Annotated in this window: 52 protein-coding genes and 1 pseudogene (1 of these 53 cut by a window edge); 20 read left to right on the forward strand and 33 right to left on the reverse strand. The window is 70.2% G+C overall.

The window, feature by feature from the left end:
- Positions 1–106 precede the first annotated feature (106 nt).
- Positions 107–1,339: a hypothetical protein gene (locus AB0C26_RS13705; RefSeq protein WP_360246569.1), complete on the reverse strand. Its 1,233-nt coding sequence runs from the start codon at positions 1,337–1,339 to the stop codon at positions 107–109.
- Between the two features lie 119 nt (positions 1,340–1,458).
- Here AB0C26_RS13705 and AB0C26_RS13710 point away from each other — a divergent pair, with 119 nt between their 5' ends.
- The gene (locus AB0C26_RS13710) at positions 1,459–3,045 is read left to right on the forward strand and encodes an acyl-CoA carboxylase subunit beta (RefSeq protein WP_360246571.1); all 1,587 of its coding nucleotides are present in this window, start codon (positions 1,459–1,461) and stop codon (positions 3,043–3,045) included.
- 7 nt (positions 3,046–3,052) lie between these two features.
- Here AB0C26_RS13710 and AB0C26_RS13715 read toward each other — a convergent pair whose 3' ends face one another.
- The 3 genes and pseudogenes from AB0C26_RS13715 to AB0C26_RS13725 form a co-directional block, all read right to left on the reverse strand.
- Positions 3,053–3,784, reverse strand: coding sequence for a M50 family metallopeptidase (locus AB0C26_RS13715; protein WP_360246573.1), 732 nt, complete (start codon positions 3,782–3,784; stop codon positions 3,053–3,055).
- Between the two features lie 24 nt (positions 3,785–3,808).
- Positions 3,809–4,024: a hypothetical protein gene (locus tag AB0C26_RS13720; protein WP_360246575.1), complete on the reverse strand. Its 216-nt coding sequence runs from the start codon at positions 4,022–4,024 to the stop codon at positions 3,809–3,811.
- A 2,978-nt stretch (positions 4,025–7,002) separates the two neighbouring features.
- Positions 7,003–7,956: pseudogene (locus AB0C26_RS13725) on the reverse strand (serine/threonine-protein kinase); the annotation flags it as partial.
- Positions 7,957–8,057: 101 nt separating this feature from the next.
- Between AB0C26_RS13725 and AB0C26_RS13730 the strand changes: the two are divergent.
- From AB0C26_RS13730 to AB0C26_RS13750, 5 genes are all read left to right on the forward strand, one after another.
- A complete protein-coding gene (locus AB0C26_RS13730; RefSeq protein ID WP_360246577.1) occupies positions 8,058–8,255 on the forward strand; it encodes an acyl-CoA carboxylase epsilon subunit in 198 nt (65 codons plus the stop codon).
- A 104-nt stretch (positions 8,256–8,359) separates the two neighbouring features.
- A complete protein-coding gene (locus AB0C26_RS13735) occupies positions 8,360–8,788 on the forward strand; it encodes a hypothetical protein (RefSeq protein ID WP_360246579.1) in 429 nt (142 codons plus the stop codon).
- Positions 8,788–10,203 carry a hypothetical protein gene (locus AB0C26_RS13740; protein ID WP_360246581.1) on the forward strand — a complete coding sequence of 472 codons (1,416 nt, stop codon included), beginning with the start codon at positions 8,788–8,790 and terminating at the stop codon, positions 10,201–10,203. Before AB0C26_RS13735 ends, AB0C26_RS13740 begins: the two co-directional genes overlap by 1 nt.
- 3 nt (positions 10,204–10,206) lie before the next feature.
- Positions 10,207–11,340 (forward strand): type VII secretion-associated serine protease mycosin, encoded by a 1,134-nt coding sequence (gene mycP, locus AB0C26_RS13745; protein ID WP_360246583.1) that lies wholly within the window; start codon positions 10,207–10,209, stop codon positions 11,338–11,340.
- Between the two features lie 64 nt (positions 11,341–11,404).
- The gene (locus AB0C26_RS13750) at positions 11,405–12,028 is read left to right on the forward strand and encodes a nucleoside triphosphate pyrophosphatase (RefSeq protein WP_360246585.1); all 624 of its coding nucleotides are present in this window, start codon (positions 11,405–11,407) and stop codon (positions 12,026–12,028) included.
- Here the strand turns inward: AB0C26_RS13750 and AB0C26_RS13755 are convergent, their stop codons facing one another.
- The 3 genes from AB0C26_RS13755 to AB0C26_RS13765 are packed head-to-tail and all read right to left on the reverse strand — an operon-like array spanning position 12,029 to position 14,302.
- The gene (locus tag AB0C26_RS13755; RefSeq protein WP_360246587.1) at positions 12,029–12,784 is read right to left on the reverse strand and encodes an ABC transporter permease; all 756 of its coding nucleotides are present in this window, start codon (positions 12,782–12,784) and stop codon (positions 12,029–12,031) included. It abuts the gene before it with no gap.
- Position 12,785: 1 nt separating this feature from the next.
- A complete protein-coding gene (locus tag AB0C26_RS13760) occupies positions 12,786–13,730 on the reverse strand; it encodes an ATP-binding cassette domain-containing protein (RefSeq protein WP_360246589.1) in 945 nt (314 codons plus the stop codon).
- 32 nt (positions 13,731–13,762) lie between these two features.
- Positions 13,763–14,302, reverse strand: a complete 540-nt coding sequence (locus AB0C26_RS13765; RefSeq protein WP_360246591.1) for a PadR family transcriptional regulator — start codon at positions 14,300–14,302, stop codon at positions 13,763–13,765.
- A 34-nt stretch (positions 14,303–14,336) separates the two neighbouring features.
- Between AB0C26_RS13765 and AB0C26_RS13770 the strand changes: the two genes are divergently transcribed.
- Positions 14,337–16,079, forward strand: a complete 1,743-nt coding sequence (locus tag AB0C26_RS13770; protein WP_360246593.1) for a biotin carboxylase N-terminal domain-containing protein — start codon at positions 14,337–14,339, stop codon at positions 16,077–16,079.
- A gap of 7 nt (positions 16,080–16,086) precedes the next feature.
- Here AB0C26_RS13770 and AB0C26_RS13775 read toward each other — a convergent pair whose 3' ends face one another.
- On the reverse strand, positions 16,087–16,632 hold the full coding sequence (locus tag AB0C26_RS13775; protein ID WP_360246595.1) for a GNAT family N-acetyltransferase: 546 nt from the start codon (positions 16,630–16,632) through the stop codon (positions 16,087–16,089).
- 432 nt (positions 16,633–17,064) lie between these two features.
- On the opposite strand from AB0C26_RS13775, the gene AB0C26_RS13780 reads away from it, so the two are divergent.
- Positions 17,065–17,796, forward strand: a complete 732-nt coding sequence (locus AB0C26_RS13780) for a DedA family protein (protein ID WP_360246597.1) — start codon at positions 17,065–17,067, stop codon at positions 17,794–17,796.
- Here the strand turns inward: AB0C26_RS13780 and AB0C26_RS13785 are convergent.
- Positions 17,726–19,126 carry an NAD(P)H-quinone dehydrogenase gene (locus tag AB0C26_RS13785; RefSeq protein ID WP_360246599.1) on the reverse strand — a complete coding sequence of 467 codons (1,401 nt, stop codon included), beginning with the start codon at positions 19,124–19,126 and terminating at the stop codon, positions 17,726–17,728. The genes AB0C26_RS13780 and AB0C26_RS13785 overlap by 71 nt on opposite strands.
- An 83-nt stretch (positions 19,127–19,209) precedes the next feature.
- Between AB0C26_RS13785 and AB0C26_RS13790 the strand changes: the two genes are divergently transcribed.
- Positions 19,210–19,674, forward strand: a complete 465-nt coding sequence (locus AB0C26_RS13790; protein WP_360246601.1) for a gamma-glutamylcyclotransferase family protein — start codon at positions 19,210–19,212, stop codon at positions 19,672–19,674.
- Here AB0C26_RS13790 and AB0C26_RS13795 read toward each other — a convergent pair.
- From AB0C26_RS13795 to AB0C26_RS13810, 4 genes are all read right to left on the reverse strand, one after another.
- Positions 19,667–20,623 (reverse strand): GNAT family N-acetyltransferase, encoded by a 957-nt coding sequence (locus tag AB0C26_RS13795; RefSeq protein WP_360246603.1) that lies wholly within the window; start codon positions 20,621–20,623, stop codon positions 19,667–19,669. The two genes, AB0C26_RS13790 and AB0C26_RS13795, sit on opposite strands and share 8 nt — an antisense overlap.
- 46 nt (positions 20,624–20,669) lie before the next feature.
- The gene (locus AB0C26_RS13800; RefSeq protein WP_360246605.1) at positions 20,670–21,407 is read right to left on the reverse strand and encodes a hypothetical protein; all 738 of its coding nucleotides are present in this window, start codon (positions 21,405–21,407) and stop codon (positions 20,670–20,672) included.
- A gap of 67 nt (positions 21,408–21,474) precedes the next feature.
- The gene (locus AB0C26_RS13805) at positions 21,475–22,371 is read right to left on the reverse strand and encodes a hypothetical protein (RefSeq protein WP_360246607.1); all 897 of its coding nucleotides are present in this window, start codon (positions 22,369–22,371) and stop codon (positions 21,475–21,477) included.
- A gap of 5 nt (positions 22,372–22,376) precedes the next feature.
- The gene (locus tag AB0C26_RS13810) at positions 22,377–22,994 is read right to left on the reverse strand and encodes an MBL fold metallo-hydrolase (protein WP_360246609.1); all 618 of its coding nucleotides are present in this window, start codon (positions 22,992–22,994) and stop codon (positions 22,377–22,379) included.
- Positions 22,995–23,097: 103 nt separating this feature from the next.
- Here AB0C26_RS13810 and AB0C26_RS13815 point away from each other — a divergent pair, with 103 nt between their 5' ends.
- A complete protein-coding gene (locus AB0C26_RS13815) occupies positions 23,098–24,048 on the forward strand; it encodes a DUF4349 domain-containing protein (protein ID WP_360246611.1) in 951 nt (316 codons plus the stop codon).
- A 10-nt stretch (positions 24,049–24,058) separates the two neighbouring features.
- Here the strand turns inward: AB0C26_RS13815 and AB0C26_RS13820 are convergent, their stop codons facing one another.
- Both AB0C26_RS13820 and AB0C26_RS13825 read right to left on the reverse strand, forming a co-directional pair.
- Complete coding sequence (locus tag AB0C26_RS13820; RefSeq protein WP_360246613.1) at positions 24,059–25,315, reverse strand: amidohydrolase; 1,257 nt, start codon at positions 25,313–25,315, stop codon at positions 24,059–24,061.
- 186 nt (positions 25,316–25,501) lie between these two features.
- Complete coding sequence (locus AB0C26_RS13825) at positions 25,502–27,064, reverse strand: methylmalonyl-CoA mutase family protein (RefSeq protein ID WP_360246615.1); 1,563 nt, start codon at positions 27,062–27,064, stop codon at positions 25,502–25,504.
- A 205-nt stretch (positions 27,065–27,269) separates the two neighbouring features.
- Here AB0C26_RS13825 and AB0C26_RS13830 point away from each other — a divergent pair, with 205 nt between their 5' ends.
- Together AB0C26_RS13830 and AB0C26_RS13835 are read left to right on the forward strand one after the other, a co-directional pair.
- Complete coding sequence (locus tag AB0C26_RS13830; protein WP_360246617.1) at positions 27,270–29,177, forward strand: protein kinase; 1,908 nt, start codon at positions 27,270–27,272, stop codon at positions 29,175–29,177.
- A 28-nt stretch (positions 29,178–29,205) separates the two neighbouring features.
- A complete protein-coding gene (locus tag AB0C26_RS13835) occupies positions 29,206–30,843 on the forward strand; it encodes a phospho-sugar mutase (protein ID WP_360246619.1) in 1,638 nt (545 codons plus the stop codon).
- Positions 30,844–30,887: 44 nt separating this feature from the next.
- Here AB0C26_RS13835 and AB0C26_RS13840 read toward each other — a convergent pair whose 3' ends face one another.
- Entirely contained in the window at positions 30,888–31,571 is a 684-nt protein-coding gene (locus AB0C26_RS13840; RefSeq protein WP_360246621.1) for a GPP34 family phosphoprotein, read from the reverse strand.
- A gap of 84 nt (positions 31,572–31,655) precedes the next feature.
- Between AB0C26_RS13840 and AB0C26_RS13845 the strand changes: the two genes are divergently transcribed.
- The gene (locus AB0C26_RS13845; protein WP_360246623.1) at positions 31,656–32,144 is read left to right on the forward strand and encodes an 8-oxo-dGTP diphosphatase; all 489 of its coding nucleotides are present in this window, start codon (positions 31,656–31,658) and stop codon (positions 32,142–32,144) included.
- A 494-nt stretch (positions 32,145–32,638) separates the two neighbouring features.
- On the opposite strand, the gene upp is transcribed toward AB0C26_RS13845, so the two are convergent.
- Entirely contained in the window at positions 32,639–33,271 is a 633-nt protein-coding gene (upp, locus tag AB0C26_RS13850) for a uracil phosphoribosyltransferase (protein ID WP_360246625.1), read from the reverse strand.
- A gap of 59 nt (positions 33,272–33,330) precedes the next feature.
- Between upp and deoC the strand changes: the two genes are divergently transcribed.
- From deoC to AB0C26_RS13875, 5 genes are all read left to right on the forward strand, one after another.
- Positions 33,331–34,281 (forward strand): deoxyribose-phosphate aldolase, encoded by a 951-nt coding sequence (deoC, locus tag AB0C26_RS13855; RefSeq protein WP_360246627.1) that lies wholly within the window; start codon positions 33,331–33,333, stop codon positions 34,279–34,281.
- Between the two features lie 7 nt (positions 34,282–34,288).
- The gene (locus tag AB0C26_RS13860) at positions 34,289–35,707 is read left to right on the forward strand and encodes an aldehyde dehydrogenase family protein (RefSeq protein WP_360246629.1); all 1,419 of its coding nucleotides are present in this window, start codon (positions 34,289–34,291) and stop codon (positions 35,705–35,707) included.
- Positions 35,700–36,515, forward strand: a complete 816-nt coding sequence (locus AB0C26_RS13865) for an aldehyde dehydrogenase family protein (protein ID WP_360246631.1) — start codon at positions 35,700–35,702, stop codon at positions 36,513–36,515. The genes AB0C26_RS13860 and AB0C26_RS13865 overlap by 8 nt, the downstream gene beginning before the upstream one ends.
- Before the next feature lie 117 nt (positions 36,516–36,632).
- A complete protein-coding gene (locus tag AB0C26_RS13870; RefSeq protein ID WP_360246633.1) occupies positions 36,633–37,478 on the forward strand; it encodes a DNA primase in 846 nt (281 codons plus the stop codon).
- Between the two features lie 71 nt (positions 37,479–37,549).
- Positions 37,550–39,892 (forward strand): transposase, encoded by a 2,343-nt coding sequence (locus AB0C26_RS13875; RefSeq protein ID WP_360246635.1) that lies wholly within the window; start codon positions 37,550–37,552, stop codon positions 39,890–39,892.
- Positions 39,893–41,134: 1,242 nt separating this feature from the next.
- Here AB0C26_RS13875 and AB0C26_RS13880 read toward each other — a convergent pair.
- The 3 genes from AB0C26_RS13880 to AB0C26_RS13890 form a co-directional block, all read right to left on the reverse strand.
- Entirely contained in the window at positions 41,135–41,272 is a 138-nt protein-coding gene (locus AB0C26_RS13880) for a hypothetical protein (RefSeq protein ID WP_360246637.1), read from the reverse strand.
- Between the two features lie 432 nt (positions 41,273–41,704).
- Positions 41,705–42,352, reverse strand: coding sequence for a 4a-hydroxytetrahydrobiopterin dehydratase (locus tag AB0C26_RS13885; protein WP_360246639.1), 648 nt, complete (start codon positions 42,350–42,352; stop codon positions 41,705–41,707).
- Between the two features lie 18 nt (positions 42,353–42,370).
- Positions 42,371–42,835 (reverse strand): Lrp/AsnC family transcriptional regulator, encoded by a 465-nt coding sequence (locus tag AB0C26_RS13890; protein WP_360246641.1) that lies wholly within the window; start codon positions 42,833–42,835, stop codon positions 42,371–42,373.
- 99 nt (positions 42,836–42,934) lie between these two features.
- Between AB0C26_RS13890 and AB0C26_RS13895 the strand changes: the two genes are divergently transcribed.
- Positions 42,935–43,393 (forward strand): DUF2000 domain-containing protein, encoded by a 459-nt coding sequence (locus AB0C26_RS13895; protein WP_360246642.1) that lies wholly within the window; start codon positions 42,935–42,937, stop codon positions 43,391–43,393.
- On the opposite strand, the gene AB0C26_RS13900 is transcribed toward AB0C26_RS13895, so the two are convergent.
- The 6 genes from AB0C26_RS13900 to AB0C26_RS13925 all read right to left on the reverse strand — a co-directional run bounded on the left by AB0C26_RS13900 (position 43,382) and on the right by AB0C26_RS13925 (position 51,113).
- On the reverse strand, positions 43,382–44,296 hold the full coding sequence (locus AB0C26_RS13900; protein WP_360246644.1) for an aminoglycoside phosphotransferase: 915 nt from the start codon (positions 44,294–44,296) through the stop codon (positions 43,382–43,384). The genes AB0C26_RS13895 and AB0C26_RS13900 overlap by 12 nt on opposite strands.
- 123 nt (positions 44,297–44,419) lie before the next feature.
- Positions 44,420–45,007 (reverse strand): ATP/GTP-binding protein, encoded by a 588-nt coding sequence (locus AB0C26_RS13905; protein ID WP_203768488.1) that lies wholly within the window; start codon positions 45,005–45,007, stop codon positions 44,420–44,422.
- Between the two features lies 1 nt (position 45,008).
- Positions 45,009–45,389 carry a DUF742 domain-containing protein gene (locus tag AB0C26_RS13910; protein ID WP_097318707.1) on the reverse strand — a complete coding sequence of 127 codons (381 nt, stop codon included), beginning with the start codon at positions 45,387–45,389 and terminating at the stop codon, positions 45,009–45,011.
- Positions 45,390–45,480: 91 nt separating this feature from the next.
- A complete protein-coding gene (locus AB0C26_RS13915) occupies positions 45,481–45,885 on the reverse strand; it encodes a roadblock/LC7 domain-containing protein (protein WP_014447580.1) in 405 nt (134 codons plus the stop codon).
- Positions 45,882–49,625, reverse strand: a complete 3,744-nt coding sequence (locus AB0C26_RS13920) for a nitrate- and nitrite sensing domain-containing protein (protein ID WP_360246646.1) — start codon at positions 49,623–49,625, stop codon at positions 45,882–45,884. Before AB0C26_RS13920 ends, AB0C26_RS13915 begins: the two co-directional genes overlap by 4 nt.
- Positions 49,626–50,027: 402 nt before the next feature.
- Positions 50,028–51,113, reverse strand: a complete 1,086-nt coding sequence (locus tag AB0C26_RS13925) for an adenosine deaminase (RefSeq protein ID WP_360246648.1) — start codon at positions 51,111–51,113, stop codon at positions 50,028–50,030.
- A 26-nt stretch (positions 51,114–51,139) separates the two neighbouring features.
- Here AB0C26_RS13925 and AB0C26_RS13930 point away from each other — a divergent pair, with 26 nt between their 5' ends.
- A complete protein-coding gene (locus AB0C26_RS13930; RefSeq protein WP_360246650.1) occupies positions 51,140–51,958 on the forward strand; it encodes a putative RNA methyltransferase in 819 nt (272 codons plus the stop codon).
- Here AB0C26_RS13930 and AB0C26_RS13935 read toward each other — a convergent pair.
- The 7 genes in view from AB0C26_RS13935 to AB0C26_RS13965 are tightly spaced (at most 42 nt apart) and all read right to left on the reverse strand, a layout consistent with a single transcriptional unit that may run on beyond the window.
- The gene (locus AB0C26_RS13935; protein WP_360246652.1) at positions 51,913–52,593 is read right to left on the reverse strand and encodes a DUF4272 domain-containing protein; all 681 of its coding nucleotides are present in this window, start codon (positions 52,591–52,593) and stop codon (positions 51,913–51,915) included. The genes AB0C26_RS13930 and AB0C26_RS13935 overlap by 46 nt on opposite strands.
- Positions 52,594–52,599: 6 nt before the next feature.
- On the reverse strand, positions 52,600–53,877 hold the full coding sequence (locus AB0C26_RS13940) for a thymidine phosphorylase (RefSeq protein WP_360246654.1): 1,278 nt from the start codon (positions 53,875–53,877) through the stop codon (positions 52,600–52,602).
- Entirely contained in the window at positions 53,870–54,595 is a 726-nt protein-coding gene (locus AB0C26_RS13945; RefSeq protein WP_360246656.1) for a cytidine deaminase, read from the reverse strand. Before AB0C26_RS13945 ends, AB0C26_RS13940 begins: the two co-directional genes overlap by 8 nt.
- A gap of 31 nt (positions 54,596–54,626) precedes the next feature.
- On the reverse strand, positions 54,627–54,980 hold the full coding sequence (locus AB0C26_RS13950; protein ID WP_360246658.1) for a hypothetical protein: 354 nt from the start codon (positions 54,978–54,980) through the stop codon (positions 54,627–54,629).
- Positions 54,977–55,444, reverse strand: coding sequence for a hypothetical protein (locus AB0C26_RS13955; protein ID WP_360246660.1), 468 nt, complete (start codon positions 55,442–55,444; stop codon positions 54,977–54,979). The genes AB0C26_RS13950 and AB0C26_RS13955 overlap by 4 nt, the downstream gene beginning before the upstream one ends.
- A 42-nt stretch (positions 55,445–55,486) precedes the next feature.
- Positions 55,487–56,755, reverse strand: a complete 1,269-nt coding sequence (locus AB0C26_RS13960; RefSeq protein ID WP_360246661.1) for an ABC transporter permease — start codon at positions 56,753–56,755, stop codon at positions 55,487–55,489.
- A 5-nt stretch (positions 56,756–56,760) separates the two neighbouring features.
- Positions 56,761–57,013, reverse strand: partial view of an ABC transporter permease gene (locus AB0C26_RS13965; protein ID WP_360248219.1) — the final stretch only. The gene runs 950 nt beyond the window's last position; only the last 253 of its 1,203 coding nucleotides appear in the window; the start codon falls outside the window, past its right edge — the gene reads right to left on this strand; its stop codon occupies positions 56,761–56,763.

Below are 57,013 nucleotides of genomic sequence, written 5' to 3' on the forward strand. Positions count from 1 at the left end.
CGCCTGGCTGCACTCCTACAATCATCACCGCGGACACACCGCACTCGGCGGCCAACCACCCGCCAGCCGCGTCCCCAACCTCACGGGTCAGAACACCTAGTCCGCTTCACTGCGGCGGGTCGGCGGCGTGGCGGCTCACGTAGACGCGGCTCGGATGGGACGGCGGGGGGTCGACCGGGCGGGGTCGCGGGCGCGGACGTGGGCGGCGTTCGGCCGGGACCGCCTCGTTCTCCGGCCGCCACTCGCGGGGCGGGGAGGGCTGGTCGCGGGCCGCGCGGCGCTTGTCGTTGCGGGTCTGCCAGCTGCGCGGCAGACGGATCCGGCCGGAGCGGTCGCCGTCGTCGAGAGGCCAGGCGGGCACGGCCTGGGTGGGCTCCATCTCGACGGGGGTGAGGTCGAAGCCGGTGGCCGGCTCGTAGTCGGGAACCGGGGGAAGCCGCTCCACGGCGACCGGCCAGCCGTAGCCCTTGGCGGAGGGCTCGTGGTCGGCGTCGAGCTCGACCGGGATCGGCGTCCAGTACTCGCCGGAGGGCAACTCGTCGCGGGTCTGCCGGTATTCGGGGCGGACCCAGCCCTCGACCCGGTGACCGAGACGGGCGGCGGATCGGGGCGCGGGCTCCGGCGCGTTTTCTTCGCCGGCTCCGGTCGCCGAGTCCCGCTCGGCATCCCGGCTCGGCTCGCGCTCCAGCGCCGGCTCGAACTCCGGCTCCGGCTCCGGCTCCGGCTCCGGCTCCGGCTCCGGCGCGAACGTGAGCTCCGGCTCCGGCTCCGGCTCCGGCTTTCGACCGAAATCGAGCTCCGGCTCGGGGCCGAACTCCAGGCCGCGCCTGAACTCCCGCTGGCGTTCGAATCTCAGTTCGCGCTCGAACTCCCGGTCCCGCTCCAGTTCACCTTCCGGATCGAGCTCGGGTTCCAGCGCGGCCGCCGGCACCGGCTCGAGGGCGGACTCCGGGAAGACGTCTTCCGCGAGCTCCGAGGCCACCGGCTCGTGCGCTTGGCCGTGCCCATCGGCGTACGAAATCGATTCCTGACGGCGACGCCGGCGCCTGGGCCGAGCCGCCGGGGTTTCGAGGTCCTCCTCGGCGGCCAGGCCGATCATCGCGAGGCCGCCGCGCTCGTCCTCCTCCGGCGCCGCGGTCCGGCCCCGGCGCCGGCTTCCCCGCACGCCGCGAGGCGCCCTCGCCTCGGCCTCCAGGACCGCGGTGCGCGTGGCCTCACGGACCGCCCTCCGACCCGCCCGGCGGCCTCCGACACGGAACAGCACGCTGCGGAAACAGATCAGAGTGGCGATGCCGCCGGCGATGAGGGCGATCCCGGCCGCGGTCATCCAGTTCGTCACGTGAGGCGTAACGAATGGGGCATTGAGTGCGAAACGCACCCGTAGCGGCGCGCGAGCCGATCTCGCACTACGATCAAGTCCGCTGTTTCCACCCTTCGCGGAAAACGTGAGGAACCACTGTGACGACGCAGCCGGACACGGCCCGGGACGACATCCACACGACCGCCGGCAAGATCGGCGACCTCACCCGCCGTACGGACGAGGCCGTGCACGCCGGAAGCGAGCGTGCCGTCGAGAAACAGCACGCCCGGGGCAAGAAGACCGCCCGCGAGCGGATCGCCATGCTGCTCGACGAGGGCTCCTTCGTGGAACTCGACGCGCTCGCCCGGCACCGCTCGACCAACTTCGGGCTCGAGAAGAACCGCCCCTACGGCGACGGTGTGGTCACCGGCTACGGCACCGTCGACGGCCGGCAGGTCTGCGTCTTCTCGCAGGACTTCACCGTCTTCGGCGGCTCCCTCGGCGAGGTCTTCGGCGAGAAGATCGTCAAGGTGCTCGACCTGGCCATGAAGACCGGCTGCCCGATCATCGGGATCAACGACTCCGGTGGCGCCCGCATCCAGGAAGGCGTGGTCGCACTCGGCCTCTACGCCGACATCTTCTTCCGCAACGTACGAGCCAGCGGAGTCATCCCGCAGATCTCGTTGATCATGGGCCCGTGCGCCGGCGGCGCGGTCTACTCCCCCGCGATCACCGACTTCACCGTGATGGTCGACCAGACCTCACACATGTTCATCACCGGCCCCGACGTGATCAAGACGGTCACCGGCGAAGAGGTCGCCATGGAGGAGCTGGGCGGCGCGCGCACCCACAACACGCGCAGCGGCAACGCCCACTACCTGGCCGCCGACGAGGACGACGCGATCGACTACGTACGGGCGCTGCTGTCCTACCTGCCGTCGAACAACCTCGACGAGCCGGCCGTGTTCGAGATGCCGGCCGATCTGTCCCCCTCCGCGGACGACCTGGCGCTGGACACCCTGATCCCGGACTCGGCCAACCAGCCGTACGACATCAAGAAGGTCGTCGAGACGGTCGTCGACGACTTCCTCGAAGTGCAGCCGCTCTACGCGCAGAACATCGTGGTCGGCTTCGGCCGCGTCGAGGGGCGCCCGGTCGGCGTGGTCGCCAACCAGCCGACCCACTTCGCGGGCACGCTCGACATCGCGGCCTCGGAGAAGGCGGCCCGATTCGTCCGTACGTGCGACGCCTTCAACATTCCGGTGCTGACCCTGGTCGACGTGCCGGGCTTCCTGCCGGGAACGACGCAGGAATGGGACGGCATCATCAGGCGAGGAGCCAAACTGATTTACGCGTACGCCGAAGCCACCGTCCCGAAGATCACGGTGATCACCCGCAAGGCCTACGGCGGCGCGTACGACGTGATGGGCTCCAAGCACCTCGGCGCCGACATGAACTTCGCGTGGCCGACGGCGCAGATCGCGGTGATGGGCGCCCAGGGCGCGGTGAACATCCTCTACCGGGGCGAACTGGCGTCGGCGGAGGACCCGGCGGGGCGGCGGGCCGAACTGATCCAGGAGTACGAGGACACGCTGGCCAACCCGTACATCGCGGCCGAACGCGGCTACGTCGACGCGGTCATCCAGCCGTCGGAGACGCGAGCCCAGGTGGTGCAGGCGCTGCGCATGCTGCGCACGAAGCGGGAGACGTTGCCGCCGAAAAAGCACGGGAACATCCCGCTGTAGGCGCTTGTCAGGCGTTGCTGGGGAGCCACTGGCCGGCAAGCAGGAAGGCGCCCACGACCAGGGCGATCAGGTTCACCACCAGGAAGACGCCGACCCAGAAGATCGCCGGGACGTGTGTGACGTGGGCGAGCTGGTCGGCGTCCGACTCGGGCATGCGGCCTCGGCGCCGGAGGCTCTGCAGCTCGAAGACCGGGCGGACGCCGCCGAACAGCAGGAACCAGACGCCCACGTACGCGAACGCGGCCTGCACCTGCGGCGACGCGTACCAGGAGACGACGAAGACGATCGCGCCCGTCACCACCAGGGAGACCACGCCGAACAGGTTCCTGATGTTGATCAGCATGAGCAGCAGCAGAACCACGGCCAGCCAGAGCAGCAGCGTGATCCGGTTGCCGCCGAGCAGCCAGGCACCGAGCAGGCCCACCAGCGACGGCGCGATGTAGCCACCGAGCAGGGTGAACATCATGCCGGGGCCGGTCGGGCGACCCGACGAAAGCGTCAGCCCGGACGTGTCGAACTCCAGCCGGATGCCGCGCAACCGGCGGCCGGTCAGCAGCGCGAAAAGCGCGTGACCGCCCTCGTGCGCGATCGTGACGGCGTTGCGGGCGATGCGCCACACCGGACGGAACGACACGGCCAGCAGGCCGGCCAGCGCGGTGAGCAGGACCAGCAGACCGGGCGGGTCCGGTTGGGCGCCGAGCAGCTTGTCCCAGAAGTCAGTCACACCTTCGATCGACACAGCGCCGAACTGTAGCCGATCACGCTATGGGTGATGCCGCACTACCGCCTTCGCCGGGGCTTCGGTTCGCTTGGTGAGCGTGCGGGCGGCGTACACACCGCCGGCGAACACGGCCAGCAGGGCGATGATGGCGACCATGGCCAGGGGGCCGATGGTCACGGTCAGCACAACGAGATCCGCGAACCCGATCAGCACCCAGAATCCAACGCTGGGCTTACTGCCGTACCGTCGGCAGTTCATGTCGCACCTCCTCGGTGATACGACGTGAACTACCCATTCATCCGGCGAATCACGCGCCCGAGGGACTACTTCGACTTGAATCCGGCGTAGATGGCCTTGATGTCGGCCTGGGACGCGTCCCAGTCGTCGGGGCTGACATACCAGTTCAGTGAGTACGCCTGGTGGTCGTTCACCACGAAGTTCCGCTTGATCACGTGCTGCCGGTTGTTGGTGCTGGTCGTGTAGTAGTACTCCCAGTCGGCGGCGTTCTTGAAGAAGCCGGTGACCCGGTCGACGCGGACCTTCTGGTACTCGTAGATGCTGCCCGAGCGGTCTTTCTCCTGCTCGACCCAGTCGTCGTACGCGTCGGCCTGCGGGCTGGTCGTCTGCGACACGATGAGCAGGCGGTTGTTCCACTTGTACTCGATGCCGTTGGCGGTCACCCGCCGCGTGGCATTCGGCGGCAACGGGACCTTGAAACCCGTGGCGTCGGTACGCAGGGTCCAGCCGGCCGGCAACCCACTCGCCGCCGCCGTCGTGGTCGGCGGCTTGCTCGGCGAGGCGACGGCACCGGCCGGCGCCGAGGCGGGCGGGGCAGCGGCAGCCGAGGTGGTCGGGGCAACCGCGTTCGGGTCGGGCTGCTTGTCGTCGTCGCCGAAGGCCTGAACGGCGAGCACGACGACCAGAACGACGATGAGCAGCAGTACGCCGAACCCGACGGCGGCCTGGCGATAGGTGAGCCGGGTACCGAAGACGGTGACGCCCGGGCTGCTCGAATACGCGGGCGTGACCGGCATGGGCGTCCACGCGGGACGGTTCGACCGGTTGACCCCCGGCATGGCCGGCATGTCGGAGCTCTTCCGCCGCGGCGGAAGCATCCCGGCCACCGCCGTCTTGTCGGTTCCACCCAGATCGGCAACCAGCCGCGTGGCGTTCTTGTCGTCCGAAGCGCCACCGGCCTGCTCACCCACGGCCGGAGCCGCGGGCTTGCCCAGAGGCATGGCCGCCGACTTCCGCGCCGCCGACTTCGCCACGGACTTCTCAGCCGCTTTCGCAGCCACTTCCTCAGCCACTTCCTCAGCCGCTTCCGCAGCCGGTTTCGCAGCCGGTTTCGCAGTCGGTTTCGCAGCCGGTTTCGCGGCCGCTTCCGTAGCCGGTTTCGCCGCCGCCGAAGCACTCGAGGCAGGCGCCGGCGCTGCGAGGGCACCCGACGACGTCGATGCTCCCGACGCGGGAGCCGGCGACATCGTGGGCGCTTCTGGCGTGGTCGCCTGAACCGCAGAGGCTTCAGCCGCCGGAGCTTCTTCCGACGTGGGCCCTCCAGCCGCGGGACTGGAGGTGGATTCGACCGCGACGCCGGCGTCCGTCCGAGACGCCGCGGCCTCGCCCCTCTCCGGCGATGCGGACGCGTCAACCGACTCGACGTCCTGCTTCTCAACCTTCTTGCTGGTCGAGCCACCCCCGGCCGGAGCACCATCCACATCCGTCGCGGAGCCCGCCGCCGAAGCCGGTGCCGCCGCTTCCACAGCCGCCGCCGTCTCGGCCACCGTCCCGGACTCCGCCGCCGTCGCCGAGTGGGTTGCTGTCACGGAGTCAGCCGCCGCAGAGCCAGTCCCCGCCACCGCAGATTCCACCGCCGCGACAGAGCCAGCCCCCACCGTCGCGGAATCCACCGTCGCAGAATCAGCCGCCGCCGCAGAGTCAGCCGCCGCCCTCGCGGAGTCAGCCGCCGCCGCAGAGTCAGCCGCCGCCCTCGCGGAGTCAGCCGCCGCCGCAGAGTCAGCCGCCGCCCTCGCGGAGTCAACCGTCGTCGGGGAGTCAACCGCGGTCACAGAATCAGCCGCCGCGCTGTCCACTGCCGCCGACGAACCTTCGGCCTTCACGTCCGAATCGAGCTTCGAGTCGGCACCGCTACTCGATTTGGGGTCCGCTGCGGGCGCGATCACCCCAGCCGACGAGGTGCCGGATTTAACGGATTCATCCGTTAAATCCGTGGCTTCGCCCTTCGTCGGCTGCGACACCTCACCCTTGGCCCGCGGCTCGCTGACCTCCGTCTGCGATTCGCTGACCCCGGCCGACGACTCGGTGACCTCAGCCTGTGGCTCGCCGGCCTTCGCCGGCGATTGCGCCACCTTCGCCTGCGGCCCGCTGACCTTCGCCGGCGAGTCCGTGACCTTTGCCTGCGTCCCGCTGACCTTCGCCTGCGATTCGCTGACCCTTGCCGGCGATTCGGTGACCTTGGCGTGCGGCTCCGTCTTCGGCTCCGGCGCGGCGACCTGCTCCGGCGCGGCGACCTGCTCGGGCGCGGCGACCTGTTCGGGCTTCCCGGTCGCCGGGCTTCCGGCGTACCCGGAAGGAGACTCAGTGACCGCACTCGCCTCAGCCGTGGCCGGGGGCGCGCTCTTCGCGGGCGCCTTGACCGGCTTTTTCGGCGGAGGAACCACGGTGGTCGCATCGATCGACGGCTTCGGCGCGGGAACCACGGTCGTGGCGTCGGCCGGCGGCGGCACCACCGTCGTGGCGTCCACCGGCGGCTTGCCGACGACGCGCGGCATCACCGTTGTCGCGTCGGCCGGCATCGGCTTCGGGGTGGGCACGACTGTGGTGGCGTCGTTGGCGGGGGCCGGCCGGCCCCTGCGCGCGGCGGCGACGTCGGCCGCGGTGAAACCCGCGTGCCCGGCCCGGGTCGTCCGCGGCGGTGTGCCGTTCGGGGCCTCGGGGCGCACGGCGTTGGGACGCCCGGCGTCGGGGGCCGGTCCCCGACGCGTACTCAAGAAAGCGGTCTTGTCGTCTCGCACCGGGGGACCGTCGACGCGGGTGGCGTCGAGGCGCGGCTTGTCGGTCTTGGGCGGATCGGTACGGGGCGGCTTGGCCGGGCGATCGACACGAGTCGGCGTCTCGGCGGCCGGACGGCCCACAGTGGCCTTGCCCGGGGTGAAGATCGGCGGCCGGCCGTCGCCGGCCGCCGGACGGCCACTCACCACAGGAGGCTGCGGGGGCGGGTTGGTCGGGCGGACCGGCGGGCGGGGACCGGGCACGACGGGCGTGGTACCCGTGTTGGGCAGGCCGGTGCGGTCGCGGCCGACACCCGGGCGGCGCATGGTCGGGCTCATCGGGAACGTCAGCTTGCCGCGACGACCGGCGGCGCGCAGCAGCAGGCGCTCCGCTTCCTCGGCGTTGATGCGGTGTGCGGGGTCCTTACGCAGAAGACCATTGAGTACGGGCTTGAGCGGACCGGCGTTACGGGCCGGCGGCGGGTTCTCGGTCGCGAGGGCGGCCAGAGTCGCGATCGCCGACGGACGGGCGAACGGGGACGCGCCCTCGACCGCTGCGTACAGCGTCGCGCCGAGCGACCAGAGGTCGGCGGCGGGACCGGCCGAGCCGTCACGGGCCCGCTCCGGAGCGATGTACGCCGGCGAGCCGAGCACCAGACCCGTACGCGTGACATTGGGGTCGCCCGGCACGGTGGCGAGACCGAAGTCGGTGAGCACGACGCGGCCGTCGGCGCCGATCAGAACGTTGCCCGGCTTGACGTCGCGGTGCACGACCCCGGCCCGGTGGGCGGCGCGCAGAGCGTTGAGAACACCAAGGCCCATTTCCGCGGCCCGTACGGCGTTGAAGGGACCCTCGGCGGCCAAGGTGTCCTGGAGCGAGCGCGAGGGCACGTACTCCATGACGATCCACGGGTCGGCGTCGGTGCGCAGCACGTCGAACACACGGACCACGTTGATGTTGTTGAGCCGGGCGATCGCGCGCGCCTCGCGCAGCGACCGCTCACGCATCTCCTGCCGCTCGCCGGGCGTCAGACCGGGCGGCGGGACGAGCTCTTTGATGGCCACGTCCCGGTGCAGGACGACGTCTGTCGCCCGCCAGACGCGGCCCATGCCGCCCTGACCGAGCGGCGCGACGAGCCGGTAACGGTCTGCGACGATGAGCGGGGGCGAGGAAGACATCACGGAGAAAATACCCGGTCCTGTCGAGCCACAGCGAATCGATCAGCCGAGTGTGGGATACGTGTCACCGGATCTCCCTGGTCACGTCGTACGCTCGGTCGATGGATAAGGAACCGCTGGTCAGCGTCGTGCGCGGCGAACCGACCGATCTTGAGCTGGCCGCGCTGGTCACGGTACTGGCCGCGGCATCGGGCGCAGTGGATGGGGAGCCCCCGCGGATCACCTCGTCGGAGTGGACCCGCTCCGCACGCCCGTCGATGCGTCCCGCCTCCTGGCGCGCCTCCGCCCTGCCCCGCTAGATCATCGCCGGCCACTGTCCACAGCCACCCCCGAGGCTGGCGGCAACCGACTACTCTCACCCTCGCTGGTCCGGTTTTGTTCCGATCTTCGGGGGAGGATGGCGATGATTCCTGAGGAGGACCTCGGCCCCGCGTGGCTGCGCGACTACGGCACCACCGACTTCGGCCAGATCGAGGCCGACATCAGGGCGATGGAGCAGTTCGCGGCCAAGCTCGCCGCCAACGTCAAGGACAGCTACGCCCCCCATCTTGAGAGCGTGTCCGCCTCGATGGGCACCCCGCTGGCGCCCCTGCACGTCTCCTTCGCCGAGCTGGCCTCGTTCCTGACGGCCCACCGCGAGGCGCAGGACGTGACCCACCAGAACGTCTACAACTACGCGAACGGCACGCAGGGCTTCGCCTCGGCCGCCGCCGACATCAGCAAGAAGTACGCGGGCTCCGACGCCTTCTCCCACGCCAAGGTCAGCGACGTCGACAAGGCCTTCGACAAGTACGGCATACCCGAGACCACAACCGTCGAGGGAGACCTCTGATGCTGGCAGCAGACGGCGGAGGCGGCACCAACTGGTACGCCATGACCATCCCCGACATGCAGAACCTGATCCAGCAGCCCGACACGGCAAAGCACTACGAGCTGCTGACCGGCTGGAAACAGTCAGCCGACCTGATCACCGAACACCGCTGGCAGGTCCAGAACTACCGCGACAACTTGGCCGCCGTCTGGCCCCCGGAAAAGAACGAGGCCGCCCTCGCCTACTTGACCCGCCTGGACGAGCTGATCCAAAACCTGGACGAGACGTACGAGGCAGCCCTGGCCAACCACGACGCCTTCGCCTCAGCCACCTTGTCGATCAGCCTGGCCCAAAAAGACATCCAGGCCATCCACGACGAGTACATGGCCAACGCCCAGCTCTTGACCACTTTCAACACCGAGCAGCTGCAGGCCCAAAAAGCAGACCCAGACCGCACCCCCACCGAAAAGCCCCCCGTACCAGACGGCCACCAGGAGCAGCTACGCCAAAAGGCCGCCGCCCTACTAAGCACCGTAAGCAGCGATTTGGCCCTGGCCCAGGTCAGCATAAGAACCCCAAAGCTATATCAGCCGACGAACACGATCGACGAGAAAATCTCAGCGAATGATGGGTCCGTCTACACCGCACCTCCCCTTCCCCCAATCACGCCGGCTTTTCTCGGCAGCGAGGAAGCGGCACGCTCTTCACGACCCGCGATCACGTTCCCAACGGCTGGAGGCCCATCGACTGGAGCAACATCGCCGGCGCTTACATCACCCGGACTAAACCCACCTGCGGCCACCTCCCCTAACCTCGGGCAACAGCCCGGACTCATCTTGGGCGCAACAAACCCTCAAGCTCCCCCACCAACAGTCACAAATCCGATTGCTACACCGCTGCCGAGTGGTCCTCCTGGCACGGTGACATCGCCCGGCCCCTTCCCTCCAGTAGCCAACACTCCTTTTCCTGTAGGCGGAACCTCGACGAACCCGCTTACGGTCACCGGACCCACTCGGGGCGTTAGCTTGCCGCGCGAAATCCTTAATCGTCCGACCGCCAACGGGGCGAACGGCCTACACGCCATGCCCCCAGGCGGATTGATTGGAGGCATGCCCGGCGTAGGGGTTGGTCAGCAGGGCGGTGTCCGATCAGGACCGACACGAGTGAACCCTGTCGGCGGGATAATCGGCAGCCCGAATGGCGCTGCCGGAGTTAATGGTCTCAACAATAGAACGGGTTCAACCACTGGTCATTCAGGAAGTTTCGCTGGCCCGTACGGCCACACTGGCGGACGCACGTCGGCCCGGCTCGGCGAGCCTGAGGACAACCGTTGGGACCCGGACAATCCTTGGGCCACTGCTCAAGGTGTCGATCCCATCGTGATGCCGCCTCGGGATCGGAAAATCGACCCGGGGCCTGCGATAGGACTTGACTGAACCATGCAAACAGGTCTCGGCGCCATCGGAGTATTCGCCGCCGCCACTTTAATCGCAATTCCTGCGCAGCCCGCACATGCAGACAGCTTCCGTATTGATCAGTGGTATCTGAAAACCTTAAACATCTCGGAAGCACACGCCATCTCAAAAGGCGCAGGGATTTCCGTTGCTGTCATCGATACTGGCGTATACCCACATGTCGATCTGCGACGCAACCTTCTCCCTGGGGTCAACCTCGCTTCGGGTGGCGGCGATGGACGCAAGGACCAAGACGGTCACGGAACCGGCATGGCAGGCATCATCGCCGCACACGGCAGAGGAGACGACGGAGTACTTGGCATAGCACCATCTGCCAAAGTTCTACCGATAAAGATCACCAATAGAGGAAGCAGCATGCCCGCCGCCACGATGACAAAAGGCGTCGAGTGGGCGATGCGGAACGACGCTAAGGTGATCAACATATCCGCCGAAACGAGTCCTGCATTCGGCTTGGCGGACGCTGTCAGCGTAGCGATTTCTAACGACATAGTCGTTGTTGCAGGCGCAGGAAACAAAAGTAAGCAAGCAATCATGGCTTACCCTGCGGCGATCGACGGCGTTTTGACCGTGGGAGCAGTCGACCGCCGCGGAAAATACGCCTCATTCTCAATCACAGGCCGCCGCGTACAGATTTGTGCACCAGGCGATGAAATTACCACAACTCAAACACAGGGAAAATACGTCGATACTAGCGGCACGTCCGCAGCGACCGCTGTCGCGTCAGGAGCCGCTGCGCTTGTACGAGCTAAATTCCCTCAGATTTCGGCCGAAGAGGTTGTTCATCGAATTACCGCTACTGCTGACGACATTGGGGCGCCTGGGCGGGATGATGAGTGTGGGTATGGGCGGCTGAATATCGTTAAGGCTCTTACGGCTGATGTGCCACCTCTTGGGGGTCAGACTCCGGCGTCTCCTACCACTGCGCCTCCTGTTACTGCCGCTGCTGCGCCTGCCACCAGTGCTGCGGGGGCGGCTCAGCAAGGTGCTGAGGAGGGTGGGAGGGGGCGTGGGCTCCTCTACGGCGGGATTGCTGCTGTGGTGGGGCTTGGGGGTGTTTTGGGCTTTGTGGTCCTTCGGCGGCGGCGTGAGGGTGTGTAGGTCTGCGGGGGAAACGCCGTCGTGTGTGCTGCTTTTGCGGGTGTTTGACTTGTAGCCTCGGGGCGTGCAGAAGGAACAGGACCTTGCGTATCGGCTGATTTTGGCGTCGGCCAGTCCGGCTCGGCGGCAGCTGCTTGCCGCGGCTGGGATTGACGCTGAAGTGATGGTCAGTGGTGTTGATGAGTCCGTGGTGGAGGCTGAGGACGCGTCTTCGCTGTGTCTTGCGCTTGCCCGTATGAAGGCTCGGACCATCGCCGCCCAGCTCAACGCCGACCCGGGGGTTGTCGTGCTCGGGTGTGACTCTGTTCTGGCCTTTGACGGGGAGATCTTCGGGAAGCCGGCCAACGCCGAGGAAGCGACCAAACGGTGGCTTCGCATGCGGGGCAAGTCCGGTGTTCTGCACACCGGGCATCACCTGACCAGCCTGGTCAGCGGGAAGCAGGCTGAGGCCGTCGGGACCACCACCGTGCACTTCGCCGATATCAGTGACGCGGAGATCGAGGCCTACGTTTCCAGCGGGGAGCCGCTGCACGTGGCCGGGTCCTTCACCCTCGACGGGCGCGGCGGAGCCTTCGTCGACCGGATCGAAGGGGATCCGGGTAACGTCATCGGGCTTTCGCTTCCGCTGCTCCGCACGCTCCTCGCCGAGATGGGCGTTCCGATCATCGAGTTGTGGAGCAAGGACTAGCTAGCGGACGCTTCGGGCGAATTCCCGGGCCGCCCACGCCACCGCGGCCACCGCCAGCACCGCCATGATGAGCAGGCCCTGCCACACGTCCGGCGCGCCCAGGTCGCCCCGGAACAGGGCCCTTGTGCCGTTCACCGCCCACGAGAACGGGTTCCAGTCGGCTACCCCCTGCAGCCAACCCGGCGCGAACGTCAACGGGAGCAGGATGCCGCTGAGCAGCAGCACCGGCTGGGCCACCGTGTTCATCAGCGGCGCCAGCGCGTCCTCGCTCTTCACCACCAGCGCCACGCCGTAGCTGAGCGCCGAGGTCATCAGCGAGATCAGGGCCAGCATCAGGTACGCCAGGAGCAGGTTGCCCAGGAACACGCGCAGGTCGAAGACGAGTGCGAGCAGGGTGATGATCACTGCTTGGGCGATCAGCGAGACCACGTCGCGCAGCGACCGGCCCAGCAGCAGGGCCAGGCGGCTCACCGGGGTCACCCGGGACCGTTCGATCACGCCCGCGCGCAGTTCGGCGATCAGGCCGAAGCCCTGGAACAGGCCGCCGAAGATGGCCAGCAGGACCAGCAGACCGGGGACGAAGATTTGGTACGCCTCGGCGTTGGAGCCCACCTGCAGGGCCGGCTTCAGCAGGGGCGCGAACAGCAGCAGGTACATGACCGGCTGAAAGACGCCCACGAAGATCCAGACCGGGTTGCGCAGGAGGAGCTGCATCTGCCGGTTGAAGATCAGTGAGGTGTCGCGCAGCAGCTTCATGTCAGTTCTCCCGCAGCGATCGGCCGGTCTTGGTCAGGAACACGTCGTCGAGGCTGGGCCGGTGCAGCTCGATCGTGCCGAGCGGAACCGACGCGGCGTCGAGGGCGCGCAGGATCTGTGGGATCGCCACGGCGCCGTCCTCCACGTACAGGCGCACGTTGTCCTCGTACGTCTCAAGCTTGTATGAGGTCAAGGCCTGCGCCGCGGCCGCCACCGCGTCCACCGGCAGGCCGACCCGGACCACATCGCCGGAGATCTCCCGTTTGAGGTCGGCGGGCGTGCCCGAGGCGACGATCTCGCCGTTGTCCATGATGGAGATCCGGTCGCAGAGCGCGTCGGCCTCGTCGAGGTAGTGGGTCGTGATGAAGACGGTCATGCCCTCCGCGCGCAGCCGTCGGATCTCGTCCCACATGTGGGCCCGGCTCTGCGGGTCCAGGCCGGTGGTCGGCTCGTCCAGGAAGACGACCTTGGGCTCGTGGATGATGCCGAGCGCGATGTCGACGCGCCGGCGCTGGCCGCCCGAGTACGTCTTGCACTTCCGGTCGGCGTACTCACTCAGTTGGAAGCCGTCGAGCACCCGCTCGGCCCGTTGCTGGGCCTCCGCCTTGCCGATGCCGTAGAGCCGGGCCTGAAGCACCAGCTCTTCCCGGGCCGTCGAGTCGTCCCAGGTGCTGCCGCCCTGGGCGACGTATCCGATGCGGCGGCGCACCTCGCCCGGGTCGGAGCGCAGGTCGGCCCCGGCGATCGTCGCGGTGCCGCCGTCGGGCTCGATGAGGGTGGCGAGCATCCGCAGGGTGGTGGTCTTGCCGGCCCCGTTCGGGCCGAGGAAGCCGAAGATCTCGCCCGCGGCGACCTCCAGGTCGACGCCGCGGACGGCTTCGACGGTCTTCTTGTCGCGCCCCTGGCGCGAGGTGAACGACTTGCGCAACCCGCGAGTCTCTATCATGCGGGAAGCGTACGACCGTCAAGTTTTAGTAGTCAAATTTGATCAGTGATGCGTTTGGCGGTTCGTTCGCACCAGGCGATCTCCGCTTCCAAGATGACGGCGCTGCGCTCCCACATCCAGCTCACGTACTCCGGCTTGTTGTCCGCCCACTCGGCCTTCATCGCCGCGTCCAGCTGCTGAGCCGCCGCCGTCAGCTGGGTCGCCCGGCTGCGCAGGGCCGCCGCCGTCTCCTCCGGCGGAAGCGCCGGCAGGAACGAGAAGGCCGCCATGAACGGGTCGGTCGTCGGCGCCACGTTCCACCACTCCTTGCGCAGCAGCGCCTGGAACTCGGCCGCGCCCTTGTCGGTGATCTCGTACGTGGTCCGGGCCGGACGGGCGCCCACCTGCTCCGTCGCCACCTCGCGGAGCAGGTCTTCCTCGCTCAACTTGCGCAGGGCGTGGTAGATCGAACCGGGCTGGACGTTGGCCCACTTGTCGGCGTTCCAGCTCAGCAGCTCGCGGCGGACGTCGTAGCCGTGCACGGGCTGCATCCACTGGACCAGGCCGAGAATCATCATGCGCGTAGCGGACACCCTGTCAGCATAAAAGTGCCGCTAGGCTCACCTCGTGCGCAAGGTATTGATCGCCAACCGCGGCGAGATCGCCGTCCGGGTCATCCGGGCCTGCCAGGACGCCGGGCTGACCAGCGTCGCCGTCTACGCCGACAGTGACCGGGACGGATTACCGGCCCGGCTCGCCGACGAGGCGTACGCGCTGGGCGGAGAGACCGCCGCCGATACCTATCTGCGCATCGACAAGCTGATCGAGATCGCGCAACGGGCCGGCGCCGACGCCGTGCACCCGGGGTACGGCTTCCTCAGCGAGAACGCCGATTTCGCCCAGGCCGTGATCGACGCCGGGCTGACCTGGGTCGGCCCCACCCCGCAGGCGATCCGCGACCTGGGCGACAAGGTCACCGCCCGGCACATCGCGCAGCGGGCGGGCGCCCCGCTCGTGCCGGGCACGGCCGAGCCGGTGGCGGACGCCGACGAGATCATCGCGTTCGCCCGGGAGCACGGCCTGCCGGTGGCGATCAAGGCGGCGTTCGGCGGTGGCGGGCGCGGGCTCAAGGTGGCCCGCACGATGGAGGAGATCCCGTCGCTGTTCGAGAGCGCGACCCGCGAGGCGGTGGCGGCCTTCGGGCGCGGCGAGTGCTTCGTCGAGCGCTACCTCGACCGGCCCCGCCACGTGGAGGCGCAGGTCCTGGCCGACACTCACGGCAACGTGATCGTGGTCGGCACGCGGGACTGCTCGCTTCAGCGCCGCCACCAGAAGCTGGTCGAGGAGGCGCCGGCGCCGTTCCTGAGCGACGAGCAGCGCGCCTCGATCCACTCCAGCGCCAAGGCGATCTGCCGGGAAGCCGGCTATCACGGCGCCGGCACGGTCGAATATCTCGTGGGCCAGGACGGGACGATCTCGTTCCTCGAGGTGAACACCCGCCTTCAGGTGGAGCACCCGGTCAGTGAGGAGACCGCCGGGCTCGACCTCGTGCGCCAACAGTTCCGTATCGCTGATGGCGCCACTTTGGACATTTTCGAGGACCCGGTGCCCCGCGGGCACTCGATCGAGTTCCGGATCAACGGCGAGGACCCGGGCCGCAACTTCCTGCCGGCGCCCGGCCAGGTCGCCGAGCTCGCGTGGCCGCTCGGCCCCGGCGTCCGCGTGGACGCGGGCGTCGAGAAGGGCAGCGTGGTCGGCGGCAACTTCGACTCGCTCCTGGCGAAGATCATCGTGACCGGCGCGACCCGCGAGGAGGCGCTGGAGCGCTCGCGGCGGGTGCTCGACGAAACAGTGGTCGAGGGCATCGCCACGGTGCTGCCGTTCCACCGGGCCGTGGTGCGCGACCCGGCCTTCACGAGCGAGCCGTTCACCGTGCACACCCGCTGGATCGAGACCGAGTGGGCCGGCGGCGTCGAGCCCTTCACCACCCCGGCCACGGGCGACGAGCCCGAGGCGCGCGAGACAGTCGTGGTCGAGGTCGGCGGCAAGCGGCTCGAGGTCCGGCTGCCGTCGCAGCTCCTGACCAGCCGCCCGGCCGGGCCGAAGGCGCCGGCGGCCAGGAAGACCAGAAGTGGCGCGACCGCCCAGGCGGGTGGGGCCGCGGCCCTGACCGCGCCGATGCAGGGGACGATCGTCAAGGTCGCGGTGGCCGACGGCGACACGGTCTCCGAGGGCGACGTGATCGTCGTGGTCGAGGCCATGAAGATGGAGCAGCCCCTTCAGGCCCACAAGGCGGGCACCGTGTCGGGGCTGTCCCTCGCGGTCGGCGAGACGGTCACGGCCGGCACTGTCGTCTGCACCATCGACTGACCGAGGCTCAGCGAGCGGTCACGATCCAATAACGAAGCTTTTCGTCGATCGGCGCGGCGGCGACACCGCCGTTGCGCTCGATCGTGCGCCGGGACGCCACATTGTCGACGTCGCAGGTGACGAGCACCCGGTCGAGGCCGAGCGACGCCGCGATGGGCAGCGCGGCGGCCAGCATCGCGGTGGCGTGGCCCTGGCGGCGCGCCGACGGGCGTACGTCATAACCGATATGCCCGTTCCGCTGGCCGGCAACCCCGGGCGCCAGGCGCTGGCGGATATTGAGCCGGCCCAGGTAGTCGACGCCCTCGACCCACCAGAGCACGGTGGTCGGCACGAACGAGGCCGGGCGGGGCGTCGCCTCGAGCGCCTGCGCCCGCAACGCGTCGACGAAGCTGCGGAAACCCGCCGGCTGTGACCACGTGGCCGACCAGACCCGCAGGTCACTACCGATGTTGCTGTGGTCGCCGGGCGAGCCTCGGCCCTCCGCCTCGTACTCGGCCATGGCCTCCAAAAAGGACTTCTGGACGTCGTAGACGGGAGCTGCGAGAACCGGCATCTGCCCAGGGTAGGCAAGCCCAGCACGGGGAGGCCCAGCGTGGGGAGGCCCGGCATAGGGAAGCCCAGCGTGGGGAGGCCCAGCGTGGGGAGGCCCAGCGTGGGGAGGCCCAGCGTGGGCCAGGAGACGGGCCGCCGGTACGGGACCTACCGACGGCCCGCCGGCCGGCACACCGAGAACGGGGGACCCGGAGTTCCGGCCACCTCACGGTACGCCCGAGGGGGCTCAGCGGAAAACTTGCCCGGTGACAAATAGGACAAGACGCGGTGGCGGGAGGAAAAACCGCGAGCGCCGGGGAGATCGAGACAATACCGTGTCAGGCATCACCGCCGACCGGCCCTGATCAGGAGCATCCTGAAACACAGCACATTCTCAGGTGCCTCCCCGGACAATTCCCGAGAGGCCCCTAACACCCCGTGAGGTAAAGGACCCATGACCGAACTGTTGACCATGATGGCAACACCGGCGTGGGCGTACCTTGCTCTCTTCGGCTTCCTCGCGGTCGACGCGATGATTCCGGTGGTCCCGATCCAGGCGATCATGATCACATCCGGCGCGCTGACTGTCTACGGAAATCTCAATCTCGCGCTGGTGATCGCCATCGGCGCGCTCGGCATGTTCACCGGCGACTCGATCGCCTTCAGTCTCGGCCGGTCCAGCAGCCTCGGCCGGTCCAGCGCCGACCTCGGCTCGGGCCGGCTGGCCGCGCTGCGCGCCCGCTACGGGCCCAAGCACGACGACGAGGCCAAAGAGGAGTCCAAGACCCGCCGCGCGGCCGAGCGTTTCACTCGCGGCCTGCGCCGGCCCGGCCCGCTCGTGCTGCTGCTCTGCCGGTTCGTGCCGGGCGGCCGGATGGCGGCCGGTTTCCACGCCGGCCGCCGGGGCTACCCGATCAAGCTGTTCATCCTGTACGACGGCCTGGCCGCGCTGGCCTGGGGCTCGTACGGCGGGCTGGTCGGCCACGTCGGCGGCACGGCCATCACCCAGTCGGCCTGGCGCCTGTTCGCGGTCGCCGCCACCGCCGCCGTGGTCTTCGGCACGGCGGGGTGGATCCTGGCCATCTTCGGCGGCCGCAAAGACGCCGAGGAAACCGTTACTGCAGCTCGTGAAGCATCAGCTGACGGGCCGCTTCCGCAATCGAGCCCGACAGCGACGGGTAGATAGTGATCGTGTGGGCCAGTTGGTCCACTGTCAGGTTGTTCTCCACCGCCATCGTGATCGGCAGGATCAGCTCGCTCGCCTTGGGCGCCACCACCACGCCGCCGACGATCTGACCGGTGGCCGGGCGGCAGAACAGCTTGACGAATCCGTCGGTCAGGTCGGCCATCTTGGCCCGGGCGTTGCCGGTCAGCGGCAGCATCACCTGGCGGGCGGGAACCCGGCCGGCGTCCACGTCGTTCTGGCTGACGCCGACGGTGGCCAGTTCGGGGTCGGTGAAGGCGTTCGCGGCCACGGTACGCAGGCGCAGCGGGGCGACGGCCTCGCCCATCGCGTGCCAGATGGCGATGCGGCCCTGCATGGCGGCCACGCTGGCCAGCGCGAGCACGCCGGTGCAGTCGCCGGCCGCGTAGACGCCGGGCACGTTGGTGCGCGACACCCGGTCGACCGTCACGTAGCCCCCGTCGCCGACCTGGACCCCGTACTCCTCAAGCCCGAGATCGGCCGTGTTGGGAACCGCGCCGACCGCGATGAGCGCGTGTGATCCCTCGATGACCTTGCCATCACCCAGCGTGACCTTCACGCCGTCACCGGTGTTCTCCACCGAACGGCCGCGGGCCTGGCTGAGAATGGTCATCCCGCGCTCGCGGAAGACCCGCTCGATCGCCATCGCGGCGTCGGCGTCCTCGTGCGGCATGACCCGCTCGCGGCTGGAGACCAGGGTGACCTTGACCCCCATGGCCAGGTACGCGCTGGCGAACTCGGCGCCGGTCACACCGGAGCCGATGACGATCAGGTGGGACGGCAGCTCGGTGAGGTCGTAGAGCTGGCGCCAGTCGAGGATCCGCTCGCCGTCGGGCCTGGCGGTCGGCAGCACGCGGGGCGTCGCACCCGTTGCCAGCAGCACCGTTGTGGCATCGACGGCATATTCGAGACCGTCGTGCGGGGTGATCAGCACCTGGTGGGTGTGGCCGAGGGTGTCCTCGCCGAGCCGCGCCCGGCCGTGCACCACGTCGACGCCCGCCTTGATCAGCTTGGCCTGGATGTCGCTCGACTGGGCCAGCGCCAGCCGCTTGACCCGCTCGTTGACCGCGGCCGCGTCGACCGTGACCCCGTCCAGGCCGGCCGAGCGGATCCCGAACCGCTCGTTGTGCCGATAGCCGGTCATCACCTCGGAACTGGCGATGAAGGTCTTGCTCGGCACACAGTCGGTGAGCACGCAGGCACCGCCCGGGCCGTCCGCCTCGACGAGGGTGACGTCCGCGTCGAGCTGGGCCGCCACCAACGCGGCCTCATACCCACCCGGTCCCCCACCGATGATCACGATCCGACTCACGACGCTTCCCTCCACGCTGCCAATGTGCCGACACGCACTCCTTGTATTCTCCACCACCGCCCGATCGGGCTATCGTCATCGCCGTGCGTCATTACGCCGCGTATGGCTCGAACCTCGACCCCGCCCGCATGCGGGCCTACTGTCCGCACTCGCCCATGGTGGGCGTGGGGTGGATAGAAGGCTGGCGCCTGACCTTCGCCGGTGAGGGGGAATTAGGCTGGGAGGGGGCGGTCACCACGATCGTCGAGTCGCCCGGCGACCGGGTCTTCGTCTCGCTCTACGACGTCCACCCCTGGGACGCCGCGCAGCTCGACGAGGTCGAGGGCGTGACCGCCGAGGCGTATCAAAAGGTCACCGTGCGTGTTTCGACGCTCGAGGGTGAGTTCAGCGCCTGGGTGTACGTGTTCGCCGGTTACGAGGGCGGCCTGCCGACCGCGTGGTATCTCTCCGAGATCGCCAACGCGGCCGAGAAGGCCGGCGCCCCCGACGACTACGTCGCCGAGCTTCGGCAGCGGCCCACCAGCACGCCGCCGCCGGAAGCTAAATGACCTTGCGGTAGACGTTCGCCTCGTACAGCGGCTTCATGCCGACGGCGAGATAGAGGCGCGCGGCCTGGGTCGGATTGGCCAGGTCGACGCCCAGTCCCGCCTTGGCGTAACCCTTGCGCGCGTACACGGCGAAGGCATGGCGCAGCAGCGTCTCTCCCAGACCCCGCTTGCGGTACGAGGAGAGCACTCCGAGCCTTTTCACCCAGCCCTCGTCGTGCGCGTCGCCGCTGTCGGCCGACGACTCCAGCGCGCCCACGACCCGGCCGTCGACCTCGGCCACGAACCACTCGTCGTACACGTGCACCGGCTCCTCGTCGAGGATCTTGCGCCACGCGTCGTAGTCGGCCGTCCGGTGGTCGGAGTCGAGGAACGCCTCGCTGATCACGCTGTGCACGGCGCGCATGTCGGCGTCGTCGTCCGGGCGGACCAGGCGGACGATGACGCCCTCGGGCGGCTCGGGCGCGGTGTGCGGCACCCCGTCGAGCGACATCTGCATGCGGGCGTGCTGCTTGAGGAACGTGAAGCCGTGGTCGAGCAGCGCCTGGATGTAGGGCTCCTCGGTCGGCACGGCGCCGGCTCGCACCTCGTACGGGCTGTGGCCGAACTCGACCGCCCGCTCGGCCGCCCGGGCCAGGATGATCTCGAGCAGCGGCACCATGGCCGGCCGGCCGAGCTCGGGCCAGACGTAGACCTCGACGAAGTCGCGGTCGATACCGGCCGCGTTCACCGGGAAGGCCCAGCCGACGACCTTGCCGCCCGGGTCGAGCGCGAGCCAGACGTCGCGGGCCATGTCGGTGTTCGGCTCGGTGAGCGACTCGCGCACCTCCTCGGCGCTGAAGTCGGGGTAGCCGAGGGCGGCGATGTCGCTGGCGTGCACGAGCTCGAGGATCGCGGGCACGTCGTCGAGGGTGGGCCGGCGCAGGCTCCAGCCGTCGGGAAGCTCGGTCATCGGAGCATCCGACCACGAGGCGCCCGCGGCGGGCCATCGAATTACGTCACGGGGCGAGGCGGTGCCGCAGCGACTCCAGCAGGCCGATGAGCTCGACCCGCTCGGCGAGGTCGAGCGACGCGTAGGCCTGGCCGGCCATCGCGTCGGCCACCGAGTCGGCCCACATGAGCCGGCGCACGATCGGGCCGGCCGGCGGGTAGGGCGGCTGCCAGCCGAACGCGACGGCGCCGGTCTCCCCCTCGGGCCCGGCGATGATCGCCTGGAGCGGGGTGAGCCCGCTGGCCCGCACGGCCACCAGGTGCACGCCGAGCCGGTGCTCGTGCAGCAGGTGCAGCAGCACCGCGGCCTGGGCGCCGGCGCTCTGTTCGGGCACCGGCATGGCTCGCCAGGCGGCGAACAGCGGCAACCCGGCGTAGTCGACGGCGCTCACCACCCGGTGGGTCAGCTCGTGCAGCCGTCCGAGCCGGGGGAAGCCACCGAGCTGCTCGGCGCCCCAGGTGCAGAGCTCGTGCAGGTGCCAGGTGGCCACCTCCATGGGCGCGGAGGTCTTGGCGGTCGCCTCCCAGCCGTCGATGACGGCCTCGGGCGCGATGAAGCCGATGGCGGCGGCGACGGTCTCCGGGCGGACGTCACCGAGCGCGCCGGCGCGCGCCGATACGTGGTAGGCCCAGCCGGAAAGGCCGAGCAGGCGGGCCCGGCGAAGTGTCTGCGGCGACTCGGCAAAGGCGCCCACGATGGTGGCGAGTCCCGTTTTGGCAGTGGCGGCAGCCTGTTCGGGGGTCACCCGCCCGATTCTGCTCTCCTCGGACCGTTTCGGAAAATAATCTTCCCGCTTGGGGCGGCCAAACGGATCAATCCGACTCGTCAGCTTCAAGATCCTCCAAGGCGGCCTGGACGTCGCCGACCTCGCGCCGGGCCGCCGCGGCGGCCCGTTCGGCGTCGCGACGAGCCTGCTTGCGGCGGGCGACCTCGGCCTGCGCTTCGGTACGCCGGCGTTCCAGTTCCGCCAGCTCGGCGTCCAGGTCCTCCACGACGTGACCAGCGTCACGTTCCGCGCCCTCGGCCTTCTCGAGCTGCTCGTCGGCCCGGCGCTCGGCCGACTGGGCCGTGCCCAACCGTCGGCGGAGCTCCCGCTTGCGCTGCTCCCGCTCACGGCGGCGGCGCTCCTCGGCCGCCCGTTCCCGCGCCGACGGCTGCGGAAGCTCGATGACCTCGGCCTCGTCGTCGTCCTCGTCCGGCACGTCGGTGACCAGACGGAGGCGGGGGCGGGGCACCTCGCCGAAGCCGGCGTAGGTGGCGGCCCGGATCAACCGGCCGGTACGCACCTGGGCCGCGACCTCCGGCTCGGCCATGGCCGCCGTCAGCGTGGCCTCCACCTCGCCCAGCGGCAGCTTGAGGCCCGGCTCCTCGGCCCGGGCCAGCTTGCCGGCCGCGTTGACCAGAGCCGACACCACCTGCCGGCGCTGGGCGGTCAGCTCCCGCAGCGCGTCGCCGTCGAGGCCCCGCTGGGCCTCGCGCAGCGCGGTGGCCAGGTCGGCCAGTTCTTCGACCAGCTCCGGGCGGCGCAGCGCGAGCAGGTTGACCACCCACGCGGCCACCGTCGGCTTCTTGAGCGCGGCCAGCCGCTTGGCGGTGGCCTTGTCCCCGGCCTTGCGGGCGTCCTCGACCGCGGCCGTGCGGGCCGCCACGAAGCCTTCCGGCGGCGCCTCGTACAACCGCTGGATCAGTTCCTCGGTGGCTGTGCTCATGTAAGTCAGTCGATGACCGTGCCGGGTGCCACGTGCGCCCACGCCGTGCCGGACAGCCTCTCCGAGAGGCCGCCGTAGATCTTCCGGCCGTTCGCGTTGAGCAGACCGTCGTGCAGCGCGAACGCCCGTCCGGGCCGGACGGCCCGGATGAAGTCGATCGACTCCGACGCCCTCATCCACGGAGCATTGATCGGCGCGAACAGCGTGTCCACCGTCGTGTCCTCCGGCACGGTGAACGAGTCACCCGGGTGGTAGAGGTTCGTGTTCGCGTCGGCGACCAGATAGGCCAGGTTGACGATCCGCGGGATGTCCGGGTGGATCACCGCGTGCTGCCCGCCGTGGGCCGTGACCTGATAGCCGGCGACCTCCAGACGCTGACCCGGCTCGACCGCGACCGTCTCGCCCCGGAAGCTGGTCAGCGTCGCCAGCACCGCGGGGTGGGCGTAGATCCGCGACACCGACGCGATGGTCTCGTGATCGACGTGGTCGGGATGCTCGTGGGTGATCAGTACCGCGTCCGCCCCGTCGACCGCGGACCGCTCGCTGAAGTTGCCCGGGTCGATGACGAGGACGCCCTCGCCCTCGACGCGAAGGCAGGAATGCCCGAACTTGGTGATGCGCATGGGACCCTCCGTCGCCGCCGATTCGTGACCAGTCTGCCGGAACCGTGAAGGCGGTGCCGCACGTCCCAAACCCACATCTCTAGCGGGGACAGGGAGACACACTATGCGTGCTATCCGTAACCGGAAGACATATCTCGCGGCGACCGTCCTGATCACCGGCCTTCTGGTCGCCGGATGCAGCGCCGATTCCAGCGATTCGCAGAGCACCAGCGGCGCCGCCCAGGCTCCGGCGGCGGCGCCCAACCAGGCGCCGGACCAGGCCAAGGGAGAGGCCGCGCCGGCCCAGGGCCAGGACACCACCGCGCAGGCGCCCGACCTGCGCGTCGAGCAACGCTCGATCATTTACCGAGGGTCTCTTTCGGTACGGGTGAAGGACGTCAACGCCGCCGCCGGGCAGGCCACCGGCATCGCCACCACGGCCGGCGGCTTCGTCGGCGGCGACAACCGCACCAGCGGCTCGGGCGCCGGCAGCGCCACCCTCGAGCTGCGCATCCCGGCCGCCAAGTTCGGTCAGGTCGTCGACCAGCTGGCCAAGCTCGGCGACGAGGAGCAGCGTCAGATCAGCACCGAGGACGTCACCGAGGCGGTCGTCGACCTGGACGCGCGGATCGCCGTGCAGCAGGCCCGGGTCGACAGCGGCCGCAAGCTGCTGGCTCAGGCCAAGTCGCTGGACGACCTGGTCATGCTGGAGCGCGAGGTGGCCACCCGCGAGTCCGACCTGGCGTCGTTGCAGGCCAAGAAGCGCAACCTGGCCGACCTGACCGCGCTCTCCACGATCACCGTCACCTTCCTCGACCCGGACGCCGACCCGGTGGCCGGAGCCGACGACGACCCGCCGGGCTTTCTGGCCGGGCTCGGCGCCGGGTGGGACGCGCTGCTGGCGTCGCTGAGGGTGCTACTGACCGTGCTCGGCGCCCTGCTGCCGTGGGTGATCGCCATCGGCCTGCCGGCGTGGGCTGTCCTGTACGCGGTCCGGCGGCTGCGGCGCCGGCCGACCGGGCCGGCGTCCGCGGCGTTGGCAACCCCGGCCCCGGCGCCGGCCGAAAAAGACTGACGGCTCCGGCTCAGAACGCGCCGGTCGCCAGGGCGGCGAGGGCGGTGTGGGCCATGACGCGGATGCCGTAGCCGATGCAGTTCTCGTCCACGTCGAAGTCGCCCTGGTGCAGGTCGTGCTTCTCGTCCGAGCCGGGGCGGGCGGTGCCGAGCCGGATCATCGCGCCCGGCACGTGGTCGAGGTAGAAGGCGAAGTCCTCGCCACCCATGCTGATCTCGGCCTCGACCACCCGGTCGGCGCCGAGAGCGGCGCCGGCCGCCCCGGCGATCACGGCCGCCGCCATCCGGTCGTTGATCACCGGCGGAACGCCGCGGTGATAACCCACCTCGACGTGGGCCCCGGTCGGCGCCACCACGTCCTGGATCAGCTGGGTGATCAGCTCGGGGGCCTGGCGCCAGGCGTCCCGGTTGAGGATGCGCACCGTGCCGCGGGCCTCGCCGACGCCGGGGATGGCGTTGGGCGCCTCGCCCGCGTGCACCGAGCCCCACACCATGGACACTCCGGCCCGCGGGTCGATGCGGCGGCTCAGCAGCGACGGCACGTCGACGATGATCCGGCCGAGCGCGTGCACCAGGTCGGCCGTGAGGTGCGGCCGGGCGGTGTGCCCGCCGGGGCCGGTGACCTTGACGTCGATCATGTCGGCGGCCGCGGTGAACGGGCCCGAGCGGACGCCGACCAGGCCGGCCGGCAGCTGCGGGTAGCAGTGCAGGGCGTAGATCGCGGCCACGTCCTTGAGGCCACCGGCGGCGATCACGTGCGGCGCGCCGGAGGGCACCGACTCCTCGGCCGGCTGGAAGATCAGCCGGACCCGGCCGGGCAGCTGGCCGCGCTCGTCGAGCTGGGCGAGGGCCAGGCCGAGGCCGAGCATGACGGTGGTGTGCACGTCGTGCCCGCAGGCGTGGGCCACGTTGGGCACTGTCGAGCGGTACGGCACGTCCTTGAGGTCCTGCAACGGCAGCGCGTCGAGATCGGCCCGGAACGCGATCACCCGGTCGCCCTGGCCGATGTCGCAGATGACGCCGTTGCGGTCGGGCAGCAGCTGGGGCGAGAGGCCGGCCACGGCCAGCTCGCGGGCGACCAGCGCCGCCGTCTCGAACTCGCGATAGGAGGGTTCGGGGTGGGCGTGAATGTGCCGTCGAATCGCTACGAGCTCCGCGCCGCGGGAGGCGAGCCAGCGGTCGAGCTGGCCGGGCAGGGGCTCGGCACCGGGCAACGGCCCGGGCCACTCCGTCTGGGCCCCTTCGGGCTCCGTCAGAGCAGTAGTCACGTCGGCTTCCGTATCACTAGTGAAGTTTTTGCCGGGTTTTTATGACGCGCGACAGCTTAGACCGTTTTACGTAACGCTGTGCAACGCCTTTCCCGCACACGCCTACAAACGGTTACGGACCGTTGAGGTGACGCGGTTCAACGGCTGCGACCCGACGATTCAGCCCGGATCACGGGATGAGAGCCGTCAGAAGCGCTCGACGGGGCGGTAGACCCCCCACACGCCGCGCAAGGTGTGGCATACCTCGCCCACTGTGGCACGAAGACGCAACGCCTCTTTCATCAACGGTAGGACGTTGTCGTTCCCACCGGCGGCCTTCGCCAAATCCGCCAGGGCTGTCTCGACCGCCACACTGTCGCGTTCCGCCCGCAGCGTGGCCAGCCGGGCCACCTGGGCCGCCTCGATCGCCGGGTCGACCCGCAGCGGCTCGTACCGCTCCTCGGTGTCGGCGACGAACCGGTTGACGCCCACCACCACCCGCTCGCCGTTGTCGATCTCGTTGGCGATGCGGTACGCCGACGTCTCGATCTCCTGTTTCTGGAAGCCCTGCTCGATCGCGTCCACCGCGGACCCGTACGAGAAGACCCGGTCGATCAGCTCGGTGGCCTGTTTCTCCACCTCGTCGGTGAGCGCCTCGATGGCGTACGAGCCGGCGAACGGGTCGACCGTGCCGGTCAGTCCGCTCTCGTAGGCCAGCACCTGCTGGGTGCGCAGGGCGAGCCGGGCCGATTTCTCGGTCGGCAGGGCGATGGCCTCGTCGTACGCGTTGGTGTGCAGCGACTGGGTGCCGCCGGCGACCGCGCCGAGCGCCTGGATCGCCACCCGCACGAGGTTGACCTCGGGCTGCTGGGCGGTGAGCTGCACACCGGCCGTCTGCGTGTGGAATCGCAGCATCAGCGATTTCGGGTCCTTGGCGCCGAACTCGTCGCGCATGATCCGGGCCCACATGCGGCGGGCGGCCCGGAACTTGGCGATCTCCTCGAGCAGGGTGGTGCGGGCGACGAAGAAGAACGACAGCCGGGGCGCGAAATCGTCGACGGCCAGGCCGGCGGCGAGCGCCGCCCGGACGTACTCCATGCCGTTGGCGAGGGTGAAAGCGATCTCCTGAGCGGGCGACGCGCCGGCCTCGGCCATGTGATAGCCGGAGATCGAGATCGTGTTCCACTTCGGGATCTCTTTACGGCAGTACGCGAAAGTGTCGGCGACCAGCCGCAACGAGGGTTTCGGCGGGAAAATGTACGTGCCGCGGGCGATGTACTCCTTGAGGATGTCGTTCTGGATCGTGCCCTGCAGGGCCGAACCTTCGACGCCCTGCTCCTCGGCGACCAGTTGATAAAGGAGCAACAGCACCGAGCCCGGCGCGTTGATCGTCATCGAGGTGGACACCTGGTCGAGCGGGATCTTGTCGAAGAGCCGCCGCATGTCGTCGATGGAGTCGATCGCCACCCCGACCTTGCCGACCTCGCCGTGCGCGATCGGCTCGTCCGAGTCGTAACCCATCTGGGTGGGCAGGTCGAAGGCCACCGACAGGCCCATGGTGCCGGCCGCGAGCAGCTGGTGGTAGCGCGCGTTCGACTCGGCCGCGGTGCCGAAGCCCGCGTACTGCCGCATGGTCCAGGGGCGCTTGGTGTACATCGTGGGATAGACACCCCGCGTGTACGGAAACTCGCCGGGCTCGCCGATCGGAGCGTCGCCGACGTCGCCCGGACGGTAAACCGGCTTGATCTCGAATCCCGACTCCGCGTTCACACCGGTGATCCTAAGGCTTCGTTCAATGCGAACGAGTGAGGACTTTTGCACTCAGCGTCCGAATCCGTCCACCGAATGCGATTTCCCCGTCACCTACCGTCGAGTTCAGGTAAACACGAGCCCCGCGACTTTCAATTAGGGGTGCGAACCCGGCAAGATGGCGGGGTTGGTCGACGGCCCCTAGACCCCCTCGGTGGCATCCTCAGTGACTCAGATTCCGACGTGGAGCGGCGGCAACACGGCTCCCACCAGCGGACGCGCAGCCCCTGGCACGCTCATCGGCGGGCGGTACACACTCCGTGCCGCTGTGGGCCACGGTGGCATGGGCACGGTCTGGCGCGCGGCGGACACGCTGCTGCGCCGTGACGTGGCGATCAAGGAGGTCATCCTCCCGCCCGGTCTCGCCCCCAGCGACCGCGACGCGATGTACGAGCGGACCATGCGCGAGGCGCGCGCGGCCGCCGCCCTGCAGCACCCGGCGGTCGTGCAGGTCTACGACGTCGTGCACGAGAACGGCCGCCCCTGGATCGTGATGGAGCTGCTCGACGCGCGCAGCCTGGCCGACATGGTGATCGAGGACGGGCCGGTCACGCCCCGCGTCGTCGCCAAGATCGGTATCGCGCTGCTCGGCGCCCTCGAGGTGGCCCACGCGCACGGCGTGCTGCACCGCGACGTCAAGCCGGCCAACGTGCTGATCTGCTCCGACGGCCGCTGCGTGCTGACCGACTTCGGCGTGGCCCGGATGCCGACCGACGTGCAGCTGACCACGCCCGGCATGGTGCTCGGCTCGCCGCACTTCATCTCGCCCGAGCGGGCCATGGGCAGCGAGTTCGGCCCGCCGAGCGACCTGTTCTCGCTCGGCGTCACGCTCTACACCGCGGTCGAGGGCCGGCCCCCGTTCGACAAGGGCGACCCGATCGAGACCATGCACGCGGTGGTCGAGGACCCGCCGGCCCCGGCCGTGCGGGCCGGATCGCTCACCCCCGTGCTGATGGGCCTGCTCGAAAAGGACCCGGCCCGGCGGATGGACGTGCTGACCGCGCGCACGATGCTGCGTCAGCAACTGGCCGGCCCGCTGGCCAGCAAGAGCCCGCCGCACATGATGACCGACCCCTACTCGGTCGTCCCCTCGCCGCGCCCGCCGGCGGCGCCGGCCGAGACCCAGCCGATCCCGCCCCAGCCGAGCGGCCAGATCGGGGGCCGGGCCATGCTGTCGCCGGGCGACTCGCTCACCGACCACCTGGCCAAGCTCCAGCAGGAGAACACCGCGCCGGCCCGCCGCGGCGGCCCGGGCGAGCTCCCGCCGACCGGCACCATGCAGGCGCCGCCGCCGCGGCCCACCGGCGACACGACGAGCGTGCTGCCGCCCCGCGAGGCGTGGAACGGCGCCCGCGCGGCCCGCGAGCCGATGGCCGGCGGCACCGTCGTGCAGAGCCCGGCGGCCAAGCGCAAGGCGATGATCGACAACGCCGTGGGCACCGCCAAGCAGGTCACCGGCCGCGCGGTCACCACGGTCAAGGGCTGGCCGCGGCAGAAGCAGCTCATCGCCGGCGGCGGAGCCCTCGGTGTCGTACTCCTGCTGGTCCTGGTCTTCTCGCTGACCGGCGGCGGCGGGGACGACAAGACCCCGGCGGCCGCGCCGCCGTCGGCGGTCGAGAACGTCGCGCCGACCTTCGCCACGCAGGCGTACAAGGACCGCGGCATCAGCGTGCTGGTGCCCGCCGGCTGGACCCGCAAGGCCGCCGGAAGCTGGGTCGACTACGCCGACCCGCAGGACGCCAAGCGCAAGGTCCGCATCCTGATCGAGAAATCGAAGGGCACGCCGACCTCGTTCCTGGGTGTGGCCGAGAGCAACCTGAAGAAGGGCACGACGTCCTGCACCACGCCGTACAGCCGGGTCGGTCTCACCGAGACCAAGATCTCCGGCCGGGACGGCGCGGTGCTGGAGTACAAGTGCGGCAGCGGCGCGGAGGGCCGGCACGGCCTCTGGGGCGCGGTGGTCTCCGGCGGCAAGGCGTACTCGTTCTACCTGACCACCAAGGAATCGCAGTTCGAGACCAGCAAGCCGATCTTCGACCAGATGATCAAGTCGTACGCCCTGGGCTCCGCCTGACGATCCGCTGTCGTGCTATCAAGTCTGGATGGCACCTGACGAACTGCGATCCCTCGCGGAGACCTGGCTGGCGGACGACCCCGACCCGGCCACCCGCGCCGAGCTGACCCGGCTCATCGACGGCCTGCCCGGCACCGCCGCCGAGCTGAGCGACCGGTTCGCCGGCCCGCTCACCTTCGGCACGGCCGGGCTGCGCGGTCGCCTGCGGGCCGGGCCGAACGGGATGAACCTCGCGGTCGTCACCCGGGCCGCGGCCGGTCTGGTCACCTGGCTGGCCGAGCAGGGCGGCGAGGGGCCGCTGGTGATCGGGTACGACGCCCGGCACGGCTCCCGCCAGTTCGCCGAGCAGACCGCCCGCGTCGCGACCGGCGCCGGGCGGGAGGCCCTGCTGATGCCCGGGACGCTGCCGACGCCCGTCCTGGCGTACGCCGTGCGGGCCTTGGACGCGGTGGCCGGGGTGATGGTGACCGCGAGCCACAATCCGCCGCAGGACAACGGCTACAAGGTCTATCTGGGCCGCGGGCTCGGCGGTCCGGCCGGCGACGGCGCGCAGATCGTCCCGCCGGCCGACGCCGGCATCGAGGCGGCCATCCGGGCCGTCGGGCCCCTGTCCGAGGTCCCGCTGGGCGGTCCGGGCACGCTGATCGAGGACAAGACGATTGAGGGGTACGCCCGGAGCGCCGCCGCCACCCTCAGCGAGGGCGGCCCCCGGGACCTCGCGATCGCCTACACCCCGATGCACGGGGTGGGCGGCGGCACGTTCCGGGCCGCCTTCGCGGCGGCCGGCTTCCCGGCCCCGGCCGTCGTGGCCGAGCAGGCCGAACCCGACCCCGAGTTCCCCACCGTCGCCTTCCCCAACCCGGAGGAGCCGGGGGCGATGGACCTGCTGCTCGCGCTCGCCCAGGGCACCGGGGCCGACCTGGCCATCGCCAACGACCCGGACGCCGACCGGTGCGCGGTGGCCGTCCCCACCGCCGGCGGCGGGTGGCGGCCGCTGCGCGGCGACGAGCTGGGCGTGCTGCTCGGTGACTACCTCATCCGGCGGGGCGTCCCCGGGACGTACGCCACCACGATCGTCTCCTCGCAGCTGCTGGGCCGCCTGTGCGCGGCCCGGGGCGTGCCGTACGCGGAGACGCTGACCGGCTTCAAATGGATCGTGCGGGCCGCCGAGGACCTGGCCTACGGATACGAGGAGGCGCTCGGTTACTGCGTCGCCCCGTCGCTCGTGCGGGACAAGGACGGCATCACGGCCGCCCTCACGGTGGCCGAGCTGGCCGCCGGGCTCAAGGCCGAAGGGCGCACCCTGGCCGACCGGCTCGACGAGCTGGCCGCCGAGTTCGGGGTGCACGCCACCGACCAGCTCTCGGTCCGGGTCGACGACCTGGCCGAGATCGGGGTGGCGATGCGACGCGCCCGCAGCGCGCCGCCGGCGACCCTGCTCGGCGCCCCGGTGGCCACAACCGATGACACGACCAACAACGTGCTCACCTTCCGCACGGAGTCGGCGCGCGCGGTGATCCGCCCGTCAGGCACCGAACCCAAGCTCAAGGCGTACCTCGAAGTGGTCGAACCGACCGGCGAGGGTGACCTGACCGCGGCCCGCACCCGCGCGGCGTCTTCCCTGGTCACCTTGCGGCAGGAGATCGCCGCCGTGCTGGGCGTCTGAGATTTCGCCGGGCGCGCCTTTTCACGCGCGCCCGGCGTCACCCGTCATGCCGGCTTGGGAGCGCCGAGAGCGGCCGTGATGGCCCGGCCCAGCGTCGCCACCACGAGGGCGACGGACGGGCGGACGATCGAGTCCTCCAGGTTGGCGCTGCCCGAGAATCCGGCGCCGGCGGCGATCTGCTCCAGACGCTCGTGCGCCTGGGCCGCCTGCTCGGCGGGCAGGCGCAGGGCCGGCTCCATGCGGGTCGCCACGAGCAGCGTGGCCAGGGCGGCGGTCCGCTCGTCGGTCGGGCCGTCGGTGGTCAGCGCCTTGGCCAGCCGGCCCCGGATCTCGGCCTCGAAGGCGGGGTCGGTCGTCGGGTAGCGGTGCACGTGGATGAAGCCCTGCTGGGTCTCGTCGACGTCCTGGACGACGCCGCGGGCGCACAGGTCCTCGAGCACCCGGGTCCGCAGGCGGTGCCGCAGCCGCTGCAGCCACTGGGCCGGGGTGTGCGGCTCGTCCTCGGCGGCCTTGGCGAGGACGGCGTCGGCGATGGGGTCGCCGATCGGCCGGTTGTCGATGACTTTGAGGTACCCGTCCACGTACGCGACACGTCCCGCCAAGGCGAGATCGACCAGCACAGCCGCGGCCATGCCGAGGTCGAGCCCGATGCGGGATCCGGTCGCCTTGCCGGTCTGGTCGTCGTACGCGAGGAGTAGCAGTTCCTCGGCGAGCGCGATGGAGGTCATGGCTCGAAACGATAGTGTCCCCAGTCACGCAGACCGATCGTCAGGACGGTTATATCCCGGTTGCTTCCTTATAGAGTCGCGCTCGTGCAGGCAATCATCGCAACCCTCGGCTACGTACTGTCCCCCGCCGGCGACGAGGTGCTCATGATCCGTCGTGACACCCGCCCCGACGACCTCCACTACGGCAAGTACAACGGCCTGGGCGGCAAGCTCGACCCGGACGAGGACGTCGTCTCCGGCATGCGCCGCGAACTCAAGGAGGAGTCCGGCCTCGTCGCCACCTCAGTCGAGCTGGCCGGAACCATCTCGTGGCCCGGCTTCGGCCGCAACGGCGCCAACTGGTTCGGCTTCATCTTCCGGATTCCGACGTGGACCGGCACCCCCCTGCCCTCCAACGACGAGGGCAGCCTGCACTGGATCCCCGTGGCCGACGTGCTGGCCGGCCGAATCCCGATGTGGGAGTCCGACCGCCACTTCCTGCCGCTGGTCTTCGCCGCTTCCCCCACCGTCTTCCACGGTGTCATGCCCTTCTCCTCCGGCAAGGCCCTGAGCTGGTCGTACACGTCGCTCTAACCGCAACCAAAGTCGCACTTCGCCCGCAATGAGGTGAAGTGAGGCCAGCCAGCTCAGCAGCGTGAACCGCACCCCGCTCACACGGGGACCACGCCGGCTCGCGCCGCTGCTGGGCATGCCCCGCCTCCACGGTGCTGCGGCTCTGACACGCCACGGTCTGGCTCGACAGCTGATCCGCCGGCGTCAGGAAGACCGGCCGGCCGCGACGATGGCGGCTGGTACGCGGCCGCGACAGCCATTCGATCGCCGACGAGCCCGGACCCGGCGGCTAAGTCCCAACGTTTCCGACGCCGAACTGCTGACCATGGCTGTAGCTCAGGCACGTCCTGGCCGTCGCCCTGGAGGAAGATCCGCGGCTACTCACTCGGTTGCTGCGCCCGTCTTACCGCGATCGAACCCCACACCCCGGTGAAACACCTACTCGAACCCACTCGTCAGACCTGATCAGGTCAGCAGTCGCCGACGACCACTCACCCGGATCAGGACTTACTCGTCTAGAAGCGGCGCATGCCGCCGAACTGTCGGTCGCCGGCGTCTCCCAGGCCCGGGACGATGTACTTCTTCTCGTTCAGGCCCTGGTCGATCGAGGCCGTGACCAGCCGCAGCGGCAACCCCGAGGCCTCGAGCGCCGCAACCCCCTCAGGAGCCGCGAGCACGCAGCAGATGATCACGTCGGTGCAGCCGCGGTCGACCAGCAGCTGGCAGCAGTGCAGCAGGGAGCCGCCGGTGGCCAGCATCGGGTCGAGGACCAGCACCGGCTGTCCCGACAGGTCGCCCGGCAGCGATTCCATGTACGCCCGCGGCTCGTACGTCTTCTCGTCGCGGGCCAGCCCCACGAAGCCCATCGACGACTCGGGCAGCAGGGCCAGCGCCGAGTCGGCCATGCCGAGGCCGGCGCGCAGGACCGGGACGATCAGCGGCGGGTTGGCCAGCCGGGTGCCCTCGGTGGGCGCGACCGGCGTGTCGATCGGGTATTTCTCGGTGGCGAAGGAGCGGGCCGCCTCGTACACGACCATGGTGGTCAGCTCGTGCAGGGACGCCCGGAAGACCCCCGAGTCGGTGTCCGCTTTGCGCATCGCGGTGAGCCGGGTCTGGGCGAGCGGGTGATCTACAACGAGTACGTCCACGGGCACAACCTACCGGTCATTCAAGATCAACTGTCGGGGGCCCGCGTAGAATCCCTTTCATGACTGCGACAGCGACGTCAAGGCTGTCCGGCCTGCCCGATTCCGCCTCTGATCTCCGGACTTTCCTGCACGGACTGCCCGGCGTCGACAAGGTGGGCGTCGAGGCCAGGGCGGCGGCGCTCGGCACCCGATCGGTGAAGACGACCGCCAAGGCCCACGCCATCGACCTGGCCATCCGCATGGTCGACCTGACCACGCTCGAGGGCGCGGACACCCCGGGCAAGGTGCGGGCCCTCTCGGCCAAGGCCCTGCGGCCCGACCCCTCCGACTCCAGCTGCCCCGCGGTGGCGGCCGTCTGCGTTTATCCGGCCATGGTTCCGTACGCGGCCGAGGTGCTCGCCGGCAGCGGCGTCCACCTGGCCAGCGTGGCCACCGCGTTCCCGTCCGGCCAGGCGCCGCTGGACGTCAAGCTGGCCGACACGCGCGACGCGGTGGCGGCCGGCGCCGACGAGATCGACATGGTGATCAGCCGGGGCGCGTTCCTGGCCGGCGACTACGGCAAGGTCTTCGACGAGATCGTCGCGGTCAAGGAGGCGTGCGGCTCGGCCCACCTCAAGGTCATCCTCGAGACGGGCGAACTGGCGACGTACGACAACGTGCGCCGCGCCTCCTGGCTGGCCATGCTGGCCGGGGCCGACTTCATCAAGACCTCGACCGGCAAGGTCCCGGTGGCGGCGACCCTGCCGGTCACGCTGATCATGCTCGAGGCGGTGCGTGACTTCCGCGCCCGGTACGGGCGCCAGGTCGGCGTCAAGCCCGCCGGCGGCATCCGTACGACCAAGGACGCCATCAAGTACCTCGTGATGATCAACGAGACCGTAGGCGACGACTGGCTCGACCCCGACTGGTTCCGCTTCGGCGCGTCCTCGCTGCTCAACGACCTGCTGATGCAGCGCACCAAGCTCACCACCGGCCATTACGCCGGTCCGGATTACTTCACCCTGGACTGAGGTGGCCATGTTCGAGTACGCCCCCGCGCCCGAGTCCCGCTCGGTCGTCTCCATCGCCCCGTCCTACGGGCTGTTCATCGACGGCGCGTTCAGCGAGGCCAAGGACACCTTCAAGACGGTCAACCCGGCCAACGAGGAGGTCCTCTCCGAGGTCGCCCTGGCCGGGCCGGAAGACGTCGACCGCGCCGTCGCGGCCGCCCGGCGCGCCTTCGAGAGCTGGTCGGCGCTGCCCGGTTCGGAGCGCGCCAAGTACCTGTTCCGCATCGCGCGGATCATCCAGGAGCGTTCCCGCGAGCTGGCCGTCCTCGAGTCGCTCGACAACGGCAAGCCGATCAAGGAGTCGCGCGACGTCGACCTGCCGCTGGTCGCCGCCCACTTCTTCTACTACGCGGGCTGGGCCGACAAGCTGAAGTACGCCGGCTTCGGCCCCGACCCGCGCCCGCTCGGCGTGGCCGGCCAGGTCATCCCGTGGAACTTCCCGCTGATGATGCTGGCCTGGAAGATCGCTCCGGCGCTGGCCACCGGCAACACCGTGGTGCTCAAGCCGGCCGAGACGACCCCGCTCTCCGCGCTCTTCTTCGCCGACATCTGCCGCCAGGCCGAGCTGCCGCCGGGCGTGGTCAACATCGTCACGGGCGCCGGCGACACCGGGCGCTACCTGGTCGAACACCCCGACGTCAACAAGGTCGCGTTCACCGGCTCGACCGAGGTCGGCCGGGCCATCGCCCGCTCGGTGGCCGGCACCGGCAAGAAGCTCACGCTCGAGCTCGGCGGCAAGGCGGCCAACATCGTCTTCGACGACGCGCCGATCGACCAGGCCGTCGAGGGCATCGTCAACGGCATCTTCTTCAACCAGGGCCACGTGTGCTGCGCGGGCTCGCGACTGCTCGTACAGGAATCGATCGCCGAGGAATTGCTCGACTCGCTCAAGCGCCGCATGTCCACGCTGCGTGTCGGCGACCCGCTCGACAAGAACACCGACGTCGGCGCGATCAACTCCGCGGCTCAGCTGGCGCGCATTACTGAATTGTCGGAAATTGGGGCCAGTGAGGGCGCCGAGCGCTGGTCGCCGGAGTGTTCGCTGCCCGACCGGGGCTTCTGGTTCGCGCCGACGATCTTCACGGGCGTCACCCAGGCCCACCGGATCGCCCGCGAGGAGATCTTCGGACCGGTGCTGTCGGTGCTGACCTTCCGCACCCCGGCCGAGGCGATCGAAAAGGCCAACAACACGCCGTACGGGTTGTCGGCCGGCGTGTGGAGCGACAAGGGTTCCCGGATCCTGGCCGTGGCCGACAAGCTGCGGGCCGGTGTGGTCTGGGCCAACACGTTCAACAAGTTCGACCCCACGTCGCCGTTCGGCGGCTACAAGGAATCGGGGTACGGCCGCGAGGGCGGCCGTCACGGCCTGGAGGCGTACCTTGCCTGAGTCATCGGTGCGCCTCTCCGTGCGCAAGACCTACAAGCTGTACGTGGGCGGGAAGTTCCCGCGCAGCGAATCAGGACGGACCTATCTGGTGGACGGCGACAACGTCTCCCTCGCCTCCCGTAAGGACGCCCGGGACGCGGTGGTGGCGGCCCGGGCCGCCCAGCCCAAGTGGGCCGGCGCCACGGCGTACAACCGAGGTCAGGTCCTCTATCGCGTCGCCGAGATGCTCGAGGCGCGCCGGGCCGAGTTCAAGGCCCTGGGTGTCAAGGGCGCCGAGGTGGACGCCGCGGTCGACCGCTGGGTCTGGTACGCGGGCTGGTCCGACAAGATCGCCCAGGTGGCCGGCGGCGCCAACCCGGTGGCCGGGCCGTTCTTCAACATCTCGGCCCCCGAGCCCACCGGCGTCGTCGCCGTGGTCGCCCCGTCGTCGCTGCTCGGCCTGGTCAGCGTGATCGCGCCGGCCGTGGTCACCGGCAACACGGTGGTGGTGATCGCCGCCAACCCGCAGGCCGCCGTCACCCTGGCCGAGGTGTTCGCGACCTCCGACGTGCCGGGCGGGGTGGTGAACGTCCTGACCGGACACGCCGCCGAGATCGCGCCGTGGCTCGCCTCGCACGACGACGTCAACGCGATCGACCTCTCCGGCGTCGACGACGCCGAGCTCGCGACCGAGCTCGAACGCGCCGCCGCCGGCACCCTCAAACGGGTGGTGCGGCCCTCGTCACCGGATTGGACAGCCGACCCCGGGGTGGGCCCGATGACCGCTCTGCTCGAGACCAAGACGGTGTGGCACCCGAAAGGTTTCTGATCGTTGATAAACGGTCATCTCGAAAGTGCGGGGGACGGTCAGTCAGCGCCCAGGCGCGCCCATTAGGGTGTGTCGGCAGACTCACCGTCCCACAGCCCGATCAACGCGGAGGTCACCGTGGCCAGCCAGTCCGACGAGCCCGAGGCGAAGACCGCCTCCACTGACGGGGCCTCCGGCGCTCAGCTGTGGGAAGAGGTCGGCATCGAGCCGGTCGAGATCGCGCTGCCCGCCGGTGTCGGCATCACCCTCCGCGCGTACCGCAAGTCCTCTGAGATCACCCCGACCGAGGCCGGTGTGGAAGAGGACGACGTGTTCGACTCGCGCAAGCGCGCCGCCGCGGCCGAGGACGACGACGAGGAAGTCATCGTCGACGAGGAGTTCCAGGCTCTGCTGGCCGAGGACGACAAGGCCGCGGCCGACGCCGACGAGCCCGACCCGGCCGACTTCGAGGACGAGGAGACCGCCCAGGCGGAGGACGAAGAGGTCCCCCTCTTCTTGAGCCACAAGGGCCGGCTGCTCGCCTTCAAGACGCCCGAGTCGCTGGTCTCCTTCATTCGTTCGGGTGCTCCGCACGACCTCGCACAACTCGACTCCTGGGCCACCCTGGCCGACCGGGTACAGTCGACGGACATCGACCCGCAGCCGGACGACCGCTACGAGCTCGACCTCGTGGTGGAAAACCTGCGCGGCGGGCACGACACGTGGGATCTTCCACTGCTCATCGCCGCCGGCGAGGTGGCCCGCGACCTGGGTCACGCGCTCCGGCTCAAGCCGGTGATCCTGGCACTGTCGCCGGGCTCGCCCCTCGATGACCTGGACGAGTCACTCCGTTCCGCGGAAAGCGGTGGTATGGGCGGATTCTTCGGTCGTCGCCGATTGAAGAAAATCGGTGCACAACAGGCAAGTCTGGGCTGGCGCTCGGTAATCGGCAAGATCTCTGCCGCTGTGGACTGGCGCGACTGACCCCTCACCAGGGAGCATCAGTCCTTGGCCACAAACAGCAATGGGAAGTCCCGGGGAGGGAGGACGACGCCGTGGCGCTCGTGCGCGTGTACTGCGGTCTGGCGTCGGCTGATGAATCGGTACGTGGGGTCTCGGCCCCGCAGCTGACCATCGCCGTGGTTGACGACGCAGGACGACTGCTCGGCGTCCACGAGATCGGCGACGATCCCGGCGGTTACGCCGAGCTCGGATCGCTGCTCGTGGAACGGACGAGTGGATTCACCGACGCCGCGGTCGCCGCCGACAGCGACGATCACCTGGTGACGTCACTTCTCACCGCGGCCGGCCGGCCGCTGGTCGTGGCCGACGACGACACCACCGACGACTTCGCCGAGCGTTTCGCCGACGACGACTCCGTCGAGGAGATGCAGGCCCCGCCCGCCGCCCGGCGGGCGGTCGGCCTGGCCCGGGCGCTGCAGGCCGGCGCGCTCACCGCGAGCGGCATGCCGGTCTCGCGCGAGCTGATCAGCTACAAGCCGGTCCTGGCCGCGCACGTCGCGCTGCTCAACGGCCGGCACGCCTCGGCCACGGCGCTGCGCGAGGTTCTGCGCGAGCTCTACCCGGCGGCCCTGCGGGCGTACCCCGACCCGTCCCACCCGCTGGCACTGGCCGTGCTCGACGCGCTGCCCGAGCCCGGCCGGCTCACCGGGCAGGGCGACTCCGAGCGCGCCGCCGAGCAGGTCGCGGCCGAGCTCACCCGGGCCGGCGCCGGCACCGAGGACGAGATCATCGCCGCCGTCACCGCGCTGCACGTCGCGATCAGCGAGTCGCCGCGCCGGGGTGGCATCAACAAGTCGCTCGCCCCGGCCGCCGGCGAGACGGTCCGCCAGGCCGTCGCCGCGGTCCGCGCCTGCGATGCCGCCTGCGCGTCCCTGATCGGCACCATCGCCGCCCGCAGCACGCCCCCGGCCGACGCCGGCCGCCGAGCCGCCCGCCGCACCGCCGAGCCCGCCTCGCTCCAGTCGGTGGCCGCCTTCGGCCGCCGCGGCCGCCCCGAGCCGGCCTCCACCGGCAGCGGCCCGGCCTCGCCCCAGCCGCTCACCGCACCGCCGGTCGCCCCCGACCCGATCGGGCCGCCGCCGCTGGCGCCCTCGCCGGTCGCCCCGCGCCCGTCGGCACCGGCCGCCGCGTTCCCGAACCGGGCGCCCGCCCCGAGCAGCCGCCCGGTCTCCGGTCCCGGCAACCGCCCGATCTCCACACCGCCGCCCCCGCCGGGCATGACGCCGATCACGCCGGGCTCGCGCCCCGTGCCCGGCTCCCGCAACCCGGTGGCCCCCACCTCGTCGCCGTCGGCCCCGACGTCACCGTCGCTGCCGTCCTTCCCTGCCGCCTCCGGCCCGGGTTCCTCGTTCCCGGTTTCGCCAGGCGCCTCAGCGCCTTCCTCGGGGGCGCCCACGCCGGCCGAGACCGGGCAGCCCTTCCGGGCCACACTCACCAACGCGGCGATCAACAACGCCCGCGCCGAGCGCCAGCGCACGGTCATCCCGCCGCGCCCGACCACGACGGCCCGCCCGGCCTCGCCGGCACCGGCCAACAACAGCGCGACCGACTACTCGCTGCCCATGCCGGCCCAGCGCCCGGGCGGTCCCGAGGCCGAGCCCGGCTCGCGGGCCAACTGGCCGCTGCTGAACACCGGCGCCGACGACACGGCGACCATCCCGGCCGCCTCGACGAGCTCCCCGCCGGCCGACGGCCGGGTGCGCCCGCCCTGGCAGGACATGCCCAAGGAGCCGCCGGCCCTGCGCCTGGTCGACACCGGCAACAGCCTCGACGCGACGGTGACCGACCTGCCCGCGGTGACCGAGCCGCCCGCGCTGCGCCTGGTCGAGGGGGAGGCCGCCCGCCGCAACGCGGCCCGCCGCGTCGTCCCCACCGGCACGGCGGCCGGCTCGACCCTGACGGCGCTCGACCGCAGCATCGCCCCGCCGGTCCCGGCCGACAGCAACGACGGCGACCTGCTGATCTTCGCCCAGGCGAGGTCGGCCTGGTTCACCGGCCACACCGAGCAGACCGACAAACTCGACTGGACCAACCCGAACGACACGGGTTGGCGCGCCGCCGAAAAGGCAGCCACCCCCGCGGTGGCGGCCGAGACGTCGGCCGGCCTCCCGAAGCGGGTCCCCCAGGCCAACCTGGTCCCGGGTTCCCCGCTGCGCGAGGAGCGCCCGCTGCGCATCGTCCGCGACGCGGCCAGCATCGCCGCCCACACGACGGGCTACTTCCGCGGTTGGCGCCGCGGCCAGGAGATCGGCGGCTTCGCCATGGGCGGCCGCCCGGGCCGCGAGTCCGCCGGCGGCTGGGACTTCACCCGCGACGGCGGCCAGGGCGAAGACAACGAGTTCCGCAACGACAACGCGGGCTACGGCTCCCGCTGACACGCCAAACGGCCGGCGCTCGGGTCCCACCCGACCGCCGGCCGCTGCGTTTCTGCCCTGACCCCACGACCCTGCGCCAGAGGCGCTTTGCGCCCTACGCGCGCCTCGCGGCCACGAGCCAGCGGCGCCTTGCGCCCCGCCACCGCTCCGCAACCTCGAGCTAGCGCCGTCTTACGCCCCGCCACCGCTCCGCAAACACGAGCAAGCGCCGTCTTACGCCCCGCCACCGCCCCGCAAACACGAGCCGGCGGCGCCTTGCGCCCCGCCACCGCTATGCAACCTCGAGCTGGCGTCGTCTTCTACCCCATGATCACCGTGCACGTGATCTGGCGGCGTCTTACGCCCCACCATCGCCGGGCGCCCTCGATCTGATGGTGGTTGCGCCTCGCGGCGCTGTCCGCCCGACATCCTGCCTTTCCCAGCGATCGCCTGACCCGCCGCGGCCGTCGCATTCACGCCTCGCGCCCGACTCTCCCCGCAATCGCCTCAGCCGGCCCGCCGAGGTCTCGCGGCCCGCGGCCGACGACCCCCGCATCGTGCCTGCCCGACGGCTTCGGCTGTCCACAGGCCGCCGACTTTGTCCACAGGGGCCGGCGTGACCTTGGACCGCTCCACGACAATAGGTGGGTACCAGCGGAACATCACCGATCACGACATTAACCACGCGTTTACCTGCGACATGATAATGCGCGTTGCACGTACCCAATAATTGATCTCCCAGCCACCTCCGATCCTTTGCGATTGGCATGACAGTTCCTTTGTTTATGATCTTCCGGGTACGGGATAATGGTTCAATGCACAGTTGGGGTTCTTTTCTAGGTCGGAAATCGCGGCTATGCGGGATTGGACTGGGGTGCCCAGTCACTCGCCGGACATGGTGCGCTTCCGGCGCGATCATGCGAAGCGGCGACGGTGGGGACTCAAACAGCGTCATGCGTTGAAGCTGTGTCGACTGCACGGCTGTTCCCGCGAATGCGGCGAGCTGGGTTTGCATGACTCGTTCGAACGGATACCGCCGTTGATCTGGGACGAAGGGCTCACGTGTGTGCGTCCCGCAGGCGGGTCGGTCGACGAGCCGACAGCCACGGCTCGCCGGGAAGGCCGACCGCGCGCAGAGCCAGCGCGCTCTCGGAAGCACACGGCTGAGGCAGATGTGACGGCCCCCGTCGGCAAGGCCACGCAGCCCCAACCGGCCGCCGAAGCAGAGGCAGCCCTTCCTACAGCCCAGCGTGCGGCGGCGCCTCAGCCTGAGGTGGTGACACAGCCTGAATCGGCTGCCCAGCCCAGCACGGCAGCGCGGCCCAGCACGGCGGCCCGGCCCAGCACGGCGGCCCGGCCCAGCACGGCAGCGCGGCCCAGCACGGCAACGCAGCCCAGCACGGCAACGCAGCCCAGGACGGCGGCGCAGCCCAGGACGGCGGCGCTGCCCAGGACGGCGGCGCTGCCCGGGGCGGGAGCCCGGGCCGGAGCGGCAGCCAGCCTGAGACGGTGGTGCGGCCGGCCGTGGGGTCGCGGGTCGGATACGCCGGGCGGTGTGGATCGGCGCGGGTCGCCTTTCGTCTTAACCGCGGGCGGCGGCGGGGACCATTCGGATCGAGCATTTTGGTGCGCGTTTGTCATGTCGCGCGTATCGGCACGCCATCATCGGTGGCGGCGGATCTGCGGCTTTGGTAAAGCCGCCGCCTGAACGAATCGCAGCGGCATTCTCAGATGAGGGATCCACAAAGGGTCATGGGCAGTTGAGGGCAATTAACCAGTTAAGGAGAGCGGATTTTGTCGACGTGTGTTCGTTTGCATTGAGGGCGGCCGCTTTCAGCTTCGGCGGTCCTGCCATGTGCACAGGCAGACGCGGTTGCCCTCTGGGTCGGCCAGGACCCAGAAAGACGGGGCTGCGGCGTCGCTGACCAAGGTGCCGCCGGCGGCTACGGCGCCGTCGATACGGGGCTGGACCTGGGCCGGCTCGAGCCAGATGTCGGGATGCCAACGCTGGCGGGGCTCCTCGGGGCCGGACTCCTGGAACCAGATGGCCGGGTGCACGTCGGCCGGGTCCACCAGGTCCTCCTGGCCCTCCGGGGTCTCCATGGCCATGATGGCGGCCCAGAACGGGCGCACCGAGCCGTATGCGGGCGAGTCCAGAGCCCACTCCAGGCGGGAGACGCTCGCGCTCTCCATGCGGACACCGGCACCTGAGACGATCGACGAGACGGCGCGGGCCAGGCGGACGTCGCGCTGGGTCACGCCGTGGGCGTCGTGGCTGGTCAGCCTCACGTCCACCTCGGTGTAGCGCAAGGTGACGTCCGGGTGGTGGTTCATGCGCTCGGCGACCTCGCCGATGGCGTTCACGATCTTCAGCCCGGTCGCGAAGTCGCCGGTATGGATGCGGGTCTGCAAGCCGCCCGGCACGTAGACCCAGCCGTCGAGCTTCTCCTCCGCGATCTGCCTACCGTTCAGCACAGTCATTCCCTCATGCTGCCGCCATCAGCTCGCCGGCGCGATCCGGTTGTTGCGGATGTGCTCGTAGACGATCGACGTGCGTACGTCGGCGACCTCGGGCCGTTCGGTGAGCCGGTCGATGACGAATGCGTACAGGCTGTCGTTGTCCGGGACCGCCACGTGCACGATGAAGTCTTCGTTGCCGGTCGTCACGTAGACGCCGAGCGTGTCGGGCAGGGCGCTGACCCATTCCCGGAACGCCTCGATGTTGCGCCGGGACGGCGGGCGGATGCGGACGGCGATGAGGGCCTGCACCGGGCGGCCGATGGCCGGCAGGTCGACGTCGAGGATGGCGCCGCGGATGACGCCGCGGCGGCGCAGCGCCCGGGTGCGGTCGAGGGCGGTGGTGGCCGAGACGCCGACAGCCGCGGCGACCTCCCGGTTCGTCTTCCGTGCATCCGACTGCAACGCGCTGAGGATCGCCGTATCAAGTTCGTCCAGATCCGCCATTACGGACCTCTTTCCGAGATTAGTACGGATTGATTGTCGACTGACCTTATACCTGCCTAGCCTTTCCCTAGAACAACCGGCAGAAGAACGGACGAAGTGATGATCGGATTCAGCGCCGAGGAGATCGACCAGACCGCGCCCACCCGCGCGGCCCGTCTCAAGTGGGTCGTGGTGGTCGACGCCGGCCTGGCGCCGGGCCGCGCGGCCAACGCGGCGATCTGCACGGCCGCCGCCACCTCGCAGGCCGTGGCCGGGCTGCTCGGCGACGACGCGGTGGACGCCGACGGCGGCACCCATCCGGGGCTGCCGTGGCTGGGCTGCACTGTGCTGGCCGCCGACGCGGATGCCCTGCGGACGATCCGCCGTAAGGCCGCCGCCCGCGATGATTTCTTCGTGGCCGACATGCCGGCCGCGGCCCAGCACACGCGTGTCTACACCGAGTACCTCGACGCCGTGAAGGAGTCCCCGGCCGAAAGCCTCGACTACTACGCGGTCAGCATCGTCGGCCCCCGCAACCCGCTCGACAAGATCGTCGGCAGGTTGCCGCTACTCGGGTAGGTCGAGCGCCTTCCCGATGTTCCATTCGGCCAGCTCGAGCATCCAGTCGCGCTCGGGAAAGTCGGTCTCGGCGATCCGCAGCGGCCCCTCGATCAGCGCCAGGACCTGCGCGTACCGGTAGAACTCGAGACGATCAAGGTCAAGTTCGACAGGCTTCAACCGGCCGTACGAGGATTCGAAGCGCAGTTGCAGGAAGGCGTGCTCCCATTCGACGTCGAAATACGTCAGCCCCTCGATGTCGATGATGACCGGTTCCCCGGCCGGCCCGATCAGCACGTGGTCGGGCCCGAGCTCGCCGTGCAGCAGCCCGTACACCGCGCGGGGCCGCACCGCCGTGTGCAGTCGGCGCAGATGCTCCTCGATCCGCGGCGCCGCCACCGCCAGGCGGCCGTCCCGGGGCGCCGTCAGCCGGAGATGGCTCAGCGCCCGGTCCAGGATGACGTCGTGCGCCGGACGCGCGTCGGTGAGCTCGGCGAGCCGCCCCCAGGCGGTTCGGGTGGTGGTGTGCATCCGCCGCAGCGCATCGCCGAGCTCGGCCAGCGGCGCCGCGGCCGCCGCCGGGTCGCGCTCCATCAGCGCCTCGAGCGTCTCGGTGCCCGCGTCCTCGACGATCGCCAGCCCGGCGTCCCGGTCAAGCCACAGCAGGTGGGGTACGCGGACACCTGCGGCCGACAGTGCCGCGTGGTTGGTCGCGAACAGGTTCGGCCCGATGGCGTTCGTGAATGGATCGTCCGGCACGTTCACCGCCGGCGGCCAATAGTTCTCGGCGTCCGCCCACGCGTACAGGATCGCCGTGGCGCCGTCGCCGAGCCGCAGCCGGTAGACGCCCTTGGTCGTGCCTCCGGTCAGCCGGTCGAGCTCGACCGGCGGGCGGCCCAGGGCTCCGGCCACCACATCGGACACGTCAGGAAGCGTGAGGAAGGTACGCACGATCGACGATCATCGCCGCTGCCGGGCTGCGCCACAACCGAATTCGAGCATGCAGAAGCCCCGCTCCGACTCGCGGAGCGGGGCTTCAACCGATCGTCAGGCGGGCGCTACCGCGCGCGAGCGACGCATCGTCAGCACATACTCCACGAGGGAGATGAGGACGTTTTTCGTCGACTCACGGTTGCGGGCGTCGCAGCTCACCACCGGGACGTCACTCGAGATCGCCAGCGCGTCCCGAACGTCCTGAGCGTTGTGATACTGCATGCCGTCGAAGCAGTTGATCGCCACCAGGTACGGCAGGCGGCGATGTTCGAAGAAGTCGATGGCGGCGAAGCAGTCGGCGAGCCGACGCGTGTCGACCATGACGACGGCACCGATCGCGCCCCGGACCAGCTCGTCCCACATGAACCAGAACCGCGTCTGGCCAGGGGTACCGAACAGGTAGAGGATCAGGTCGCGGTCGATGCTGATCCGGCCGAAGTCCATGGCGACGGTGGTCGTCATCTTGCCCGGCACCTGCCGGTTGTCGTCGACACCCACGCCGGCCGAGGTCATGATGGCCTCGGTCGTCAGCGGGGTGATCTCCGAGACCGACCCGACGAGCGTCGTCTTGCCAACGCCGAACCCACCGGCGATGACAATCTTCGCCGATGTAACCCGTCCCGCGGAGGGACGGGGCGACATGTCAGAGCCTGCGAAGTCCACTCAGCACCCTTTCCAGCAGTTCCGTGCCTACCGCGTCGGTCTCGTCTTCCAGCGAGGTGGGCTCGTACACCGAGACCAGGCCGTCATGGGCCATGTCGGCGACGATGACACGAGCCACACCGAGCGGCAGTTGCATGCGTGCGGCGATCTCGGCGAGCGACTGAACACGGCCGCCGTCGCACATCGCCGCGATGTACTGATGCTCGCTTCCACCCTGCCCGCCGCGGGACATTCCTGAACGCCCGCGGACGGTTGTCTCGACCAGCGCTTCCAGCGCTATCTCAAGCTTCGGCCGGGTCCGACCGCGGGTCACGGCGTACGGTCTGACTAGTGCGCCGGTCGGCTCATCGCGTTCGGGCATTGTCACCGCTCACCCCTTCCTCGAACCCTTAGAAGTGTCTCTTGTTGTCAAAGCTTTGAACAGCGGCCGAGTGCCCCGGCCCACTGCCCGTTCAGCCGAGCACCCCGGCCGCGGAACGCGGCGCGGGGGTCAGCGCCTCGCCGACGCGGTCGACGAGGAGGGCCATCTCGTAGCCCACCTGGCCGACGTCGCAGCTGCGAGCCGCGAGCACCGCGAACGAGGAGCCATCGGAGATCGACATCAGGAAAAGGAACCCGTTGTCCATCTCGACGACCGTCTGAAGAACAGCGCCACCCTCGAAGCACCGCGCGGCGCCCTGGGTGAGGCTCACAAGGCCGGAGGCGATAGCCGCCAGCTGATCGGCGCGGTCCCGCGGAAGGTCCCGCGAGGCCGCCAGGAGCAGACCGTCAGCGGAGACCGCGATCGCATGCGCGACTCCGGGAACGCGGTCGGCGAAGTTGGCCAGCAGCCAACCGAGATCCTGCGTAGATGTCATGCCTCATGCTCCTTGCCAGCCTGCGAGGACTGCTGCCCTCCCGGAGTCTCCTCCGGGTTGGTCGAATCTTTGGTGCGACCGCGCTGCACACCTCGGTGGTACGCGGACAGGAGCCCGCGAACACCCTCGGGGGTACGGCGCTGAGCGGGGTCACTGCCCCGGTCGACACCACCGGGAACGAGCTGCGCCATCGGCGTGCGCTTGGGCAGACCCGCGGTGGTCGTGGTGTCCACCCGCGCCTCTGCCGCCGCCTGCGCGGCCTGCCAGCCCTCGTCGGCCGCGGTACGCCACGGGTTGGTGGCGACGCTGCCGTTGGGGCCGCTGGTCGAGCCGGCGCCGTTGGAGGCACCGACACCAACAGTAGCGGGCGTTTGGTCGCGCGACTCGGGCGAGACCGCCTGCTGCGGCACACCGACGGTCCGCGCCGGCTCCCCGGTCGGGATCCGCTGCGAGGTCACCGGCTCGTCGATGCCGTTGGAGGACGGCTTCGACGGCTCGGCCGGACGCGCCGTGGTGAACCAGGCCGACTCGAGCTCCCGGAAGATCGGCAGCTCCATCGTCTCGTCGGCGAACTGGCCCTGACCGTTGTCGCGCTGACGGGCCGCGGCCTGCGCCGCGGCGATCTGCGCGGCGGCGGTGGCCTGGGCCTCCGCGGCCTGGGCGGCCGCCAGCTCGTGCGCGGCCCGGGCGGCCGCGGCCGCCCGCTGCGACTCGCCCTGGTCGGCCGCGCCGGAGACCGGCGTGGCCGAGATCGGGGTCGCCGAGACCGGCGTGCCCGAGACCGGGTTGGCCGGCGGCGCGGACGACGGGATCGCCGCGATCGGCGGGTTCGCCGGACGCTCGACTTGGGGCTCGCTGCGCTGCTCCGGACGGTACCGGGGAAGCTCGGCGGTCATGTCGAGGGCCGCGGCGAGGCTTTCCGGCACGTGCGGCGTGTGGCTCTGGTCGCGGTCGGAGGCGACCGGCGGCCACGCGGGCGGCGAGGCCGGAGCGGCCGAGACCGGGTCGTTGGCCGGCGGGGTGGAGACGGGCGTCCCACCGTACGGCGGCGCGGACGGCACCGGCGGAGCGGAGACCGGCGGGACGAACGGGTTACGCCCCTGGGTCTCCGGGTTGGCCGGAAGCTGACGCGGGATGGTCGCGCCGAAGCCGTTGGCGTCGCCCTGGGGCTGGCCGCCGTCGCCGTTGCGGCGCTGCGGCAGCCCGTCCGGCCCGGCGAAGCCCTGCGGCCCGTCGAAGCCCTGCGGCCCGTCGAAGCCCTGGGCGCCGTTCAGACTCTGCGAGCCGTTGAAGCCCTGAGTGCCGTTCAGACCCTGGCTGCCGTTCAGACCCTGGGCGCCGTTGAAGCCGTTCGCACCCTGCGGGGCGTCGAAGCCGCGCGGGGCGTCGAAGCCCTGGGTAGGACCGGCGGGCAGCGGCGGAATCGGCTCGTTGCTGCGGGGACCGTAGAAGCCACCGTTGCCGTTGCTGCCGTTGGCGCCGCCGCCGTTGAGGCCGTTGAGCGAGCCGTTCGAGGAGCCGAAGCCGTTCGAGCCGTTCGACGGCGCGCCGGTCAGGTCGGACCAGGCGGGCGCCGGGCGCCCGTTGGTGCCGAGCATGCCGCCGTTGTTCATCGGCGGGTTCGGGTCGAAGGGGCGGCCGGTCGGGTATCCGCCGTGGCCGCTCTCGAGAGCGAGCGGCTCGGACATGCCCTGGCGGCCCTGCTGGTCGTAGCCGGCGCCGACGGCCTGCATGCGGCCGGCGGCGGGCTGCGCCTCGCCGGTCAGGACCGCGAGCGGCAGGCCGACCTCGGCCACCGTGCCCCGGTCGGTGTCGGCCGGGCGCAGCTCGACCTTCACCGCGTGGCGGTTGGCCAGCCGGGCGACCACGACCAGACCCATCATGCGGGAGACGGCGACGTCCACCATCGGCGGGTTGGCCAGGCGCTCGTTGAGGTCGCGGAGCTGCTCCCGGCTGATGCCGATGCCGCGGTCCTCGACCGTCAGGAGCGCGCCCTCGGGCAGGTGCCGGGCCTCGACGATGACCGTCGAGTTGGGCGGCGAGAAGGCGGTCGCGTTGTCGAAGAGCTCGGCGACCAGGTGGACCATGTCGTTGACGGCGTGCGCCGCCACCTCGATGTCCCGGTCGATCATGCCGAACTCGATGCGGGTGTAGTGCTCCACCTCGGACTGGGCGGCGCGGAGCACGTCGATCAGGGCGGCCGGCTCGCGCTGCACACGGGTCGAGTCGGCGCCGGCCAGAACCAGGAGGTTCTCGTCGTTACGCCGCATTCGGGTGGCGAGGTGGTCGAGCTGGAAGAGCTCGGCCAGCCGGTCCGGGTCCTCCTCGCCGCGCTCCAGCCGGTCGAGGTGACCGATGAGCCGGTCGACCAGGATCTGGGAACGGCGGGCGAGGTTGACGAACATGGTCGCGACGGAGGCCCGCAGGGCGGCCTGCTCGGCCGCGGTGCGCACCGCCTCGAGGTGAACCGCGTTGAACGCCTCGGTCACCTGACCGAACTCGTCACGGCTGCGCACCGGCAGCGGCTCGGCGATCTGGTCGGCGAGCTGGGCCGGGGTGAGCGAGGTGGACAGCTGCGGGTCACGCAGCCGGCTCACCGCGTGGGGCAGGCCGAACTGGGCGACCGAGAGGGCACCCTGCCGCAGCTCGCGCAGCGAGCGGGCCATCGACCGGGCGACCAGCCAGGCGAACAGGATGGCGAGCAGCAGCATGCCGAGCAGGATGCTGGTCTCGATGAAGACCCGCCGGTTCACGTCGTCGCGCAGGCCGGTGGCCTCGGTGACGATCTGGGCGTCCAGTTTCTGCTCGACGCCGCGGAACTGCTGGCCGTAGCCGGCCATCGCGGCGTCCCACTGCGGGGAGGTGACCCTGATGTCCTTGGTGTTCGCGCCGGAAAGGCTGATCAGCGGCGTGATGTAGTTCGTCGCGGCCCGGCCGGCCTCGGTGTCGCTGGTCGCCTTGAACATGTCGGCCTCGGACTGCGTGCCGACCGACTGCAGCGTGGTGCCGGCGAGCTCGAATCCGGTGTCGGCGAGCTGGTACTCGCGGCGCAGATCGTTCGTCAGCTCACCCTTGCCGATGATTTTCTGGCCGACGTCGCGCTGCTGCGCCATGTACTCCTTGGCGTTGGCCACCGCGGCCACGGCTCGCAGGTGGTCGCCGAGCGTGGTGTCGTTCGACAGCTGGGCCGAGACGTCGCGCACGGAGAGCAAGTCGTCGATCAGACGGTCGTAGGTCTCCTCGACCTTGACCGTGTCCATGCGGCCGTTGGCGACCTGGCTGCGCGTGGCGGGAAGTTCCTCGATGTTGCGGTCGAGCCGCAGGAGCAGGGTGCCGACCTTGTCCGGAACGTCGTCCAGCGAGGCCTTCTGCTGTGCGTAGGGCACCTTGGCCCGGTCGACCTGGGCGTGCTCGTCGTTGTAGGACTTGAGCGCGTTGGCCTTGACCTGCTTGCTCATGCCGTCCGTGCCGATGATGATGCCGTAAGCGCGTTCGTTCTGCAGGTGGTCGACGAGACCACCGGCCGCTTCCGACAGCACCGCTAGGTTGCGCGCGCGCTCCGCGTTGCTGGCTTCCTCGATGTGGTCCACGAGACCGCTGACGCCGACGATGATCGTCGCCAGGGTGGGAACCAACATGATCAAGCCGAGCTTCGACCAGATCGGCAGATCTCTAAGCCGATCGGCCGGCCGACGGAGACGCGACATGACGCCGGTCGCCGTCTCGGGGCGCTTGCTCACGTCACCGTCCTCCTGATTCGGGCCCGGCATTCGGCTCGCCGGGCGCCGCACACGGCCGACTGCCGCGTCGGGCCCCCGAGATTCCATCACGACGAGTGTCAAAGAGAAAGGGCCATCGAACACGGACCGGTTGTGTGGCGCAATGTCTACGCGCTCGGACCGGGCCGTCTCACTGGCTGTATAGGGGTGCGTTTCTCAGTGTCACTCGTGTCGATCGACGAGACGCGGGGGTGACGCTCGTCGAACGCGCCCGATCGTAGTGGATCGCGGCGGGATGAACGATGTCGCGGTCCGGCCCGATCGGCAAGGTGAGATGCCCGATTTCGCAGTCTTTGTAGGGACCATTCTGACCGAACGGATGAGTGTCACCGCCGAACCGGCAAGGCCGCTTGCCGAAAGGAGTCAGCTGATCAACTTTGCGTAACCAGGCTTGATCACGTCATTGATGATCGCCAACCGCTCGTCGTACGGGATGAAGGCCGACTTCATCGCGTTGATCGTCAGCCACTGCAACTCGGCCCAGCCCCAGCCGAAGGCCTCGGAGAGCAGCGCCATCTCGCGCGACATCGACGTACCGCTCATCAGCCGGTTGTCGGTATTGACAGTCACCCGGAACCGCAGATCGTGCAGCAGGCCGATCGGGTGCTCGGCGATCGAGGGCGCGGCGCCGGTCTGCACGTTCGACGACGGGCACAGCTCGAGCGGGATCCGCTTGTCGCGAACATAGGCGGCCAGCCGGCCGAGAACCGTCTCGCCGCCACCCGGCGTACCCGTGATGTCATCGACCAGACGCACACCGTGACCGAGCCGGTCGGCGCCGCACCACTGGATGGCCTGCCAGATCGACGGCAGGCCGAACGCCTCGCCGGCGTGAATGGTGAAATGGAAGTTCTCGCGCTGGAGGTATTCGAAGGCGTCCAGGTGACGGGTGGGGGGAAAACCGGCCTCGGCGCCGGCGATGTCGAAACCGACCACGCCGTTGTCCCGGTAGCGCACCGACAGCTCGGCGATCTCCTGCGAGCGAGCGGCGTGGCGCATGGCGGTCAACAGCACACCCACCCGGATCGGCGTCCCCTGGGCGGCCGCCTCGGCCATGCCCTCGGTGAAACCGGCGTTCACGGCGTCGACCACCTGATCGAGCGTGAGGCCACGCTCCAGATGCTGCTCGGGGGCGTACCGCACCTCGGCGTACACCACCCCGTCGGCCGCCAGGTCGAGCGCGCACTCCTTGGCGACCCGGAAAAGGCCCTCCTCGGTCTGCATCACCGCGACCGTGTGGGCGAACGTCTCCAGGTAGCGTTCCAGCGAGCCCGAGTCGGCGGCGGCCACGAACCAGTCGGCCAGCGCGGCCGGGTCGGTCGTCGGCAGCTCATGACCCACCGCCTCGGCCAGTTCGACGATGGTCGAGGGGCGCAGACCACCGTCGAGGTGGTCGTGCAGCAGCGCCTTGGGCGCCGGAACGATGTCGGAGTAAGCGATGGCGGCCATCAGCCGAGCCTAGAGGCAGGAGACGAATGATCGACGGCGCATTGCCGTACCTGCGGTGCCCGGTTTGCCGCCAGCACCTCCGGCGCGACGACAAGCGGCTGCTCTGCACCCGGGGACACAGCTTCGACATGGCCAAGCAGGGGTACGCGGATCTGACCGCCGGCCGCATGCCGCATGTGGGCGACACCGCGGAGATGGTGGCCGACCGTGAGGCGTTCCTGGCCGCCGGCCACTACGACTTCATAGCGGACGCGCTGCCGGGAACGGACGGCCTCGTGGTCGACGCCGGCACGGGCACGGGCTTCTACCTGGGAAAAGTCCTGCAGAAGGCGCCGGCGGCGACCGGGCTCGGCCTGGACGTCTCCAAGCCGGCCCTGCGCCGGGCGGCCCGGGCCCATCCCCGCGCCGCGGCCGTGCTGGCCGACCTCTGGCGCCCGCTGCCGATCGCCGACGGCGCCGCCGCGATGGTCCTCAACGTCTTCGCGCCCCGCAACGGCGCCGAGTACCGCCGGATTCTGCGCCCCGGCGGGGCGCTGGTCGTCGTCACCCCGGCCGCCGACCACCTGGGGGAGCTGATGCGCGGGCTGATCCGGGTCGACCCGGACAAGGCGGAGCGGGTCGGAGACGCGCTCGGCGAGCACTTCACCGCCGGGCCGGCCGTCACCGAGCGCCGCACGTTGCGCCTGAGCGCGGCCGAGGCCCGTACCCTCATCGGAATGACCCCCGCCGCCCGGCACGTCCCGCCGGGCGACCGGCCGACCGGCGACGTCACGGTCACGGCGGCGGTGGAGATCACCACCTACACCGAGAGGTCGACTTCTTCCCACTCGGCCGGTTTGTCGTGATACGGGCCGTGGAAGACCACTGCCCACTCCAGCGCCCAGCGTCGCTGGCCGATCGCGTTGCCGTCGATCTCACCGGGCAGCGGCAGGCCGGTCTGCTCGGCCTCCTGGAACGCCCAGTCGAGGCAGTAGTAGAGGTCGAGCAGGACGGCCGCCTCGACCGGGTCGCGCGGTGACATCAGGGAGCGCGACCGCCAGCTGTTGAAACTCTCACCAGCCGGCAGATCAGGCATCTGAGACATCATCCGGCCCTCGGGCGGCGCGGTCGGATCCAGATGACGGGCCAGGCCGAGCAACCAGGCGAGGGCGAACACCGCGTCGTGGTGAAGCACGAACGACCGGTGATCGCCCTTGGCGCCGATCACGAACTGCCACTCCGGCGGCGTGACGAAATCGACCAGGTGCGAACCGAGCAGCCAGCTCATGGCGACCTCGGTCGGCATGCCGAAACAGCGGGCGACCACCACGTGCAGCACCGCCGTCCGGGCCTCGATCTCGGCCGTCGGTCTCAGCTCGATGGCGTCGCCCGCCTCCCAGACCAGAGGGAAGCCCGCCGGTGGCAGCGGCAGGCCGAGCCGCCGCAGCTCGTCGAGGCTGGCCTCGCGAACGGCGTGCGGATCGGGTGCGGCCTTCGTCATGGTGGGTCAGGCTATGCGGTCGAGCACCAGCTTTGAAGGGGCGGGGCGCTCCGTACCGATCGACACCGCCGCCGCGGCCTCGTCGCGGGCCGTCGGGATGCGGGACGGGTCGTCCGCGCGAAGCTCCAGGAGCACGTCCCCCGTACGTACCGAATCGCCGGGCTTGACCTTGAGCTGAATGCCGGCGCCGAAGCTGACCGGGTCCTCCTTGCGGGCCCGTCCGGCGCCGAGGCGCCAGGCCGCGATGCCGATGCCGTACGCGTCGACGCCGCTCACCACCCCGTCGGCCGTCGCCCGCAGCACCTCGGTCTCGCGCGCCACCGGCAGCGGAGCGTCCGGGTCGCCACCCTGGGCCCGGATCATCGCCCGCCAGGTGTCCATGGCCGCGCCCGACGCGAGGACCTGGGCCGGATCGGCGTCGACGCCCGCCGCGGCCAGCATCTCGCGGGCCAGCGCCAGGGTCAGCTCGACCACGTCGGCCGGGCCCCCACCGGCGAGCACCTCGACCGACTCCGCCACCTCGTTCGCGTTGCCGACGGCCAGGCCGAGCGGGGTGCTCATGTCGGTGAGCAGCGCGACCGTGTTCACGCCGCTGTCCCGGCCCAGCCGTACCATGGTGCTCGCCAGCTCGCGGGCGGTCGCCAGGTCCTTCATGAAGGCGCCCGAACCGACCTTGACGTCCAGCACCAGCGCGCCGGTCCCCTCGGCGATCTTCTTGCTCATGATCGAACTGGCGATCAGCGGGATCGCCTCGACCGTGCCGGTCACGTCGCGCAACGCGTACAGCTTGCGGTCGGCCGGGGCCAGGCCCTCGCCGGCCGCGCAGATCACCGCGCCGATGTCCTGCAGCTGGCTCTTGAACTCGTCGTTGCTCAGCTTCGCCCGCCAGCCGGCGATCGACTCCAGCTTGTCGAGCGTGCCGCCGGTGTGCCCGAGACCGCGCCCGGACAGCTGCGGCACGGCCACACCGCACGCGGCGACCAACGGGGTCAACGGCAGCGTGATCTTGTCACCGACACCACCGGTGGAGTGCTTGTCGGCGGTCGGCCGGGTCACCGAGGAGAGATCCAGCCGCTCCCCGCTCGCGATCATCGCGGCGGTCCAGCGGGCGATCTCGGCCGGCGTCATGCCGCGCAGCAGGATCGCCATGGCCAGCGCCGACATCTGCTCGTCGGCGACAACACCCTTGGTGTACGCGTCCACGACCCAGTCGATCTGGGCGTCGCTCAGCGCGTGCCCGTCCCGCTTGGCCCGGATGACGTCGACGGCGGCGAACTCACTCATCGATGGAACCTTCCGTCCACTTGGAGGGAATGCCCTCCGGCGCTTCACCCTCCCCGGCCCAGGCCAGGCCACCCTCGGCGTCCACCACGACGATCCGTGGGGTACGGGCCTGACCCCAGCCCACGGCCTCGGCCGTGGTGGCGAAGTTCGGGCCCTCCTCGAGAACACCCTTGTCGGCGTCGCTCTCGGCCGAGCTGCCGCCGGAGCGCTCCCAGTACGCGGTCCAGACCGTGGCGCCACCGGACAGGTCCGGGTGCACGAAGACGGTTCCGCGGCCACGCCACTTGGCCAGCTCGGCCGGCACCTCGGGGCCGCTGGTGGCGCCGTTGACCCGCTCCAGGTCCTCCGGGCCGAACGCGTGCGGCAGCAGCTCGGTCATCCGGATCGGGCCGGTGTGCCACTCGACCAGCAGTTCCGGGCCGCCGTGCTCCCACAGCAGCTGACGGCAGCGCCCGCACGGCATCAGCGGGTTGCCGGTCGCGTCCACGCACGAGAACGCCACCAGGCGTCCCCCGCCGCTGGCGTGCAGCTGGCTGACCAGACCGCACTCGGCACAGAGCCCCACGCCGTACGACGCGTTCTCCACGTTGCACCCGACGACCACCCGGCCGTCGTCCACGAGCGCCGCCGCCCCGACCGGAAAGTCGGAGTACGGCGCATAGGCGTGCCGCATGGCCTCGGTAGCGGCGGCACGCAGCCCAACCCAGTCGATCTCCATGCAGCTGATTGTGCCTGACGCCCCAGCTCCGCTACTCGGTCACCTTGGGATGCCGCGTCCCCGCGTACATCAGATAGACCTTCTTGCCCGCAGCGTCGACGAGATACCAGACCCGGCCGCCCGCCGTTACTTCGTACTGCCATTGCGGCAGGACCGCACCGCGGTAGGCGCCCGTCGACAGAGATCCCTTGAGCTGATGATGGCGGCTGGTCGGCGGGGACGGAGCGGGGTTCGCGCGCAGGGTTCGCCACATCTCCAGGGCATTCGCCGGTGCCTGGGCGCAGAGGTCGATCCAGCCCTTGGCCGCCTCGCTGGTGCCGAAGGTCAGGTCGTACTCATCGGGGCCCGGCGGCGGCGCCACCCGCTCGCCTCGCTTAGGGGTCATGCGCTCGGAGGGTCCGGCACCGGGCCGAAGTCATCGGCGCCTCCGGTCAAGGCGGCCAGTACGGCCGGGTCGGCGTGGGCCTCGGCGGTGTGCCGCCATTCGGCGAGGAGCTGGGTGACGGGCGCGAGTGTGTCGAGATCTTCCACGGCGCGCAGCGTATCGACGAACTCGATCAGGAAGGTGTGCCTGTCACCCGCGGGGAGGAACCGCGACCAGGGGAAGACTTCAGGCAACAGGTCGAGCACGGCGTCGGTCTGGCCGTTGAGCACGATCGTGCGGAACAGGCGGAGCGCGGCGGAGACCACCGCGTGGTCCTGCTCGTAGCGGTCGGCCGTGGTGAGTACGAGGTCGACGTCGTCGCGGCGCCGCAACCGGATCGCGTGGGCGCGCGAACCGGTGAGCGACTGAAGGGTCGACTTGGGCTTGTTGATGAGCTCGGAGAACGGAGCCTCGGCGACCGGCATACTTTCAAAATAGTTTGAAAGTATGCCGGTCGTCCAGCGTTCTCAGCTCTTCACGTACGGGACGCCGTCGGCGGCGGGGGCGCGGACGCGACCGACCAGGCCGGCCACCGCGATGATGGTGGCGATGTACGGGAGCATGTTGAGGAACTGGTTCGGGACCGGGCTGCCGACCGCGCTCAGGTAGTTCGCCAATTTCTGGGCGAAGCCGAAGAACAGGGCCGCACCCAGGGCGCCGAACGGGGTCCAGCGCCCGAAGATCAGGGCGGCCAGCGCGATGAAGCCCGCGCCCGCCGTCATGTTCTTGTTGAAGGCGCTGGTCGACACCAGCGTGAAGTACGCGCCGCCGAGGCCGGCCACCACGCCGCCCAGCAGGACGTTCATGTAGCGCAGGCCGCGGACCCGGATGCCGACCGTGTCGGCCGCCGTGGGGTGCTCGCCGACCGCCCGGGTGCGCAGGCCCCAGCGGGTGCGCTTGAGCGCGAAGTGGATGACGAAGACCAGGATCAGGGCGATCCAGACCAGCAGATTGGTGTCGAACAGCACCGGGCCGACCACCGGGATGTCGGCCAGGCCCGGGATCTTCCACTCGGGCAGGCGGGGCGGCGAGTTGTACTTCAGCGCGTCGGGCTGCATCAGCCGCTCGTACAGGAAGCCGGTGACGCCGAGCGCGAACAGGTTGAGCACGATGCCGACGACGACCTGGTCGACCAGGAAGCGGATGGCGAGCCAGGCCAGCATCGCGGCGATGATGACACCGCCGACGACCGCGCTGATCAGGCCGGCCCAGACGCTGGTGGCCAGGGTGCCGACCAGGGCCGCGCCGAACGCGCCCATCAGGAACTGGCCCTCGATGGCCACGTTCACCACGCCGGAGCGCTCGCAGAGCACGCCGGCCAGCGCGCCCAGGATCAGCGGCAGGGCCAGTTCGAGGGAGCCGCTGGCCGTGTCGACCAGCGGCAGGAACTTGCCCGCGACCTGCCAGCACAGGAACGACAGGACGAACGTGACGATGCCGAGGCCGAGCAGCCACGTCTGCCAGCGCTTGGCCACGCCGGCCAGCAGGGCGGCACCGGCGGCGATGGTCACGACGCCGAACAGGATGGCCCCGAACTGGCCGTTGATCGACAGGGCGGCGCCCTCGGCGTCGTCGCTGAGGGTGAACTTGGCGGTCTTCGAGTCGGCGAGCGAGCCGAAGACGACCGCCGCGATCAGGCCGATGATCACCAGGGCGGCGCCCAGGCGGCGCTGCCGGTTCCAGAAGCGGTCGGGGGCGGTGATCTCGGTCAGGTCTTCCACTGTCGCTGTCGACATGTGGCTCACCAGCCCTTCGCCATCGTGGCGCCGAGCCGTGCGGAACGGGCGGCGCGGAGCTGGAAGATCGCCTTCACCAGGGCCGGCGCGGCGATGAAGATGACGATCAGGGCCTGGAGCACGGTGACCAGCTCGAGCGAGATGCCCGCGTCGACCTGCATCAGGTTGCCGCCGGCGCGCAGCGCGCCGTACAGGATGGCGGCGAGCAGCGTGCCCCACGGCTTGTTGCGCCCGAGCAGGGCCACCAGCAGGCCGTCG

It is taken from the genome of Actinoplanes sp. NPDC048796 (genome assembly GCF_040650035.1).
Classification (GTDB): Bacteria; Actinomycetota; Actinomycetes; order Mycobacteriales; family Micromonosporaceae; genus Actinoplanes.

Coding starts and splice junctions, on each gene's coding strand:
- AB0C26_RS13720 (WP_360246575.1), bottom strand. CDS start 4,024: ATGAACTGCCGACGGTACGGCAGTAAGCCCAGCGTTGGATTCTGGGTG.
- AB0C26_RS13730 (WP_360246577.1), top strand. CDS start 8,058: ATGGATAAGGAACCGCTGGTCAGCGTCGTGCGCGGCGAACCGACCGAT.
- AB0C26_RS13735 (WP_360246579.1), top strand. CDS start 8,360: ATGATTCCTGAGGAGGACCTCGGCCCCGCGTGGCTGCGCGACTACGGC.
- AB0C26_RS13740 (WP_360246581.1), top strand. CDS start 8,788: ATGCTGGCAGCAGACGGCGGAGGCGGCACCAACTGGTACGCCATGACC.
- mycP (WP_360246583.1), top strand. CDS start 10,207: ATGCAAACAGGTCTCGGCGCCATCGGAGTATTCGCCGCCGCCACTTTA.
- AB0C26_RS13755 (WP_360246587.1), bottom strand. CDS start 12,784: ATGAAGCTGCTGCGCGACACCTCACTGATCTTCAACCGGCAGATGCAG.
- AB0C26_RS13760 (WP_360246589.1), bottom strand. CDS start 13,730: ATGATAGAGACTCGCGGGTTGCGCAAGTCGTTCACCTCGCGCCAGGGG.
- AB0C26_RS13775 (WP_360246595.1), bottom strand. CDS start 16,632: ATGCCGGTTCTCGCAGCTCCCGTCTACGACGTCCAGAAGTCCTTTTTG.
- AB0C26_RS13780 (WP_360246597.1), top strand. CDS start 17,065: ATGACCGAACTGTTGACCATGATGGCAACACCGGCGTGGGCGTACCTT.
- AB0C26_RS13795 (WP_360246603.1), bottom strand. CDS start 20,623: ATGACCGAGCTTCCCGACGGCTGGAGCCTGCGCCGGCCCACCCTCGAC.
- AB0C26_RS13805 (WP_360246607.1), bottom strand. CDS start 22,371: ATGAGCACAGCCACCGAGGAACTGATCCAGCGGTTGTACGAGGCGCCG.
- AB0C26_RS13810 (WP_360246609.1), bottom strand. CDS start 22,994: ATGCGCATCACCAAGTTCGGGCATTCCTGCCTTCGCGTCGAGGGCGAG.
- AB0C26_RS13815 (WP_360246611.1), top strand. CDS start 23,098: ATGCGTGCTATCCGTAACCGGAAGACATATCTCGCGGCGACCGTCCTG.
- AB0C26_RS13835 (WP_360246619.1), top strand. CDS start 29,206: ATGGCACCTGACGAACTGCGATCCCTCGCGGAGACCTGGCTGGCGGAC.
- AB0C26_RS13840 (WP_360246621.1), bottom strand. CDS start 31,571: ATGACCTCCATCGCGCTCGCCGAGGAACTGCTACTCCTCGCGTACGAC.
- deoC (WP_360246627.1), top strand. CDS start 33,331: ATGACTGCGACAGCGACGTCAAGGCTGTCCGGCCTGCCCGATTCCGCC.
- AB0C26_RS13860 (WP_360246629.1), top strand. CDS start 34,289: ATGTTCGAGTACGCCCCCGCGCCCGAGTCCCGCTCGGTCGTCTCCATC.
- AB0C26_RS13885 (WP_360246639.1), bottom strand. CDS start 42,352: ATGACTGTGCTGAACGGTAGGCAGATCGCGGAGGAGAAGCTCGACGGC.
- AB0C26_RS13890 (WP_360246641.1), bottom strand. CDS start 42,835: ATGGCGGATCTGGACGAACTTGATACGGCGATCCTCAGCGCGTTGCAG.
- AB0C26_RS13895 (WP_360246642.1), top strand. CDS start 42,935: ATGATCGGATTCAGCGCCGAGGAGATCGACCAGACCGCGCCCACCCGC.
- AB0C26_RS13905 (WP_203768488.1), bottom strand. CDS start 45,007: ATGTCGCCCCGTCCCTCCGCGGGACGGGTTACATCGGCGAAGATTGTC.
- AB0C26_RS13910 (WP_097318707.1), bottom strand. CDS start 45,389: ATGCCCGAACGCGATGAGCCGACCGGCGCACTAGTCAGACCGTACGCC.
- AB0C26_RS13915 (WP_014447580.1), bottom strand. CDS start 45,885: ATGACATCTACGCAGGATCTCGGTTGGCTGCTGGCCAACTTCGCCGAC.
- AB0C26_RS13925 (WP_360246648.1), bottom strand. CDS start 51,113: ATGGCCGCCATCGCTTACTCCGACATCGTTCCGGCGCCCAAGGCGCTG.
- AB0C26_RS13930 (WP_360246650.1), top strand. CDS start 51,140: ATGATCGACGGCGCATTGCCGTACCTGCGGTGCCCGGTTTGCCGCCAG.
- AB0C26_RS13935 (WP_360246652.1), bottom strand. CDS start 52,593: ATGACGAAGGCCGCACCCGATCCGCACGCCGTTCGCGAGGCCAGCCTC.
- AB0C26_RS13940 (WP_360246654.1), bottom strand. CDS start 53,877: ATGAGTGAGTTCGCCGCCGTCGACGTCATCCGGGCCAAGCGGGACGGG.
- AB0C26_RS13945 (WP_360246656.1), bottom strand. CDS start 54,595: ATGGAGATCGACTGGGTTGGGCTGCGTGCCGCCGCTACCGAGGCCATG.
- AB0C26_RS13950 (WP_360246658.1), bottom strand. CDS start 54,980: ATGACCCCTAAGCGAGGCGAGCGGGTGGCGCCGCCGCCGGGCCCCGAT.
- AB0C26_RS13955 (WP_360246660.1), bottom strand. CDS start 55,444: ATGCCGGTCGCCGAGGCTCCGTTCTCCGAGCTCATCAACAAGCCCAAG.
- AB0C26_RS13960 (WP_360246661.1), bottom strand. CDS start 56,755: ATGTCGACAGCGACAGTGGAAGACCTGACCGAGATCACCGCCCCCGAC.